The sequence below is a fragment of the Rathayibacter sp. VKM Ac-2929 genome, assembly GCF_022815495.1.
GTDB lineage: Bacteria > Actinomycetota > Actinomycetes > Actinomycetales > Microbacteriaceae > Rathayibacter > Rathayibacter festucae.
Genome location: NZ_JALGRV010000003.1, coordinates 1 through 55388, shown reverse-complemented (window position 1 = coordinate 55388; position 55388 = coordinate 1). Strand labels below are relative to the sequence as shown.

Genomic DNA, 55388 nt, shown 5'->3' with positions numbered 1-55388 from the left:
GCGCCCTGGCCACCCGCCCGCAGCTGATCTTCGCCGACGAGCCGACCGGCAACCTCGACTCGCGCACCGGCCGCGAGGTGCTCAGCCTCCTCCGCGCCTCGACCCGCGAGTACGGCCAGTCGATCGCGATGGTCACCCACGACCCGATCGCCGCGGCCTTCGCCGACCGCATCGTCTTCCTCCGCGACGGGGCCGTCGTCGACGACCGCCGCGGGATGAGCGCCGAGGAGATCTCGCGCGCCATGCTCTCGATGGAGGGAGCGTCGTGAGCGCCCGCACCGGCCTGCGGGCCGCCTCGGGGCAGGGCGGCGGCGCGATCATCACGGTCGCCGCGCTCTCGGCCGCGTTCGGCGGAGTCCTGGTGATGGTCATCGCCGACATGGTGGCGGCGTTCGACGCCGCCGGTCTCGACGGCATCGCGCAGGCCGCGACGACGCTGGGCGTGGTCGGCGGCGTCTTCTTCGGCATCGCCGTCTTCGTCGGCGCGATCGTCACCTCCAACGCGGTGTCGACGGTGATCGCCGGCCGCACCCGCGAGATCGCGCTGCTGCGCCTGCTGGGCGCCTCCGGACGCTCGCTCCGCGCCGAGGTGGTGCGGACCGGCCTCGTCCAGGGGCTGATCGGCGCGGCCCTCGGCCTCGTCGCCGCCGTCGTCCTGGTGGCCGTGGGCGCCGAGATCGCCTTCAGCACCGGGACCTTCACGCGCATCGCCGTGCCGCTCGCCTCGCCGGGACTGCTGCTGCCGGGCCTCGCCGTGATCGTCTCGACCGTCGTCGCCTCCTGGGCCGGATCCCGCCGGGTGCTCTCGGTCGCGCCGTCGCAGGCCGCCGGCTCCGCCGCCGAGCCCCGCTACGACGAGCTCCGCGGCCGCACGGGCCGGAACGTCCTGGCGCTCGTCCTCCTCGTGGTCGGCGTCCTGCTCCTCGTGATCGGCGTCGTGGTCGGGCTGGTCAGCCCGCTCGGCGTCCTGATCGGCCTCGCCGGCGGCATGCTCTCCTTCACCGGGGTGGTCCTCGGAGCGCCGGTCCTGCTCCCGCCGCTGATCTCGCTGGTCGGCCGGGCCTTCGGCGGCGGCCCCGTCGCGCGCCTCGCCTCCGCGAACGCCACCCGCAACCCCGCCAGGAGCGCGCGTGCCGTCATCGGCCTCGTGATCGGAGTGACGCTCGTCACGATGTTCGCGGTGGCCGCTGCGACCTTCTCGTCGATCATTCGCGCCTCGAGCGAGATGAGCCCGGAGATCTTCGCGGCGCTCGACCAGTTCGTCGCGGTCAGCACGGCGATCATGAGCGTGCTGCTCGGCTTCTCTGTGCTGCTCGCGGCCGTCGGCATGGTCAACACGCTCTCGCTGAGCGTGCTGCAGCGCCGCCGCGAGCTGGGACTGCTCCGCGCGCTCGGCTTCACGGGCTCGCAGGTGCGCTGGATGGTCGTCGTCGAGGCGGCGCAGATGGTGATCGCCGCGGCGCTGCTGGGTCTCGTCCTCGGCGCGTTCTACGGCTGGGCCGGCGCGGTCGCGATCTTCGGCTCGCTGCCGGGCATCGGACTGGTGCCGCCGACGATCCCGGTCGGGATCCTGGTCGCCGTCGTCCTGGTCAGCATCGTCCTCACCGCCGTCTCCGCGGTCCTGCCGGCCCGCCGCGCGACCCGGGTGCCGCCGGTGGAGGCGCTCGCCGTCGCCTGAGCGCGCCGGCCGCTCGGCTCGCGAGCGGCTCGAACCACCCGGCCGCTCACGCCACCGGGCCGCTCACACCACCGAGAAGCCGTCCGCGAGGCGCTCCCGCCCGCTCAGCGCGAGCAGGAGCTCCTCGCCCCGTCCCGCCCGAGCGGCGAGCGCCCCCGCCAAGGCGGAGCAGGCCTCGACCGCCTCGGGCGGGATCTCGTGCGCGAGGCCCGTCGCCCGCGACAGGTCGAGGGTGTGCACGACCAGCTCGAGCACGCGGGTCCGCAGGTACTCGTCCAGGGCCAGGGCGTGCTCGCCGATCGCGACGAGGCGCCCGGACGGCTGCTGCGCCAGCAGCGCGAGGGCGCGCTGCAGCGACGACGCGATCACCTCGGCCGGGTGCTCGCCGAGCAGCGCCCCGGTCTCGACGCCCCGCCGCGCCACGGCCGCGGGGTCGGCGCGTCCGCCGGCCAGGGCCGCGTAGTAGCCGAGCGCGTCGGGCACGGTCGCGGCGGCCGGCTCCTCCGCGAGCAGGTACGTCTCGACCGTCGTGATCGCCCGCGAGGCGTGCCCGGTCAGGCCGCGGACGTCCCAGACGCCCAGCCCTGGCAGCGCCCACTGCTCGTCCCCGATCCGCTCGACCAGGCGGAGCAGGGCGCCGGCCGAGGCGGCGAACATCGCGGTGCTCTCCATGGACCTCATGCTGGCACGCGTCCTGGACTCCTCAGCGGGCCGCAGTGGCCCCAGAATGTCCGGATGAGCAGCCCCGCCTCGCCCGATCGTCCCGGCCGTCCTGTCCGCCCGGCGCCCGCGGTGCTGACCGGCCGCCTCGTCGTCCTCGAGCCGCTCACCGAGGAGCACCTGGAGCCGCTCCGGGCCGCGATCGGCCGCCCCGAGGTGTTCGCCGCGGGCTACGGCGGCGGGCCCTCGGGCCTCCCCGACGGCGCCGAGGCGTTCCGCGCCTTCGCCCGGCGCTACTACCCGTGGGAGACCGGCAATCCCTCCGCCGTGCTCGTCGACGGCCGGGTCGTCGGCACCTCCTCGCTGACCGACTTCGACGAGCGGCGGGAGGCGGCGCACCTCGGCTGGACCGCCTACGCCCCCGAGGTCTGGGGCACGGCCGTGAACCCCGAGACCAAGCTCCTCCTGCTCGGCCTGGCCTTCGACAGCGGCTTCTCGCGGGTGAAGCTGCAGGCGGACGCGGCGAACGCGCGCTCCCGCGCGGCGATCCTCCGCCTCGGCGCGGTCTTCGAGGGCGTGCTGCGGCACGACCAGCGGCGGGCGGACGGCTCCTGGCGCGACACGGCGGTGCACTCGATCCTGGTGGAGGAGTGGCCGGCGGTCCGCGAGGGGCTCGAGCGGAGGATCGAGGCGCTATCAAGCCCGGTCCCGCCGCGCAACCCGGATGCTCCGATCGGGCGCTGAGCGGTAGGAAGGACGCATGGAACGCATCCACTACGCCGGCAGCTCGGTGCTCACCGGCAGCCGGATCGCGCACTCGCTCGTCGGCTACGCGGAGGCCCTCGCGCTGCGCAAGGGCGCGATGTCGGTCGACATCCCGATCCGGCGCTCCACCGGCGAGCTCGGCCGGGCGACCCTGCTGATCGGTCCGGCCAGCCAGCTCTTCTCGGAGACCGAGGACGACGGCGGCGAGGAGATCGTGGACGCGGCCCTGGTCGAGAGGCTCGCGAAGGAGACGGCGCGGCTCGGAGTGTCCCAGCCGCTGGCCGAGGAGGGCGACTCGTCCTCGCCGCACCTGTCCGACCTCGAGATCCCGCACTTCGATTCGGATGACGATCGACGCTGAGCGTCGGACCCGGGGCGGTTAGAATCGCCCCGTACCGTCCGGCCGTGCCCCCGCCGGCTGGACTGCACTGCGAACGGAGACCGCCCTCATGGGCCGATTGATCTACGACTCGACTCTCGAAGCCGACTTCGACGACCGACTGCTCGCCCATCTGCAGATCGTCATCGGCTCGAAGCTGTCGCGCAACGAGTCCTTCTACCTCTCGTGGAAGGACTCGCAGTCCGTCGGCGACGGTCGCACGTCGATCTGGCTGCACCCGGCGATCCCGCTGCGCTTCAAGTACCACGGCGGCCGCGCGCCGGCCATCAACCCCGACTGGATCCGCCAGCTCCTGGCCGATTCGCACAGCGCCCACGGCCTGCGCATCAGCGAGGAGCCGCACGGCGGAGCCCGCCAGAGCGAGGAGGGCCTGCTGTGAAGCGCGTCGAGCTGATCTACGGCGGCACCCCCTACAGCCTGCACGACACCACCGCCGCGGAGGTCCGTGCGAGCGTCGAGGAGGCGCTCGACGGCACCGCCTCGCGCTGGCTGACCGTCAACCAGGGCGAGGGCCAGCCCCGCGAGACGTCGATCCTGATCACGCCGGGAGTGGCCTTCTCCGTCGCCGACGTCGCGCACTGACCGCCGCCGGCTGAGCCGCCGATCCTGACCACTGATCCTGACCGGCGCGTCCTGAGGCGCACGTTCCGGGCCGCCGTCCCGGACCGCTCCCGCGTCAGCCTGTGAGCAGCGCCGGGAACTCGCCCGGGATCTCGCGCGCGAGGTAGCCGGCCGGGCCGAGCCTGCGCACGAGGACCGAGTCGGCCTCGGTGTGCAGGAAGGCACCCCACGCCGCGGCGCCCTGCGGGTCGAGGCCCCGTGCGCGGAGCCCGGCCGTCGCGCCGGCGAGGACGTCGCCGCTGCCCGCCGTCGCGAGGCCGGGGTGCTCGCCCTCGATGCGGACGGCGTCGCCGTCGGGCGCCGCGATCACGTTGAAGAGGCTGACGACCGCTCCGTAGCGCTGCGCGACGGCGATCGCGGCGGCCTCCACGTCGTCCACCTCCGCGCCGAGCAGCCGCGCGGCCTCCTCCGTGTTCGGCGTCAGGAGCAGGCGGCCGGCGAGGGCGCGGGCGACGCGCCGCTGGCCCGGCAGCACGCCGAGCGGGAAGGCGTCGAGGTGCACAGCGGGGACGTCGGCGAGCAGCGGAGCGATCGCGCGCAGCGTCGCGGCGGTCGCCTTCGGGTCGTCGAGTCCGGGGCCGATCAGCGCGACGTCGGCGGAGCCCAGCTCGCCTTCCAGCGCGGAGAGCCCACGGCCCGAGATCGAGCCGCCGCGGGTCTCCTCCAGCGGCACGACGCCGCACTCGGGCAGCGCGACGGCGGTGGCGGAGGCGACGGACTCGGCGACGCAGAGGGTGATCCGGCCGGCGCCGACCCGGAGGGCCGCGATCCCGGCGAGGATCGCCGCTCCGGGCGTCTTGCGGGCGCCGCCGACCACGACCACGTCACCGCGGGCGTGCTTCGATCCCGCCGGGTCGGGCAGCGGCCAGCGCCGTTCGAGCAGGGCGCGGTCGACGACGGCGCTCCTGTGCGCGGTCTCGCTCCTGTGCCGGGTCTCGCTCATGAGCCGGTCCTTCCTCGCGGGTCGTCGACGGCGGTGTCGACGGCGGTGTCCTCGCCGGTGTCGTGGCGGGTGACCGGCGCGCTCGACTCCTCGAGGTGCGCGGTCTCGTTGAAGCGCTCGAGCGTCCAGGCGTCGCCGTCGCGGACGAGCCGGGTGACGGAGGCGTTCGCGACCGGGGTCGCCCGGCCGATGTCGAGCAGCTCGCGCTCGGTGAGGCCCTCGCAGACCGAGCGGATGATCAGGACGACGGCGTCGTGGCAGAACAGCGCGACCGGTCCGGCCGGCGCGACGACGTCGAGGTGGTCGAGGAACGAGCGCACCCGCTGGGCGAGGTCGGTCCAGGACTCGCCGCCCGGCGGGCGGTAGTAGAACTTGCCGAGCCAGTCCCGCCGCGCCGCCTCCTCGGGGAATCGCGCGCGGAAGCCCGCGGTGGTCAGGCGGTCGGCGATGCCGAGATCGCGGTCGCGGAGCCGCTCGTCGAGGCGGGGCACGAGGTCGAGGCCCGCCTCCTCGAAGGCCAGCTGCGCTGTCGAGGACGCGCGCAGGTACGGCGAGGACCAGGCGGCGACCGGGGCGTTGCCGTCGGCGAGCCAGCGGCCGAGCGCGCGGGCCTGCTCGCGGCCGGCCGGGGACAGCTCGACGTCGGGGTCGCGCCGGTCGACGGCGATGTCGTGGGCGCCCTCCGCCTCGGCGGCGCTCGCCGCGATGTTGGCGACGCTCTCGCCGTGGCGCACGAGGAGGAGCTCGGTGGGGCCGGAGGTGCGCGGGCCGGGGCTGGTGGAGGAGCTCATCACTCCATGCTCCGCTCCGGCGCCCGCCCGGCCGAGGGGGTTCCGCGCGGTGCGGAGCAGTTGCTACGCGGCTAGGGTCGGTCGGGTGAAGCTGATGCGGACGCGACCGGCCCCGACGACCTCCCCGGCCCGCGCGACCCCGCCGGCCCTGCTGATCGGCGCGGCCCTGGCGGTGCTCGCGCTCGCCGGCTGCACCGCTCCCGCGCCGGACGTGGTCGTGTCGAACGACGTGGCGCCCCGCGAGGAGTCGCGCGACCGCGTGCTCGCGCTCGTCTCCTCCCTCGCCGGGCCGCAGGACGACGCCTTCGGCTACGCCCGGCTCGCGAGCGACCAGGCCGTCGAGGGCGTGGACCTGATCGGGATCGAGTCCTACGACGCTCTCAGCGAGGGCGGCGAGTTCGGGGCGCTGTCGTTCCGCACACCGGTCGACGCCGCGGCCTTCCCGGACGTGGCCGATCTGCCGGAGGCCTACTGCTTCCGCGCGCCGTTCGCCGCGGCGGGTGCCGTGGTCGACGACGCCGACGGCGGAGGCGTGGCGGTCATCGAGTGCCCGGCCGACGCCGAGACGATCACTCCGCCGGCCGAGTAGGCGCGTCCACCGCGGCGACGACCGCCGCGAGCGTCTCCGGGTCGCTGAGGATGCGGAAGTGCCCGCCGGTCTCGATCCGCACGTTGACCGCGCCCTCGAGCATGCTGCCCTCGGGGATGTGCGGGTCGAAGAGGCCGAAGACCGAGGTGATCCGCGCGTTCGCGCCCGCCCGGCTGGAGAGCAGCAGGGTCGTCGCGTCTCGGGGCGAGAACGAGCGGAGGCTCTTCAGCAGCAGGTAGGGCGCGTAGCGCGAGCCGCCGAACGGCGTGGCGACCGCCACCATCCGGTCGACGCGGCCGTCGGGGTCGAGCTCGGTCATCACGTACTTGCCGATCAGGCCGCCCTTGCTGTGCGCGACGATCACCACGTCGCGGAGGTCGTGCTCGGCGAGGTAGGCGGCCACGTCCTCCGCGGTGCGGGCGACCGGGCGGCCGTTCCAGCCGAGGCTGGTGAGCACGTGCATCGGGTGGCCGCGGTGGTGCAGCGGGTCGATGATCGGTCGGAGGAAGGCCCAGGTCTCCCAGATCCCGGGCAGGACCACGATCGGCCGCTCCGTGCCGTCGAGGTAGTCGTCGGGGGCGCGGCGGGAGACGAAGGCGCGGACCTGCCAGGCGACGGCGTAGGCGTAGTCGCGGATCCACCAGACGGCGTCGCGGACGAGGTGCGTCATGCGGGCACCGGGGACGGGTCGGCGTCGGGCGCGGGGGCGGCGTCGGGCGCAGGGGCGGCGTCGGGCGCGCGGGCGATGTCGGCGGCGAAGGACGCCAGGGCGAGCGCGAGCGACTCCGGCTGCGTGCGCGGGACCACGTGGCGGGAGCCGGCGAATTCGAGGAGGCGCCCGTCGGCGGCGTGGGCGAGGAGGCGCTCGCACCAGTCGCGGGTGGCGATCGGATCGTCCCGTCCGCGCGCGATCAGCACGGGCGCGCTGACCGCGGCCAGCCGCCGCTGGATCGGGTAGTGCAGCATCTCGGGCAGCTGGCGCAGGTACCAGCCGAGACCGCCGCGGACGTAGTCGGCGAAGAGCAGGGCGTCGACGCCGAGCGGCTCGCCCAGGCAGTCGCGGGCGAGCGCGAGGCCCTGCCGGACGGCACCGGGGCGCTGCGGATCGACGACCGGGCCGATCAGGACCGCGCCCGCGACGAGGCCGGGCGCGCGGGCGGCGAGCTCGACCGCCACCTGGGCGCCCATCGAGTGGCCGACGACGACCGCCCGGGTGACGCCGCGCTCCGCCAGCGCTCTCTCGACCAGGCGGGCGTGGTCGGCGATGCCGACGCGGCGGCGGGGCGAGCGGTTGGCGCCGAAGCCGGCGAGGTCGACGGCGACGACGCGGCCGTGCGCGCGGAGGGTGACGGCGAGGGTCGAGAAGGTGTGGTGCGACATCCCGATGCCGTGGATCAGGACGAAGGTGCGCTCGGCGTCGGCGCGACCGGTCGCGAGGGTCCGGAGCTCGATCCCGTCGATCCGGTGGCGGACGACGGGCGAGGGGCGGGACATGCCCTCCAGGCTAGGCAGGCGTGCGGTCCGCCGCGCGGGGATGCGCCGCGGTGGTCGGGTGGGCTAGGCGGTCGGGCGGGGCGGTCGGCTGGGCGGGGAGTGTCAAGCGGCTGCTGCGGCGGGGGAGCGGTGCCTAGCCTCGGAGCAGGACGGCGGACGCCGCCCGCGGAGGGACATCATGCGGATCGCGATCGTCGGAGCGACGGGCAACCTGGGCACGGCCCTGCTGAGGCGCCTCCAGCGGGAGGACGCGGTGACGGAGATCGTCGGGATCGCCCGGCGCGAGCCGCGACCCGGAGCGGACGAGTACCGCGACGTGCGCTGGCACGAGGTCGACGTGGCCTCGAGCGACGCCGAGCGGCAGCTGCGGGAGGCGTTCACCGGCGTGGACGCGGTCGTGCACCTGGCCTGGGCGCTGCAGCCGAGCCACGACGAGCCGTTCCAGCGTCTGGTCGACGTCGGCGGGACCGCGGCGGTGCTGGCGGCCGCGGCGGCGAGCGGAGTCGGCCAGGTCGCGGTGGCGTCGTCCGTCGGCGCCTACAGCGCGGCGCCGAAGAGCCTGCGCGTCGACGAGAGCTGGCCGACCGGCGGATTGCACACCTCGACCTACAGCCGGCACAAGGCGGCGAACGAGCGTGCGATGGACGCCTTCGAGACGGAGCACCCGGAGGTGGTGCTCACCCGGCTGCGGCCGGGGCTGGTCTTCCAGCGCGGGGCGGCGACCGAGATCGCCGGGCTCTTCGCCGGCCCGCGGTACCCGACGCGCTGGCTGCGGGCGGTCCGGCCGCCGGTGCTGCCGCTGCCGCGGACGCTGATCTTCCAGGGCGTGCACGCCGACGACGTCGCGGACGCGTTCTGGCGCGCGCTCGACCGCCGGGCGGGCGGGGCCTTCAACATCGCCGCGGAGCCGGTGCTCACGCCGCAGCGGATCGCGGACGTCGTCGGCGCGCGGCTCGTGACGGTGCCGGTGGGGTTGCTCCGCTCGATCGTCACCGCGACCTGGCGGCTGCGGCTGCAGCGCACCGACGCGGGCTGGCTCGACATCGCGACGAACACGCCGGTCATGTCGACGGAGAAGGCGCGCACCGTCCTCGGCTGGGAGCCGACGACCACCGCCGAGGAGGCGCTGCGCGAGCTGCTCGACGGCCTCGCCGACCGCGCGACGGTCGCCGGCTCGCCGCCGCTGCGCGGCTGACCGCGGATCTCGATACGCCCTCTGCGAGGGCTACTCGATCAGCAGGAAGAGGCCCTCCGGCGCGAGCATGCGAAGAAAGGCTCGAACGCGCTGCACGGCGTGGGCGGGCACGCGCGTTCCATGCTGGTCGAGGAGCGCGCAGCGCCCTTCATGCTGGTCGAGTAGCCGCGCAGCGGCGTATCGAGACCCGCCCACCGGATGACGGTGGATCTCGATACGCCCTCTGCGAGGGCTACTCGATCAGCAGGAACCGCGCGAGGGCTGCTCGCTCGGCATCAGCAGGCCTACTCCGCGGCGACGCGGATGAGCACCTTGCCCGTCACTCCGCTCTCGACGGCGTCGTGGGCGGCGGCGGTCTCCTCGAGCGGGAACCAGGTCAGCGGCAGGCCGGCCTCCTCGCCGACGGGGAGGGCGCCGTCGCGCAGGGCCGCGGTGATGTCCTCCGCCGCGGCCTGGAGCGGCGCCTCGCCGACCGTGTAGAGCAGCAGACCCTGCCAGCGGGCGTTCTTGGCGAAGCTCGGCACGATCGGGATGGTGAACTCGTCGCCGTTGTTGTTCGCGTAGTAGCCGATGCTGCCGTGGTTCGCGAGCACCTCGACATCGAGGGCGGCGTTCTGCGTCGGCGCCACCTCGACGATCTGCTGGACGCCGTCGGGAGCGATCTCGAGGATCCTCTCCGCGAGCTGCTCGTCCGGGTACTGCAGGACGTGCTGCGCGCCGGCGGCCGTCGCGAGACGCGCCTTCGCGTCGCTGCTCACGGTGGCGATGACGGTCGCTCCGGCCCAGACCGCGAGCTGGATGGCGGCGTGACCGACCGCTCCCGCGCCGCCCTGCACCAGGACGGTGCGGCCGGCGAGCGCGCCGGGGGAGAGGCGGACGGGCCCCTCCTCGTGCACGGTGAGGGCGCGGTGCGCGGTCATCGCGGGGACGCCGAGGCTCGCTCCGAGCTCGGCGCCGATGCCCTCGGGCAGGCGCACGACGTGCTCGGCGGCGAGGACGGTCGACTCCTGCGCGGAGCCGGTCGGCCGCTGGTGGGCGGCGAGGTAGAACCAGACGCGGTCGCCGACCGCGAACCCGTCGACGCCCTCGCCGACGGCGTCGATCACGCCGGCGCCGTCCTGATTGGGGACGACCTCGTCGAAGGGCGGCTCGCCACCGGCGCGCGCCTTCCAGTCGGTCGGATTGACGCCCGAGACGAGGACGCGCACGCGCACCTCGCCGGCGCCCGGCGTGCCGGCCTCCCGGTCGACGAGCGAGAGGACGGAGGAGGAACCGGAGCGGGAGTAGACGATGGATCGCATACGACCCAGAAGCCCCGCGAGCCGCCCCCTATTCCCGCGCACCCCGTCCCAGACAGCGAGATGCCACTTGTGTACGCGACACGCCGTGAAAGGCGTACACAAGTGGCATCTCGCGGAGAGGGGGAGTTACGAGCGGTCGCTGTCCTGCGTCACGTTCTCCTGCACCGCGTGCTTGGCCTCGCGGGCGGAGTCCTTGACGTCCTCGGCGGCGGATCCACCCGCCTCCTTGACGTTCTGCGCGGCGTCGGTCGCGGTGTCCTTCACCGAGGCGAACGCCTGCTGCGCCGGCTCGCGCAGCTCGTTCGCGACGTCCTTCGCGGCACCGGTCACGGAGTCGACGACGGGCTGCGCCTGCTCCTTGACCTTGCCGGCCGCGTCCTTCTCGGCGTCCGAGGCGGGGATGAGCGAGGCGATCAGGAGCCCGGCGCCGAAGGCCATCAGGCCCACAGCGAAGGGGTTGCCGTTCGCCTTGCTCTTCACCGCTCCGGCCGTGCCGGAGAGCGAGTCGCCGGCGTCGTGCGCCGAGCCCATCACCCGGTCGCGCACGGAGCCGACGGCTGCCTTGACCTTGTCGGTCTGGCGGTCGACGATCGCGCTCGGGCTGACCTTCTCGGCCAGCGCGTCCACGTCTCCGCCGAGCTCGAGCCGCGTGCGCTCGATGTCGGCCCGGATCTCCTCCGGAGTCTTGCTCTGTCCTGCGTCGTACGTCATCGTCCTGCCCCGTTCGGCTTGAGGGTTTCGGGAATCTGCTTGAGGGTGTCGACCGTCTCGGGGACTCCGTCGACCTGCTTGAGGCTCTTGCGGCCGACGGCGAAGAGGATCGCCGCGACGACGCCCCAGATCACGGCGACGATCACACCCGACCAGCCGTTGCCGACCAGTGTCCCGAGCGCCCACCAGAGGGCGATCGAGAGGAAGAGCACGGCCATCAGCGCCGCGTAGCCCGCACCGCCGAGGAGTCCGGCGCCCTTCCCGGCCTTGCCGGCCGACTCCTTGATCTCGGCCTTCGCCAGCGCCATCTCCTGGCGGATCAGCGTCGAGAGGTCGCGGGAGACCTCGCCGAGCAGATCGCCCAGGGAGGTCGAGCCCGCGCGCTCTCCGGGCGTCGGCTCGGCGGAGGCGCGATGCGCGCCCAGCGGATCGCTCACGGCCGGGTTCCGTTCGGGAAGGCGTCGTAGCCGGGCGTGATCGGCGTGCTCAGCGGGTCGGCGACCGGCTCGGTCGGCGCGAAATCGCCGCGCTCGTCGAACGCGGTCGTCGTGGTCGCGCCACCGGAGTAGTCCGCGGCGGCGGGAGCGGCGAACTCGGGTCCGGAGGTGTCCGCGGTCGCGGCCTTCTCGTCCTTCGCCTCGGCGGTCAGCGCGCGGACGAGGCGTCCGGCGACCAGGCCGGTCGCGGCGGCGATCAGGATGAACGCACCCGGACGGCGGCGCGCGAACGACCGGACGTCGTCCAGCAGCTCGGAGGGGTCGCGGTTCTCGAGCCACGAGGCGACGCCCTGGACGCGCTCGGCGGCCTGCGAGACGAGCTTCGACGCCGCGTTGTCGTCGCCGCCCTCGCCGTTCGCGAGTGCGGTGAGGTCGTCGCTGAAGGCGCGGGCGCCCTTGGCGGCGTTCTCCTTCTGGGCGTGCGCCTGCTCGGTGAGCTGGGTGCGGCTCTGGTCGAGGAGGTCCTTGACCTGCACCTTCGCCTCCTGGGCGACGTTGGCGGCCTCCTCCTTGCCGGTGGCGAGCACGTCGCCCGCGGCCTGCTTGGCGTCGCCGGCGACGGCGCCGGCCTGCTCCTTCGCAGCGCCCGCGGTCTCGGCGGCCTTCTCCTTGGCGGAGCCGGCGGCGTCCGAGACGCTGCCCGAGGTGCCCCCGCCGACGCTGTGCGCGCTGGAGGTCGTGTCCGTGGTCGTCGTGTCCGACGAGTACGGCTCGGAGGTGAGCGGTGCTCCGTAGGTGCTGTCGGTGCTGTCGTACGAGGGGTCGGCGGCGCGGGCGTTCGCCGCGCCGTCTCCGAACGGAGGTGAAGCGGGATCGATGTTCGACATCGTCTGTCCCTTCCAGGATCGAGAAATGGTGGTCTGCGTGCCGGCGTCGCCAGTCTGGGCAGTGCGCCGCGCACCGAGATAGGGCGTAGCGGACAGAAGGCGTGAGGGCGTACGATCCCGCGCATCCGTGCTCTGACGCCCGGGCGGCGCTTCCTGGACGTCGGCTCCGGATCCGGTGGACCGGCGCGTCAAGCCCTTCTCGTCGGCGAAGAGCGCTGCCTAGCGTCGACGGGGACGGGGGCACGACCGCCCCGTCTCCGCTTCCGGAAAGGCACCCCATGCTCAGCACTCGACCGTCCCGCACCGTGCGCGTCCTCGGCGCGCTCGGCGCCTCCGCCCTGACCATCGGCCTGCTCGCGGGCTGCACCGGCGACGCGCAGACCCCGAACCAGTCCGGGAGCGCCGTGCCCACCAGCGCCGATGACGGCTCGACCCGCACGCCCACGATGGAGCCGACGCAGACCGCGCCGTCGGACACCGCGACGCCCGTCATGTGACCCCGCCGGGAGCGGGCAACCGACGATCGTGGCACCTCGGCGATCGTCCGGGCAAGCCCCTTCCGGCTCCCAGCCGACGAGCAGAAACGGCTCCTACCTTCGGGTGACAGTTCAGCGCACGACGATCACGAAGGAGGCACCACTATGGGGCTCGATGACAAGATCAAGAACGCCGCTCAGGACATCGCCGGCAAGGCGAAGGAAGCCCTGGGCGACCACAAGAACGACGACAGCCTGAAGGCCGAGGGCCAGAAGGACCAGGCCTCGGCCTCCGCGAAGCAGACCGGCGAGGACATCAAGGACGTCTTCAAGTAGGTCTACCCCGCACCACGACTCAGGCGGCGCCCCCTCGGGGACGCCGCCTTCGTCGTGTCCCGGCGGAGGGATCTCGATACGCCGCGTCCCGCGGCTACTCGATCAGCATGAGCGGCCCATGCTGGTCGAGTATCGCCGGAGGCGCATATCGAGACCCCACGCCGCCCGCTACGGCTGCAGGACGACCTTGATGCAGCCGTCCTCCTTCTTCTGGAAGGTCTCGTAGAGGCCGGGGGCGTCCTCGAGGGGGGCGCGGTGGGTGACGAGGTCGTTGACGCCCAGCGGGTCGCTCGAGTCCTCGACCAGCGGCAGCAGGTCGTCGATCCAGCGCTTCACGTTGCACTGGCCCATCGTCAGGGTGATCTGCTTGTCGAACATCGACTTCAGCGGCAGCGGGTCCGCCTCGCCGCCGTAGACACCGCTCAGCGAGACCGTGCCGCCGCGGCGCACCAGGTCGAGCGAGGAGACGACCGCGGCGAGCCGGTCGACGCCGACCGTGTCCATCGCCTTCCGCGCGATCGGGTCGGGGAGCAGCCCGGCGACGGTCTGCGCGAACGAGCCCATCGGCGAGCCGTGCGCCTCCATGCCGACCGCGTCGACGACGGAGTCGGGGCCGCGGCCCTCGGTGAGGTCGCGCAACTGGTCGTTGATGTCGTCCGTGAAGTCGAAGACCTCGATGCCGTGACGGGCGGCCATCGCGCGGCGCTCGGCGACCGGGTCGACCGCGAGCACGCGGTAGCCCTTGTGCGCGCCGATGCGGGCGGCGAACTGGCCGACCGGGCCGAGGCCGAAGACGACGAGCGAGCCGCCGTCGGGCACGTTCGCGTACTCGACGCCCTGCCAGGCCGTCGGCACGATGTCGCTGAGGAAGAGGTAGTTCTCGTCCGGCAGGACGGTGTCGACGACGACGGTGTTGTAGTCGGCGAGCGGCACGCGGAGGAACTCCGCCTGGCCGCCGGGGACCTGGCCGTACATCTTCGTGTAGCCGAAGAGCGAGGCTCCGGAGCCGTACTCGGTCACCTGGGTGGTCTCGCACTGCGACTGCAGGCCGCGACGGCACATGAAGCACTCGCCGCAGGAGATGTTGAACGGGACGACGACGCGGTCGCCGACCTTGAGCTTGGTGATGCCCGCGCCGACCTCCTCGACGACGCCCATCGGCTCGTGGCCGAGGATGTCGCCCTTGTCGAGGTACGGGCCGAGCAGGCGGTAAAGGTGCAGGTCGGAGCCGCAGATGGCGGTCGAGGTGATCCGGACGATGGCGTCCGTCGGCTGCTGGATGCGGGGATCGGGAACCGTCTCGACCGAGACCTTCTCGACGCCCTGCCACGTGAGTGCGCGCATGCTTCCTCCTTCTCCCGGCGCTGACGCCGGTGGTTCTCCGGCGCTCGCCGGGTACCTCTCCAGGCCACACCCGGCGGCGCGGAGTCGCGAGGGGGTTGACGGCCGGACGGCGCGGTTCGGAGGCTCTTCCCGGGTGAGGGCCGTGCCGAGCGCCGGCGATGTCGAGAGGACGTGCACCCGACGCTCACCCCGCTCCCGGCCGCGCAGTGGTGTGATGGAGGGATGGATGCTCTCTACACCGCCATCGCCCACGCCTCCGGTGGAGGACGCGACGGCCACGTCCGCACCGAGGACGACCGGCTCGACCTCGACACCCGCCCGCCCCAGGAGCTCGGCGGCTCCGGCGAGGGCACGAACCCCGAGCAGCTCTTCGCCGCCGGCTTCGCGGCCTGCTTCCTCAGCGCGCTGCACGGCTCCGGCAAGGCGCTCTCGATCGACACCACCGACGCGCAGGTGTCGGCGAGCGTCTCGATCGGCAAGAACGACGACGGCGGCTTCGGCCTCGCGGTCGAGCTCGACATCTATGTCCCCAAGGCGAGCTCGGAGGACGCGCACGCCGTCGCCGAGAAGGCGCACACCATGTGCCCGTACTCGAACGCGACCCGCGGCAACGTGGACGTCGTCCTCAACATCGTCGACTGACGCCGCCTCTCCTCGAAGGCCCCTGCCCGGTGACGGGCGGGGGCCTTCGACGTGCCGCCGCCTTCGGCTCGTGATTCCGGCTCCGGCTCGCGGGAATCGCGGGATTCGACGTGCCGGAAGCGTTTGTGCGTGCCGGGGGTCGGTGGGGTCGAGCTTCGGCTCGTGATTCTGGCTGGGGCTCGTGGAAATCGCGAGATTTCGCGTGCCCGGGGTGTTTCTGCGTGCCGGAGCTTGGCGGGGGTCGAGCTCGGGCTCGTGATTACGGGTCGGGCTCGCGGGAACTGCGGCTTTCGGCGTGCCGGAGGTGCCTCCGCGAGCCGGAGGTCTGCCACGGCAGGAGTGCGTCGTGCCCGTCCGTTAGGGTCGGAGGCATGATCGAGGAACCGTCGCGCGAGGGGTCGGACGCCGAGGCGCTGGCCGAGCTCGAGCAGATCCGTCAGAGCATCGACAACATCGACGCGGCGCTGATCCACCTGCTCGCCGAGCGCTTCAAGTTCACCCAGAAGGTCGGGCGGCTGAAGGCGGCGCACGGCCTGCCGCCCGCCGACCTCGACCGCGAGTCGCGCCAGATCGCGCGGCTGCGGGCGCTGGCGGAGGACGCGCACCTCGACCCGGCCTTCGCGGAGAAGTTCCTCGGCTTCATCGTCGCCGAGGTCATCCACCACCACGAGCAGATCGCGAGCGGCGCGGCGGACTGAGGGCGGCCCGGCGGGCTTGCCTGCGGGTCTCGATACGCCGCCTCCGGCGGCTACTCGACCAGCATGGGTGCGGGCCTGCGGCGGTTACCCGACCAGCATGGATGGGCGCCCGCCCGACATGCTGGGCGGCCGCTCACCGAGCGGCCCCCGCTTCATGCTGATCGAGTAGCCCGCGCAGCGGGCGTATCGAGATCCACCAGCGTCAGAAGTGGAGTCTGCGGACCCGGCCTGCTGACGACGGCGGGTCTCGATACGCCGCCTCCGGCGGCTGCTCGACCAGCATGGGAGGCGCCTGCGGCGGCCGCTCCGTGATGCTGGACGTCCTGACCCCTTCCGCGAGATGCCACTTGTGCACGCTCGACACGGCGTGTCGCGTGCACAAGTGGCATCTCGCGGAGGGGAGGGGTCAGGCCTCGACGGGGCGGGTCAGGGCGCGGACCGAGGTGACGCGGCGGCGGGCGATGGCGGCGACCGTCAGCAGGAGGCCGAAGAGCAGCCAGATCAGCAGGCCGACCACCGCGGCGCCGGCGCCGCCGGTGCCCTCGACCACGCCGGCCAGCGCGTTCTGCGCGGCCGAGAGCGGCAGGAAGGCGAGGGCGTCGTCGAAGACGCCCGGGACGGTCGAGATGATGCCGGCGCCGAGGCCGATCACCGCGGCGACCATCGAGAGGAACCGGCCGAGCCCGCCGAGCAGCGCGACCAGTCCCTGGTTCACGGCGGCGAACGAGGCCCCCGCGAGCATCGCCAGCGCGGCGAAGCCGAACCAGGTCACGAGGTCCAGGCTCGCGACCGCGCTCATCACGATCGCGACGGCGAGGCCCTGCACGAGTCCGATCACGAGGGCCGGCACGTAGGAGGACAGCGCCAGCGCCGCGGAGGAGCGGGTCGAGGAGAGCGCGCGGTGCGAGAACGCGGCGAGGACGAGGAAGGTCGCCAGGGCACCGAGCCAGAGCGCGATCGTCGCGAAGAACGGCACGCTCGACGCTCCGAAGAGGTCCGTGGTGTTGCCGCTCGAGTTCTCGACCGGGTCGGAGACGACGTCGGCGAGGTTCTGCGACTCCGACTCCGTGTACGTCGGCAGCTGGGCCACCGCGGCGTCGAGGCCGGTCGCGAGCGAGCGGGTGCCGTCGGCGAGCTGGAGGGCGCCGTCCGAGACTCCGCCCGCGCCGTCGGCGAGCTGTCGTGCTCCGTCGGCCGCCGAGGAGGCGCCGGTCGAGAGCTGCGCGGCTCCGTCCGCGGCCGAGGTCGCGCCGGTCGCCAGCTGGCGGGCGCCGTCGGCGGCGGAGGCGGCGCCGGTGGCGAGCTGCGACGCTCCGCCGGCGGCCGTCGCGGCGCCGGTCGAGAGCTGGCCCAGGCCGCCCGCGAGGGCGGTCGCTCCGTCGGCGACGCCGCGCGCTCCGGCGGCCGACTGCGCGGTCCCGGCGACGAGCGACGGCTGACCGTTCACTCCGTCGGTGATGCCGGCCGAGATGCCCGCGGCGTACTGAGCGGTCGCGCCCGCCTGGTAGAGCGCGCCGGCCTGGTTCGTGGTGTCGAGCTGGCTGCCGGCTTCCGCGAGGATGGCGGCGCAGACGGGGTCGGTCGCGGCGCAGGACTGCGCGAGCGCGGCGATGGTGCCGAGCGAGGTGCCGGTGGTGGTCGCGGACTGGGCGGCGAGCCCGGAGGCGGTCGCGGCGGTGTCGCCCAGCGCCGAGACTCCCGCGGCGAGCCCGTCGAGGCCGTCCGCGAGCGAGCCCGCGCCGGTCGCGAGCTGCGTCGCGCCGTCGGCCGACTGCTGCGCGCCGGTCGCGAGCTGCGAGACCCCGCCCGAGAGGTCGGAGGCGCCGGTGCCGACCTGCGCGACGCCGTCCGCCAGGGAGGACGCGCCGGTGCCGAGCTGCGCCACTCCGTCCGAGAGGCCGGAGGCGCCGGTGGCGAGGTCGTCGATGCCGTCCGCGAGCGTGCTGGTGCCGTCGGCGAGCGTCGAGGCGCCGGTGCCGAGCTGGTCGGCGCCGTCCGCGAGCGTGCCCGCGCCGTCGGCGGCCTGGCCGATCTGCTCGTTCAGGGTGTTGAAGCCGACGTAGATGTTCTCGAGGTAGGCGGTGGTCAGCTGCGTGTTCAGCAGCGCCGTCGCCGTGCTGGTGACCGTCGCCGAGATGGCGTCGTCGACGAGCTTCGCCTTCTCGCTGGTGGTGATGTCGATCGTGGCCTTCGTCGCGGCGGCGGCGTCTCCGGCGTAGGAGGTCGCGGCAGCGGAGAACGAGGACGGGATGGTGACGACGGTCGCGTAGCTGCCGTCGGCGAGGCCCTTCGCCGCGTCGTCCTTGTCGGTGAGGACCCAGGTGAAGTTGCCGGTCGAGTCGGAGCCCGAGACGTTCGCCGCGGGGCTCGAGGAGGGGGAGGGAGTGCCGGACGCGGAGGGCGCGGGCGTCGCCGCGTCCGTCTCCCCGCCGGTGACGAGCCCGGCCGCGAGCTGGCGGCCGAGCGGCACGGTCTGCCCGTTGAGCTCGACGGGGGTGTCCTCGTTCACGACCGCGGCCGTGATGGTGTCGAGGCGCTCGGTCGGGTTCCACAGCGCCCAGACGAGCAGGCCGCCGATGACCAGCGGGACGAGGACGATGCCGAGAAGGGTCACCCAGGACACCTTCTTGACGCCGCGGGGGCGTTCGAGGGAGAAGAGAGCCATCTGTCAGCGGACCTTCGCGATAGCGCGGCGCTCGGCCGCGGGGGAGACCGCGAGCTCGCCGCGGTCGGTGGGGAGGAGGTCGTCGAGCGCGTCCGCGTCGACGGAGGAGGCGATCACCGTGAAGGAGTGCTCCTTCTGCGCGGCCTTCGCGCGGGCCCGGTCGAGCTCGGCGCGGATGCCGTCGCGCAGCTGCGGGTCGGTGACGGTGTCGAGGTCGTCGAGCACGAGCAGCGGCGGAGCCGTCTCGAGCGCCGCGCGCACCTCGGCCACCGGATCGACCGCGCCGGCGAGCCGGACGAGTCCGACGCGCCCGCGGACCGCGGAGGAGCGGATCGGCACGACGAGGCCGTCGACCTTGAGCCGGCCGGCGTCGGGGGCGAGGCGCCCCGCGATCGTCAGCAGCAGCGCGGTGCGGCCCGAGCGGTGCGGGCCGTGCACGACGAGTGCGCCGCCCGCGGGCACCCGCACGTCGACGTCGCGATACACCGGGCCGTCGGGACCGTCGAGGCACAGCCCCTCGGCCGCGACCGCGTCGCTGGCGCCGGGCTCGGGCCAGTCGGCGAGAGCGAGCTCCTTGGTCAGGCCCTCGCCCTCCACGTCGAAGGAGGGGAGCACTCGGTCGAGCCAGCGCGGCATGTGCCAGGCGCGGTCGCCGAGGAGATGCAGCACCGCCGGCACGAGCGTCATCCGGACGATGAAGGCGTCGACGAAGACGCCCACCGCCAGGCCGAGCGCGATCGGCTTGATGTTGGTGTCGCCCTCGGGAACGAACGCGGCGAAGACGGAGAACATGATGATCGCGGCCGCGGTGACGACCTTCGCCGAGCCGACGAAGCCCGACTCGACCGCCGCGCGGGCCGGACGGCCGTGCACGTAGTCCTCGCGCATCCGCGAGACGAGGAACACCTCGTAGTCCATCGCCAGTCCGAAGAGCACGCCCATCAGGATGATCGGCATGAAGCTGATGATCGGGCCGGTCTTGTCCACGTGCAGGGCGTCGGCGAACCAGCCCCACTCGAAGACCGCCGCGACGGCGCCGAAGGACGCGCCGACCGAGAGCAGGTAGCCGAGCGTCGCCTTGAGCGGCACCCAGAGCGAGCGGAAGACCATCGTCAGCAGCACCAGCGAGAGCCCGACGACCAGCAGGCCGAACGGCAGCAGCGCGTTCGCCAGGGTGTCGGAGATGTCGATGCCGACCGCGGTCTGCCCGGTGACCGCGAGGTCGACCCCGTAGGTCTCCTCGAAGTAGTCGTGCTTGTCGCGGATCTCGGCGACGAGCGCCTTGGTGGCCTCGGAGTCCGGGCCGCCCTCGGGGATCACCTGGATGATCCCGGTGTCCGCGGTCTCGTTCGGGGTGGCGAGCGGCACCGAGGCGACGCCGTCCAGGCCCTCGATCTCGGTCTTGAGGTCGGCCATCAGGCCGAGCGGGTCGGTCGATCCGATGATCGTGCCGGTGACGATGAGCGGGCCGTTGTAGCCGGGGCCGAAGTTCTCGGCGAGCAGGTCGTAGGTGTCGCGCGCGGGGGTGCCCTCGGCCTGATAGCCGGCGTCGGGCAGCGCGAGGCGGAGGCTCAGCGCCGGGATCGACGCCATGCCGAGCACGCCGAGGACGGCGATGATCGTGAGGATCGGGAAGCGGGTGACGACGCGCACCCAGCCGCGGAAGAAGCCGCGCGGGACCTCGGCGTGCACGTGCGAGCCGGGGGAGGGGGCGGTCGCGTCCTCGGCGGCGTCGGGGTCGGTGTGGGCGCCGGTGGTGACGGCGGCCTTCTCGGCGCCGGAGGTCGCGGCAGCCTGCTTCGCGGCGGCCTTCTTCGCCTTCCGCTCCTTCGGCCGGAGGCGCTCGCCGGCGAAGCCGAGCAGCGCGGGGGTGAGCGTGAGGGCGATGACCACCGCGATGGCGACTCCGCCCGCCGCCGCGATGCCCATCGTGGTGAGGAACGGGATGCCCGCGACCGAGAGGCCGGCGAGCGCGATGATGACGGTCAGGCCGGCGAAGACGACCGCGGAGCCGGCGGTCGCGGTCGCGCGGGCGGTCGACTCCTCCGGCGCCATGCCCTGCTTCAGCTGGTCCTGGTGCCGGCTGATGATGAAGAGCGCGTAGTCGATGCCGACCGCGAGGCCGAGCATCAGCGCCAGCAGTGGCGTGGTGGAGGAGATCGAGGCGAAGCGGGTCGCGATGAAGATCGCGGACATCGAGAGCGCGACGCCGAGCAGCGCGGTCACCAGCGGCATGCCGGCGGCGAGGAACGAGCCGAAGGTGAGCACCAGGACGACCAGCGCCACGAGGAGGCCGATCCCCTCGGTGACGGTGACGCCGGGCAGGCTCTGGGAGAAGAGGTCGCCGCCGAGCGAGACCACGGCGCCCGCGGGGAGCGCGTCCTGGAGGGTGGTGGCCTCGGCCTGGAGCGCGTCCCGCGACGCCTCGGAGGTCGTGGTGGCGGAGCCGTCCATCTGCGTGGTGATGACGAGCGCGTTGCCGGCCTCGGAGATCGTGCCCTCGACGGTGTCGGAGTAGGGGTCGGTGACCGCCGCGACGCCGTCGATCGCCTCCAGCGCGGTGACCGCCTCGCCGACCGGGCCGCTGATGTCCGCGTCCTCGACGCTGCCGCCGTCGGGCGCGACGACGACGTAGCGCGCCGAGGTGCCGCTGACCTGCGGGAAGGTGCGCTCGAGCTGGTCCAGCGCGGTCTGCGACTGCGTGCCGGGGATCGAGAAGGTGTTGTCCGTGCCCTGGTTGAGCAGCAGCGCGCCGCCGCCCGCGAGGACGACGACGGCGAGCCAGAGGACGGCGACCAGCCGGTGGGCGCGGAACACCCAGCGGCCGAGTCGGTAGAGCATCGACGACACGCGTGTCTCCTGACGACGGGGGAGCGGAAAGGGACACGACTCTGTGCTCGGAGAGCGCGGTCGTGCCGTCAGCACGAACGCGCGGGAGGCGACGTGTTCGATGCACGACCGTGCTCGATACACGAACGTATCCGATACGCGAATGTATCCGATACAGTGATGTATCTCAATACCGCCGACGCCCGCCCGGGAAGGACTCAGGATGACCGACTCCGTCGAGACCTCCCGCCGGGGTCGGACGCGCGAGCGGCTCCTCGACGCCGCGTACGACGTCTTCGCCGAGACCGGCGTGCACACCGCCTCGGTCGAGCAGATCTGCGAGCGCGCGGGGTTCAGCCGCGGCGCCTTCTACTCCAACTTCTCCACGAAGGAGGAGCTGTTCTTCGCGCTGATGCAGCGGGAGAACGGCGCCCGCCTGGACGGGCTGGTCGAGCAGATGGGGCGCACGATCCCCAAGGTCGCCGAATCGGACGAGCCGCTCACCCCCGAGACGCTCGCGGTCGTCATCCTCGACTTCCTGCAGGGGCCGTTCACCGACAGCCGGCGCTGGTGCGTCGTGCAGTCCGAGTTCGAGCTGCTCGCGCTGCGCGACGCGGCGATCGCTCCGCAGTACAGCGCCTTCCGGGCGGGCTTCGACGCGACCCTCGTCGACATCGTGCGGGGGGCGCTGCAGCAGGTGCACCGCGACTTCTCGCTGGCGCCGACCACGGCCGTCCGCCTGCTGATCGCGAGCTACGACGACGCGGTGAAGACCTCGATCCTCGAGGGCGACTCGGAGGAGGCCGCGCTCGAGCGGCTCCGGGCGACGCTCACCGACGTGGTGCTGGCGATCTCGGCGGAGCGCTAGGCCGGGTGGGCCGGTCCGCCGAGCGCGGAGCCGTCGGGTGCTGGGTCGTCGGGCGCGGAGCCGTCGGGTGCTGGGTCGTCGGGCGCGGAGCCACCGGGCGCTGGGTCGTGGGGCGCTGAGCCGCCGGCGCAACCGGTCCCGGTGGTGCCCGCGCGCGAGGAGGATGGACCCATGGAACTGCGCCAGCTCGAACACTTCCTCGCCGTCGCGAAGGAGCAGCACTTCACCCGCGCGGCGAGCGCCCTGCAGATCTCGCAGTCGGGCCTGTCGGCGTCGATCCGGGCGCTCGAGAGCGAGCTGGGCAGCCCGCTGTTCACCCGGAGCACCCGCCGGGTCGAGCTGACGCCGGCCGGCCGCGCGATGCTGGCGGAGTCGGAGCAGTCGGTCGCCAGCGCGCTCGCCGCCCGCGACGCCGTGCTGGCAGTGCAGGGCGTGCTGCGGGGAAGTCTCGCGGTCGGCACCGAGGAGTGCCTGGGCGGCGTGCACCTGCCGCGCGAGCTCGCGACCTTCCGGGAGCAGCACCCGGGCGTCGGGCTGCGGTTGACCCATGACGGGTCCGGCACGCTGCTGGACGCGGTGGGCAGCGGGCGGCTGGATCTCGCGCTGGTCGCCGACATCGGCGCGGTGCCGGCGGGAGTGGTCACGCGGCCGCTCGCCAGTGAGGGCTTCGCGGTGCTCGCGCATCCGGAGCATCCGCTGGCCGACCGGCCGGTCTGCCGGATCCCGGACCTCGAGGGGCAGACGATCGTCGGCCTGCAGGAGCACTGGGGCGCGAGCCACCTCGCGGCCCAGGCGTTCGCCGCGCACGGCCTGGCGTTCGAGGTGGAGCTCGAGGTGAACGACGTGCACACCCTGCTCGACCTCGTCGAGTACGGCATGGGCGTGGCCGTCGTGCCGGCGCACTTCGCCGAGAAGCGTCCGGCCGGCCTGCGCGCGGTGCCGCTGGAGGACCCGCTGCTCGTCTGGCGCACGATGGTGGCCCTCCCCGAGCGGCCGACGGCCGCGGCCCGCGCCTTCGTCGCGGCCCTGCCGGCCGCCGCCGCGCGCTGATCGACAGCCCGCGCGGGGCCCCTGCAATGCTGATCGAGCAGCCCTCGGAGCCGCCCCTTCATGCTGATCGAGTAGCCCGCGGAGCGGGCGTATCGAGATCCACCGTCGTCCGGAGCGTGGGTCTCGATACGCGCTGCGCGCTACTCGACCAGCATGAAGTGATCGCTCAGTCGAGCGAGGCGAGCTCCTCCGCCGTCAGCTCGAGGTCGGCCGCTGTGGCCGAGTCGCGGATGCTCTCGGGGCGCGAGGATCCGGGGATCGGGAGGACGGTCGGCGACTTCGCCAGCTCCCAAGCCAGGCAGACGACCTGCGGCGACACGTCGTGCGCCTCGGCGACGGTGGCGAACGCCGCGAACGACGTGCCCAGCTCGGCGGCCGAGGTGATGCCGCCCAGCGGGCTCCACGGCAGGAAGGCGAGGCCCAGCTCGGCGCAGAGCTCGAGCTCCGGCTCGCTGGAGCGGAACTTCGGCGAGAACTGGTTCTGCACGGAGACCAGGCGTTCGCCGAGGATCCCGTGTGCCTCGCGGATCTGGTCCGGGTCGGCGTTCGAGATGCCGGCGCGGAGGATCACTCCCTCGTCGAGCAGCTCGGCGAGCGCGCCGATCGAGTCGGCGTAGGGCACCTCCGGGTCGGGGCGGTGGTACTGGTAGAGGCCGATCGCGTCGACGCCGAGGCGCTGCGCGGAGGCGCGGGCCGCCTCCTTGAGGTACTCGGGGCGGCCGTCCTGCGTCCAGACTCCCGGCTCGGGGCGGAGGTGCCCGCCCTTGGTGGCGACGAGCACCCCGGAGGTGTCGCCGCCGTAGCCGCGGAGCGCCTCCGCGATGAGCAGCTCGTTGTGGCCGAGGTCGGCGTCGCCGCCCTGGTGGTAGGCGTCCGCCGTGTCGATGAGGGTGACGCCGGCGTCGAGGGCGGCGTGGATCGTGGCGATCGACCGCTCGCGGTCGGGGCGGCCCTCGATCGACATCGGCATGCCGCCGAGTCCGATGCTGCCGACGCTGATGTCGCCGATGCTGCGCTGCTTCATGGGGTCTCTTTCCGGGTAGGGGTGTCATGGGACGGGAGATCGTCATGCTGGTCGAGTAGCCCCGGAGGGGCGTATCGAGACCACCGTTGTCGGAGGGGCGGGTCTGCAGACTCGAGTTCCGGCGGTGGTGGATCTCGATACGCCCACTGCGTGCGCTGCTCGATCAGCATGAAATGCGCACGGTGCGCAGGCTGCTCGATCAGCATGGAAGGGGAGCGCCCCGCTCGATCAGCGGGGCGGGAGGCTCACCAGGCGTAGTCCTCCGGCGCCGTGCGGTGCCCGGGGAAGATCTCGTCGAGGCGGGCGAGATCCGCGGGCTCGAGCGCGATGTCGACGGCCGCGACGGCGCTCTCGAGCTGCTCCATCGTGCGCGGCCCGGTGATCGGACCGGTGACGCCCGGCTGGTGCAGCAGCCAGGCGAGCGCGAGCTCCCCCGGCGCGATGCCGCGCTCGCGGGCGAAGGCCTCGTACTGCTCCAGCGCGGGGCGGTTCTTCTCGATCGCCTCGAGCGAGCGGGCGGAGGCGCGACGGCTGCCGGACTCCGTCTTCTCGATCACGCCGCCGAGCAGCCCGCCCTGCAGCGGCGACCAGGGGATGACGCCGAGCCCGTAGTGCTGGGCGGCGGGCAGGACCTCGCGCTCGATGTCGCGGACGAGCAGGTTGTAGATGGACTGCTCGGAGGAGAGGCCGGTGAAGCGGCGGTCGCGCGCCGCCTCCTGCGCCTGCGCGATGTGCCAGCCGGCGAAGTTGCTCGAGCCGACGTAGAGGACCTTGCCCTGCTGCACGGCGACCTCCATCGCCTGCCAGATCTCGTCCCACGGCGTCGTGCGGTCGACGTGGTGGAACTGGTACAGGTCGATGTGGTCGGTCTGCAGGCGGCGCAGGCTGTCGTCGAGCGCGCGGCGGATGTTGAGCGCGGAGAGGCGCCCGCCGTTGGGCCAGGAGTCGCGACCGCGCTCGGCGCCGGGAGCGGCGTGCTGCTCCATGTCGCCGTAGAGCTTGGTCGCGAGGACGGTGCGCTCGCGGCGCTCGCCGCCCTGCGCGAACCAGCGGCCGACGATCTCCTCCGTCGCGCCGCGTCCGCCCTCGCCGCCGTAGACGTTCGCGGTGTCGAAGAAGTTGACGCCGAGCTCGTGCGCGCGGTCCATGATCGCGAACGAGTCGGGCTCGCTCGTCTCCGGGCCGAAGTTCATGGTGCCCAGGACGGCGCGGGAGACGGACAGACCGGTGCGGCCGAGATTCGTGTACTGCATGCCTCCAGTTGACGCCGTCGCGGGCCCGGTGTCCAACAGGCGTCGGCGATGGGATTCAGCGGGGGAGGAGGTCAATCGCGCTGCGGGTTAGAGTCTGGGAGTGGCATCGAAGACGACTCAGCGCATCGTGATCGTGCTCGCGAGCACCCTCCTGCTCGCCGGCTGCACGTCGGCGGCCGACATCCCGGACGCGGCGCCGACCGCCGAGGCCGGTGCGGCGAGCTCCGCGACCGCCACGACCGCGCCGAGCGTCGACGCCGGTCCGCGTCCCGTGCCGAGCGTCTCGCTCGCGCCGGTGCCCGTCGCCGCGACCGGCGGGTGCGTGATCTCCGACCTCGCCGGCGGCGGCTCGATCGGCGACGTCGACCTCGAGGTCGTGCGCGACCGGGGGACCCGCGAGGGCGCGGCCGGGACGGTGCGCACGGCGACCGACGGCATGCCCGCCGCGTACGTCGTCGCGGCCGGGGACAATCCCGCCCGCATCGCCGACCGCTTCTGCGTCAGCGCCGACTACCTCGACGCCCTGAACTCCGTCCGCCGCGACGGCGTCACCCTGAGCAGCCTCTTCGGCGGCGACACCCTCAACCTCAGCCCGTCGACGGTCCTGACCGTCGGCGACCAGAACGGCCGCGTCCTCGACAACGCCGAGCCCGAGCCGCTGCCGACCCAGGCCGGCTGAGCCGGTCGTCCTGCCGGCCGTTGGTCTCGATACGCCCCTGCGGGGCTACTCGACCAGCATGGGGCGCAGGCGCCCGCATGATCCTGCTGATCGAGGCGGCTGCCGACTCATGCTGATCGAGGCGGCTGCCGACTCATGCTGATCGAGTAGCCCGCGGAGCGGGCGTATCGAGATCCCGCGTCACCGGGAGTCGGGTCTGCAGTCCCGCCCTGCTGGCGGTGGTGGGTCTCGATACGCCCCTGCGGGGCTGCTCGACCACCATGGGCGGCGCGTCGGTCAGAGCCCGATCGCGCCGACGAGCACGGCCGAGAGGGCGACCGTGCCGGCGAAGCCGGTGGTCCGGGCGCGGCGCTTCGACGGGTCCTCGAGCCAGGGGAGGGCCTTCCAGCGCACGACGGCGCCCGCTGCCCCGGCCGCCGCCAGCGCCACGAGCGCGAACCACGGCACGAGGGTCACCAGCGTCCAGTCGGCGAGCACCCGCACCAGCAGCAGCACGAGCGCCGACTCGACGCCGCGGGTGAGCACGCGCAGGCGGTCGCGGTCGAGATGCGCAGCGGTGCGGCGCGAGGGGATGCTCCCGAGCGCGAAGCGGCCGACGGTGAAGACCGCGACGGCGAGGGCGATCAGCGTGGCGAGGATCATGCCTCCTCCTCCAGGACGTGGGCGAGCAGGTCGAGGCCGAGCGCGTCGACCGAGGTCGCGGTGCTCGAGTTGACGAAGACGGCGACGCCGCGCTCCCGATCCAGCGCGAGCATGGTCGCGTAGCCGGCGGTGCCGCCGTTGTGCCAGGTCGTCGAGCCGCCGTCGTCCACCGGGGAGGTGAACCAGGTGAGGCCGATGCGGTCGCCGTCGCCGGCGTCGAAGCGCGGCTCGAGAGCGGTCGCGGCCGGAACGCCGAGTGCGGGGTCGTCGGTGAGCAGGGCGCTCGCATACCGCGCCATGTCCGCGGCGGTCGAGCGGACGCCTCCCGCCGGCGCGTAGCCCTCGAGCGTCCACGGGCCGACCGCGCGGCCGCTCTCGGAGTAGCCCGTGGGCGCGTCCGGCGCGAGGGCGTCCGCCGAGACGGGGACCGAGCTGCCGGTCATCCCGAGCGGCGTGAAGATCCGCTCCCGGACCAGATCCGCGTAGTCGGCTCCCTCCGCCCGGGCGAGGGTCTGCCCCAGGACGGCGACACCCAGGTTGGAGTACGCGACCTCGTCCGTTCCGCCGCCGGCGCTCGCCGCCTGGCGCAGGACGTCGTCCGGCGAGAAGGTCGTGTACGGATCGACGCCGCGCAGCTGCGCGACGAGCGTCGCCACCAGGTCCAGCGGGGCCGAGGACAGGCGCGGGAGCCCGGAGCGATGGCTCGCCAGCTCCTCCAGCGTGCCGTCGAAGCCGCCCAGCTCCGCGTGGTCGCCGGCGCGATCGGTGAGGGCGACCGTCCCGGTGTCGGCGCTCTGCGCGAGGAGCAGCGCCGTCATCGTCTTGGTCACCGAGCCGATCTCGACCTCCATGCTCTCGTCGGCGCCGAGGCCGGCGAAGCGGACGCCGTCGGGAGTGACGACCGCGGCGACGAGCCGGTCGCGCGTGCCGTCGGCCTGGTCGGACAGCCACTGCGCGATCGCGGCGTCGCCGGTGCGCTCGTCCGAGAGCCGGGGTGCCGGCGGGCGCAGCAGCACCCCGCCGCCGAGCACGGCGACGGCCGCGGCGGCGGCGATCACGCGGGTTCGGGTTCTCATCGGGGACCTCCTGCGGCGAGAAGGATCGTCAGCAGGGGCACCAGCCGCTCGGGCGGGATGCCGTAGCGCCCGCGCCCTCGCGCCTCGAGCCAGCCCGCCGCGACCAGCTGGTTGACGTGGTGGTAGATCTGGCCGGTCGTGCCGGCACCCTCGCTCTCGGCGAGCTGCGCGACCGTCTCGACTCCGCCCGCGACGGCCTGCAGGAAGCGCAGGCGCACCGGGCTGCCCAGCGCGGCCAGCGCCGCCGGGCCCGGGCTCGACCCCCAGTCGCGCTCGAAGAACGCGTCGGTGCTGAGGCCGTACTGCCACTCGACCGGCCCGGCCGGAGTGGCGACGGCACCCGCGAAGACGACCCCGCCCGGCGAGGGCAGCCGCTCCTTGAGCGCGGTGAGCGCCCAGACCGGGTCGTCCTGCGCCGGGGCGGCCGCGGTGCTGCCGGGCGTCGCGCCGAGCGCGGCCCCCTCGAGCCGCGCCACCCGCTCCCGCAGCTCGTCGAGCTCGCCGGCGAGATCACGTTCGGAGGTCATGCCTCCACTATTGCAAACAGTCCGTAATCCCGGAATCCCGGCGCTACTCCCGCGTGCCCACTCCTCAAGAGTTGTCGTACGCGCTTCCCGAGCACGACAACTTCTGCGCACCCGCGACGCACCCGCGGAGACTCGCCCGCCCCACTCCTCAAAAGTTGCGGTAGCGGCGCGCGACTACCGCAACTTCTGGAGAGTCGCCCGAGCGAGCCGGGTGGTGGCGCGGGCGACTCCTCGAAAGTTGCGGTAGCGGCGCGCGACTACCGCAACTTCTGGAGGCTCGGCCGGAGGCCCCGGCGGGTGGTGCGGGCGAGTCCTCCGAAGTTGCGGTAGCGGCGCGCGACTACCGCAACTTTTGGAGGGTGGGGTGGGCTCCGGAGCGGAGCCGCCCGGCGTCAGGCGAAGCGGGACGGCAGCACGGCGCCGTTCACGGTGCGCAGCTCCTCGAGCGGCACCGTGAAGAGGCCCTGGACCTCGACGACGGGGGACTCGGCGTCGGTGACGCCGATCCGGAGCACGGGGTAGCCGCGGCCCTCGCAGAGCCCGCGGAACTTCACGTCGTCCTCGCGCGGCACGGACACCAGCACGCGGCCGGTCGACTCCGAGAAGAGGGCGGCGGTGGCGTCGACGCCGTCGCGCTCCATCAGCTCGTCGAGCCAGATCCGCACCCCGACGCCGAAGCGCATCGCGGACTCGGCCAGCGCGACGACGAGTCCGCCGTCGGCGAGGTCGTGCGCGGAGGCGATCAGCGACTCGGTCGAGCCGGCCGCGATCAGCTCGGCCAGCGACTTCTCGGCGGCGAGGTCGAGCTGCGGGGGACGCCCGCCGAGGTGGTCGTGCACGGTGCCCGCCCAGGCGGACCCGTCGAGCTCGTCGCGGGTGACGCCGAGGAGGTAGACGTTGTCGCCCTCGTCCTGCCAGCCGGAGGGGATGCGGCGGCCGACGTCGTCGATCACGCCGAGCACGCCGACGACGGGGGTCGGGAAGATCGGCACGTCGCCGGTCTGGTTGTAGAAGGAGACGTTGCCGCCGGTGACGGGGATCTCGAGCTCGAGGCAGGCGTCGGCGAGCGCGCCGACGGCCTCGCGGAACTGCCACATGACCTCGGGGTTCTCGGGGCTGCCGAAGTTGAGGCAGTCGGAGACGGCGACGGGCGTCGCTCCGGTGACGGCGACGTTGCGGAACGCCTCGGCGAGCGCGAGGCGCGCGCCCTGCGCGGGGTCGAGCTGGCACCAGCGGCCGTTGGCGTCGGTTGCGACGGCGAAGCCCAGGCCGGACTCCTCGTCGACGCGGACCATGCCGCCGTCGTCGGGGTAGCTCAGCGCGGTGTTGCCGAGCACGTAGCGGTCGTACTGCGAGGTGATCCAGCTCTTGTCGGCGAGGTTCGCGGAGCCGAGCAGCGCGAGGGTCTCGGCGCGGAGGGCATCGCCGTCACTCGAGCGCGGCAGTCGCGAGGAGGAGTCGGCCTGCAGGGCGTCGAGCCAGGCGGGGTAGGCGATCGGGCGCTCGTAGACCGGGCCGTCGACGGCGACGGTGCGCGGGTCGACGTTGACGATCTCCTCGCCGTGCCAGTTGATGATGAGCCGGCCGGAGTCGGTGACCTCGCCGAGCACGCTGGTCTCGACGTCCCACTTGCGGACGACCTCGAGGAACGCGTCGAGCTTCTCGGGGCGGACGACCGCCATCATCCGCTCCTGCGACTCCGACATCAGGATCTCCTCGGCCGTCAGCGAGGGGTCGCGCAGCAGCACCGAGTCGAGCTCGATGAACATGCCGCCGTCGCCGTTGGAGGCGAGCTCGGAGGTGGCGCAGGAGATGCCGGCCGCGCCGAGGTCCTGGATGCCCTCGACGAGGTCCTTGCGGAACAGCTCGAGGCAGCACTCGATGAGCACCTTCTCGGCGAACGGGTCGCCGACCTGCACGGCGGGCCGCTTGGTCGGGCCGCCGTCGGCGAAGCTGTCGGAGGCGAGGATCGACGCGCCGCCGATGCCGTCGCCGCCGGTGCGCGCCCCGAAGAGCACGACCTTGTTGCCGACGCCGCGGGCGTTGGCGAGGTGCAGGTCCTCGTGGCGGAGGACGCCCACCGCGAGCGCGTTGACGAGCGGGTTGCCCTGGTAGACGGAGTCGAAGTACGTCTCGCCGCCGATGTTCGGCAGGCCGAGGCAGTTCGCGTAGAAGGAGATCCCGGCGACCACGCCGTGCACGACGCGCGCGGTGTCCGGATCGTCGATGTCGCCGAAGCGCAGGGCGTCCATCACGGCGACGGGGCGGGCGCCCATCGAGATGATGTCGCGGACGATGCCGCCGACGCCGGTGGCCGCGCCCTGGAACGGCTCGATGTAGCTGGGGTGGTTGTGGCTCTCGATCTTGAAGGTGACGGCCCAGCCCTCGCCCACGTCGACCACTCCGGCGTTCTCGCCCATGCCGACCATGAGGTTCTTCTTCATGGCGGGCGAGACCTTCTGCCCGAACTGGCGGAGGTACATCTTGGACGACTTGTAGGAGCAGTGCTCGCTCCACATCACCGAGTACATCGCCAGCTCGCCGCTCGTGGGGCGCCGGCCGAGGATCTCGCGGATGCTCGCGTACTCGTCGGGCTTCAGCCCCAGCGCCGCGTAGGGCTGCTCCTTCTCGGGAGTGACGGCCGCGTTCGCGGTGGTGTCGGGAACGGCGATGCGGGCGTCTGCGGTGCGGCTGTCTGCCATGTGCTGGAGGCTCCAGGAGAGAGGGTGGGGATGCGCGACGATCCTACCGGGGCGGGCGCTCGGCGCTCGGGGGCGGCCTCCGGGCGTCCTGCCCATCGATCGGGCACCGCCTAGGATCGGCCGGGTGGAGCGGGGGATCGGCACGGCGCGCGGAAGCGAGACGGCGCGGGCCGTCGGCACGACACGCGGAACCGGCACGGCGAGGGCCGCGGCCGTCCTCGTGACCCTCCTCTGGGCGCTCTGGCAGTGCTTCGGCAACCTCGGCGCCGCGAACACCTCCTCGGACGAGCCCGTCTACCTCTCCGCCGGCTGGAGCTATCTGCGCGGCGACATGGCGCCCAATCTCGAGCACCCGCCGACCGCGAAGTACCTGATCGGACTCGCGCAGGTCCTGCTCGGCGAGGGCCTGCTCGCGGGGCGGATCGCGGCCGGCGCGGCGACCCTCCTCACCGGCGTCATCCTCTGGTTCTGGCTGAAGCGCGAGCTCGGCACCGTCCTCGCGCTGATCCCGGCCGGCCTGTTCCTCCTCTTCCCGCGGACCACCGCGACCGGCGGCACCCGGATCGACCGGCTCGCGCTCCTGGAGCCGTTCATGGTGCTCTTCGCGGTCGCCGCGATGGCCGCCGCCTGGGCCTGGGCGCGACGCGGGGCGGCGGGGGAGCGCACTGGCGGGCTGATCGGACTCGCCGGCGTCCTCTTCGCGCTGTCGGTCACCTCGAAGCTGACGACCCTGGCGCTCGCGCCGGTGTTCCTCGTGCCGCTGCTGCTGATCGGCGACCGCCGCCGGGCGCTCCGGGGCTTCGCGGCCTTCGCGCTCGCCTTCCTCGTGACCGCGGTGCTCGCCTACCTGCCGGTGCACCCGGTCGAGGCGATCCGCTACCTGCTCGACTTCCAGAGCGAGCACAACGCGAGCGGGCACATGATCGACGTCGCGGGGGCGCCGTACCGCTTTCCGCCGTGGTGGGCGAACCTCTGGTTCATGCTGTCGGGCGTCGGACCGGCGGCGCTCGCCGTGCTCGTGCTCGGCGGACTGCTGGCGCTGCTCGCGCCGCGGCGGCGGGCGCTGGTGCTGTACCTGGCGGGCTCGACACTGCTCCTGCTGGTCTTCCACCTGCTGATCAGCGCGGTCGCGCTGCCGCACTACTACGTGGCGTGGGCGTGGCTGCTCTGTGTACTCGCGGGGGTGGGGATCGCCGAGGCGCTGCGCGACGGGCTCGCGCTGCCGTGGCGGATCGCGCGGCCGGTCGGCGTCCTGCTGCTGGTGGCCTCGCTGGTGATCGCGGCGGCGACCTCCGTCGGCATCGCGCAGGAGCGGCCGACCGGGATCGCGCGGGTGGCGGGCGCGCTGCACGAGCGCGGGCTCGACGGCGGGCTGGTGCTGGTGCAGGGGATGTCGTCGGGGGTCTACGTGCCCTACATCGGCGATCGGTACACGACGGATCCGGCGTCGGAGGGGATCGTCGCGATCGCGATCGAGGAGTCGGCGCGCTTCCCGCTGGATCCGCGGGTCGAGGAGTACCTGGCGACCGATCCGACCGTGGTGCAGCTCGACGAGCTGCGGCTGGTGCTGACGGACGGGCCGCTGCCGGCGGAGTGACCGTGGTGTGCGCGGATGCGCTGCACAACATCAGCCGAGAAGGGGGTGCCTCCGCTGTGGGGCGAGGGACCCCCTTCTCAGCTGATGTTGTGCGCGGGAGTGCGCGCTCAGGCGGAGCGGCAGGGCCCGGAGTCGACGGTCGCGGTCAGCGACGGCGCCTCGGCGGCCACCGGTCCGAGCACCGAGAGCGGGATCGCGTAGCCGACGTTGTCGACCGAGGCGGCCTTGCCGAACACCACGCCCGAGACGGTGCCGTCGAGCGAGAGCAGCGGTCCGCCGGAGTTGCCCTGGTTGACGAGGGCCGCGAGCGTCAGCACCTCGCGCGAGGTCGGCGCGCCGTCGACCATCAGCGAGACGGTGGCGTCGGAGGAGATCTGCGCGGCGCCGAGGGTCAGCGGTCCGCCGAACGGGTAGCCCGCCACCACGCCGTCGTCGCCGGCCAGGACCGCGTCGTCGAGGGCGAGCGGCGCGGCGGAGAGCCCGTCGACGGCGATGACCGCGAGGTCGGCGGCGGTGTCGAGGTAGACGACGCGGCCGGTGCGCGGCGGCTCGTTCGGCGCCTCGACCACGGGCTGCGAGACTCCGGCCACCACGTGCGCGTTGGTGACCACCCGGTCGTCCGAGACGACGAAGCCGCTGCCCGTGACGCCGACGTCGCAGGCCCAGGCGGTGCCGGAGACGCGCACGACCGAATCGGTGGCGGTCGCGACCTCGGGGTCGTCCGTCGCGACGTTGGGGATGACGGGCGCCTCGGTCGGGGCGTCGAGGGCCTCGACGATCCAGGAGGTGCCCTCGTCGACGACGGTCGACTGGAGCTGGGCGAGGAAGCCGCGGACCGGGTCGGGCGTGAGGTCGTCGATGGTGCGGATGACGGTGGAGCCCGCGACGGAGGTCGTGACCAGCGGCACGCCGAGCAGCGAGACCGCCGAGGTGACGGCGATCCAGACGAGCCCGGTGATGGCGACGCCGGCGACCCCTCCGGCGAGGCGGTCGAGGAGGCCGAGCTTCACCTTGTCGGCGCCGCGGCCGAAGACAGCGCCGATGGTCGCGCCGATCGCGTAGCCGACGCCGAGCAGCAGCACCGCGGTGCCGATCACGGCGAGCAGCCGCCACTCGCTGCCGGCCGCCCAGGCGGAGACCGCGGGAACGGCGAAGGAGGCGGCGATCGCCCCGGCGACCACGCCCGCCAGGCCGCCGAGCGTGCGGAGGAAGCCGCGGCGCAGGCCGTCGACGAGCGCGCCGATGAGGCTCAGCACGACGACGGCGTCGACGATCACGGATGCGCCCATGCGGAACTCCTCGCGGGTCGGGATCCTCCAGCATGACCGACCGCGGTTGCGGGGACACCCGGAGGAGCCTGCGAGTCCCGGACTCTGCATGCTGGTCGAAAGGACGCGGCCGCGCCGCCACATGCTGGTCGAGTAGCCCCGCAGGGGCGTATCGAGACCCGTCGTCCTCAGAAGGGCAGGCCTGCAGACCCCCGTTCCGACGCTGATGGATCTCGATACGCCCGCTTCGCGGGCTACTCGATCAGCATGATGTGCGGATCCATTCGGCAGAGATGCCCGCTTGCATGCTGGTCGAGTAGCCCCGCAGGGGCGTATCGAGACCCGCCGTCCTCAGAAGGGCAGGTCTGCAGACCCCCCTTCCGGCGCTGGTTGATCTCGATGCGCCCGCTTCACGGGCTGCTTGATCAGCAGGGCTTCCCCCTGCGAGCGGCCTAGAAGAAGGAGATGCAGTACGGCGCCGCGATCGGCGAGAAGAAGCGGTCGACGCCCTCGTGGTCCGCTTCCGCCAGCGTCACCGCGCCGGCCCGCGCCAGCGTGGACGGGCGGGCGGAGCCGAGCAGCAGCGTGCCGAGGTCGGCGACGTCCAGCGACAGGGTCGCCGCGTCGTCGCTGCGCTCCACGCGGCCCTCGCCGCCCTCGGCAGTGATGCGGTAGGTGCCGTCGACGAGGCCGAGCTCGTCGCGGACCGCGAGCACCAGCGTGCCGTCGCTCGTCCACGGCCGCGCGCCGAACGCCGCCGCCACGTCGAGCACGCGGGTCCAGATCAGGTCGGCGACCTTCGTCACCTCCACGACGCGCGCGTCGCGCAGGGCCCAGGTCAGCGGGTCGTCGACGGGCGCCATGTCCCAGGTGACGGTCGAGGCGAGGTCGACGGCACCGAGGAAGCCCCAGAGCCCGAGGTAGGCGTCGGCGGTCGCGGCGACGAGGTCGACGACCTCGAGGGTGCGGTCGTCCTCGTCCGGCCCGACGGCCTTGTAGGTGACGTAGCCGTCGAGCTGTCCGTCGGCGTCGAGGTGCACGGCGGAGCGGACGGCGCGGCCCGGCGCGGTCTCGCCGGGCTCGGTGCCGACGGCGTTCGCGGCGTAGCGCGACTGGCGGGTCAGCGAGCCGGGGGTGCGCGCGTGGAAGGCGCGGAAGACCTCCTCCACCCGCGACTGCAGCCAGGTCGTCGCGACGACCTCGACGCGGCCGGCCGGCTCGACCTGGAGGGCGAAGCGCGGGCCGGTGTCGACGCGGATCGAGCGGGTGAAGGCCGAGCGGCCGAAGCCGAACCGGCGGTAGATCGAGGCCTCGCTCGCGGTGAGCACGGCGACCGCGGCGCCCGATTCGCGGGCCAGGCGCAGGTCGTCGGTGATCATGGCGCGGAGGATCCCGCGTCGGCGGTGCGTGGCCCGGACGGTGACCTGCGAGACGAGGTGCGCGGCGAGCTCGCGCCCGCGGCCGACCTGCAGCGAGCCGGGGAACGCGGCGTAGGTGGCGACGGGGACGGACTCGCCGTCGATGCCCTCGGGGGAGGCGGAGTCGTGCACCGCGGTCAGCTCGCGCTGGTCGGCGACCATGTGCTCGGCCCAGTCGCGCCACTGCTCCGGCGTGTACTCCTTCTCGTGGAAGCCCGCGTTGATCGCGGTGCCCCAGGCGGCCGTGGCGGCGTCGGGTCCGCCCTCGGCGGTCAGGGCGGCGGGGAAGCGACGGAATTCGAGACCGGGAAGGGACATCCGTCCAGCTTAGGCACCCGGCCTGCGCAGGTGCTCCGGGGGTCGGAGCGGCGGTCGCTCGATGCGTGCCCGAGGTGGGTCAGAGCGCGCGCCAGCGCTTCTCCAGCGCGTCGTCGACGGCCTCCGCCAGTGCGGCGAGCGCCGCGGGGTCCGGCGCCGCCGCCACGATCCGCGCGCAGGCCGCCGCGATCACCGCGCGTCGCCGCGGCAGCGTCGCCGTGAAGGCGCAGTCGCGCAGCAGCAGGAGCACCCGCTCGGCCGGAGCCTCGACCGCCGGCGCCAGCAGCAGCCGCCGCTCGAACGCCGCCTCCGGCACCATCAGCCGCCAGAACCCGTCGGCGTCCTGGAACGCGGCCGGCGGATCCGGCACCCGGGCCAGCAGCGCGAGCGCCGCGGCCAGCCCGTCGATGTCCGCCCGCGCGACGAGCCCGCGCAGCCGCGACTCCACATCCGTCCCGGGACCCGGCCCGAGCGTCACCGCGGCGAGCGCGCGCGCGTCGAGCCGTCGCTCCGTCTCCTCGTCCGGCACCGTCTCGTCCGCCGACCACCACGAGAGCAGCGGAGTCGCCGCCACGGCGAAGTCGCCGGGCCGCCGCTCCAGCGCGATCAGCAGGTCCTCCGAGGCGGCCAGCGCCACCAGCGCGTCGACGTCCACGGCGAGCACGGTCCCCGAGGTCGACGGCAGCACGAGGTGCCGCCCCGACGGCGGGACGATCTCCGCCCGGGTCCGCGCGCCGGGCCCACGGGCGCTCGCGCGCAGGATCGCCGCCTCGAGCGTGTCCGAGCCCGTGTCCGATCCCGCCCGCCCCGCACCGCCCCCGAAGATCCGTCCACCGCGCGCCATCCCGCCACGCTACCGTCGGCGGCATGACCCGCCTCGTCGCCCTCCTCCGCGGAGTGAACGTCAACGGCCGCACCGTCCGCAGCGCGGACCTCGCCGCCACCGTCGAGAGCGTCGGCGGCGCGGCCGTCCGCACCGTGCTCGCCAGCGGCAACGCCGCCTTCGACTCCGACCGCGACCCCGCCGAGCTGAAGCCCGCGCTGGAGGCGGCCCTCGGCGAGCGCTTCGGCTACGACGCCTGGATCGTCCTCGTCACGCAGGAGGCGCTCGCCGCGGCCGCCGCCGCGTACCCGTTCGAGCGGATCGACGAGACCGCGCACCCCTACGTCGTCTTCGGCTCCGACTCCGCCGCCCTGGACGCGGCCGAGTCCGCGGTCGGCGCGACCGACCCGGCCGTCGAGCTGCTCGCCCGCGGCGACGGCGTCCTCTACTGGCGCTGCCCGAAGGGCTCCTCCACCGACACTCCGGCCGCCAAGATCCTGGCTCGCGCCGTCTTCCGCTCGACCACGACGACACGGAACCTCCGCACCGTGGAGAAGCTCGTCACGGCCTGAGGTAAGGACGCCCCAGCCCTTTCCGGCTGAGAACCTGCACATTCTTTGGTTAGGCTGTCCTTAGTGCATGGCGTCCGTCGCTCGTTGCGCGCCACGACCACAGCCTTCCGAAAGGGAACAATGCCCCGCGCCACCAAGTCGCTCGCGCTCGTCGCGACCGCCCTGCTCACCGTCGGCCTCGCCGGCTGCTCGTCCGCCGCGGCCGGCTCCGACACCGCCGACTCCGGCTTCGAGCCGATCACCATCGAGCACGCCCTCGGCACCACGACCATCGAGTCGCAGCCGGAGCGCGTCGCGACCGTCAACTGGGCCAACCACGAGGTCCCGCTCGCGCTCGGCGTGGTCCCGGTCGGCATGGCCGCCGCGAACTTCGGCGACGACGACGGCGACGGACTGCTCCCCTGGGTGTCCGAGAAGCTCGAGGAGCTCGGCGGCGAGACCCCCGTCCTCTTCGACGAGACCGACGGCATCGACTTCGAGGCCGTCGCCGACACGCAGCCCGACGTGATCCTCGCCGCCTACTCCGGCCTCACGCAGGAGGACTACGACACGCTGACCGAGATCGCGCCCGTCGTCGCCTACCCCGAGACCGCCTGGGGCACCTCCTGGCGCGACACCATCACCTTCAACAGCGAGGCGATGGGCATGGCCGACGAGGGCGCCGCGCTGATCGGCGAGCTCGAGACCGAGATCGAGGAGAAGGTCGCCGCGCACCCGCAGCTCGCCGGCGCCTCGGCGATGTTCCTCACCCACGTCGACCCGACCGACCTCAGCCAGGTCAGCTTCTACACGACGCACGACACCCGCCCGGCCTTCTTCGAGGACCTCGGCCTGACCACGCCCGAGAGCATCGCGACCGCCTCGGCCACTACCGACGCGTTCTCGCTCACTCAGAGCGCCGAGCAGGCCGACGCGTTCAACGACGTCGACGTCATCGTCACCTACGGCGACGACGAGCTCGTGAACACCCTCAAGGCCGACCCGCTGCTCTCGCAGATCCCGGCCGTCGCGAACGACGCCATCGTGCGCCTGCCCTCCACGCCGCTCGGCACCGCCGCGAACCCGACCCCGCTGTCGATCTCGTACGTGCTCGACGACTACCTCGCCATGCTGGCCGAGGCCGCGGACAAGGCGGCGTGACCCACTCCCGGCCGACTGCGTGAGCTCCGACCGCGTGACCCGCACCGCACCTCCCGTCTCGGGTGCCGCCGCCGTGCGGCGCCCGAGGCGTCTGCGCGCCCTCTGGCTGCTCGTCTCGCTGCTGGTGCTGGCCGGTGTCGCAGTGGTGTCGGTGATGATCGGCTCGCGCGACGTGGCCTGGAGCGACGTGGTCGCCGCGTTCGGCGGCTCCACCGACGGCTTCGGGCAGGCCGCGGTCGCGAAGCGCCTCCCGCGCACGGTCCTCGCCGCGGTCGCGGGTGCCGCGCTCGGGGTCGCCGGCGTGCTGATGCAGGGCGTCACCCGCAATCCGCTCGCCGACCCGGGGATCCTCGGCGTCAACACCGGCGCCTCGCTCGCGGTCGTCACCGGCATCGTCTTCTTCGGCCTCTCCACCGCGACCGGCTTCATCTGGGTCGCGATCGGCGGCGCGGCCGTCGCCGCCGTCTTCGTCTACGTGGTCGGCTCGCTCGGCCGCGGGGGAGCGACGCCGCTCAAGCTCGCGTTGGCCGGCGCCGCCACCTCCGCCGCGCTCGTCTCGGTGATCAGCGCCATCGTCCTGCCGCGCGCCGACCTCTCGGGCGGCATCCGCTCCTGGCAGATCGGCGGCGTCGGCGGCGGCACCTTCGCGAGCATCGGCCAGGTCCTGCCCTTCCTCGCCGTCGGACTCGCGCTCTGCGTGCTCTCGGCGAAGAGCCTCAACACGCTGGCCCTCGGCGACGAGCTGGCGGCCGGCCTCGGCGAGCGCGTGGCGCTGGCCCGCGGCGCGGCGGCCCTCGGCGCCGTCGTCCTCTGCGGAGCGACCACCGCGGTCACCGGGCCGATCGGCTTCGTCGGGCTGGTCGTCCCGCACGCCTGCCGGCTGATCGTCGGCGTCGACCACCGCTGGCTGCTCCCGTTCTCCGCAGTCGCCGGCGCGGTCCTCCTCATCGGCGCGGACGTCGTCGGCCGGATCGTCGCGCGCCCGAGCGAGATCGACGTCGGCATCATCACCGCGCTGATCGGCGCCCCCGTCTTCATCGCGATCGTCCGCCGGCAGAAGGTGCGCGAGCTGTGACCGCCGTGCAGTCCCGGCCCGCGGCCCGCTCCGCCGCGCTCTCCGCCACGGCGCTGGCCGTCGCGGCCGGCCGCCGTCGCCGCGGGGCCCGCCGGCGCGCCGTCATCGCCGTGCTCGTCGCGCTGCTCGTCGTCGTCTTCGCCGTCTCCCTGATCGTCGGGCAGACGATCTACTCGCCGGCCGAGGTCGTCCGGGTGATCCTCGGCGAGCAGGTCCCCGGCGCCTCCTTCACGGTCGGGCGCCTGCGCCTGCCGCGCGCGATCCTCGGCGTGCTCGTCGGCCTCTGCTTCGGCCTCGGCGGCGTCGCCTTCCAGACCATGCTGCGCAATCCGCTGGCCAGCCCCGACATCATCGGCATCAGCGCCGGAGCGAGCGCCGCCGCGGCCTTCGCCATCGTCACGCTCTCGCTCGGAGCGACGCAGGTCTCGGTCCTCGCCATCGCGGCCGGCCTCCTGGTCGCGCTCGTCGTCTACGCCCTCTCCTACCGGAGCGGCGTGGCCGGCACCCGGCTGATCCTGATCGGGATCGGCGTCGCCGCGATGCTCGACAGCGTCACCGCCTACGTGCTCTCCCGTGCCGCCGCCTTCGACTTCCAGGAGGCCAGCCGCTGGCTCACCGGCAGCCTCAACGGCGCCCGCTGGAGCGAGGTCGTGCCGGTGCTGATCGCCGTGGTCGTCCTCACCCCGGTGCTGCTCGCCCGCTCGCGCGACCTCTCCGGCACGCAGCTCGGCGACGACACCGCCTCCGCGCTGGGCATCCGGGTGAACCGCACCCGTCTCGTCGTGATCGTCGCCGCCGTCGGCCTGATCGCCTTCGCGACCGCCGCGGCCGGCCCGATCGCGTTCGTCGCCTTCCTCTCCGGCCCGATCGCTGCGCGGCTGGTCGGCCCCGGCCGCTCGCTGCTGATCCCGTCCGCACTGGTCGGCGCGCTGCTCGTGCTCGTCGCCGACTTCGTCGGGCAGTACGCGCTGGGCCTGCGCTACCCGGTCGGCGTCGTCACCGGCGTGCTCGGCGCGCCCTACCTGATCTACCTCATCGTCCGCAGCAACCGATCGGGAGGGTCCCTGTGACCGCCGAGCACACCCTCACCGTCGACGCGCTCACCCTGGGCTACGGCGACCGCACCGTCGTCGAGGGCCTCGACCTCGTCGTCCCGCCCGGCCGGATCACCGCCATCGTCGGCGCGAACGCCTGCGGCAAGTCGACCCTCCTGCGCTCGATGTCGCGGCTGCTGGCGCCGCGCGCAGGCACCGTGCTGCTCGACGGCAAGGCCGTGCACAGGACGCCCGCGAAGCAGCTCGCCCGCACCCTGGGCCTCCTGCCGCAGTCGCCGATCGCTCCGGAGGGGATCACCGTCGCCGATCTCGTCGGCCGCGGCCGCCATCCGCACCAGGGCATCCTCAGCCGCTGGAACGCGCACGACGACGAGGCCGTCGCGACGGCGCTCGACGCGACCGACACCGCGGCCCTCGCCGACCGCGCCGTCGACGAGCTGAGCGGCGGCCAGCGCCAGCGGGTCTGGATCGCGATGGCCCTCGCTCAGGAGACCGACCTGCTGCTGCTGGACGAGCCGACCACCTTCCTCGACGTCAGCCACCAGGTCGAGGTGCTCGACCTCCTCGTCGACCTCAACCGCAACCGCGGAACGACCGTCGTGATGGTCCTGCACGACCTCAACCTCGCGGCCCGCTACGCCGACCACCTCGTCGCCCTCGCCGGCGGCACCGTGCACGCCGCCGGCACCCCCGCCGAGGTCCTGACCGAGGACACGGTCCGCGCCGTCTTCGGCCTGGACAGCCGGATCATCACCGATCCCACCTCCGGCACCCCGCTGATGCTCCCGCTCGGCCGGCACCGCCTCACCGCCGGCCCGGGCGAGGCCGACCTGCAGCCCCTCGGCTGACCGCCCGCCGCGGATCTCCTCCCCAGGCGCGAGATCCCTCCGTTCTCCACGAAGTTCAAGCCCACCCTGACTCTTGAGCAGCAGGGTGGGCTGGAATACCCTGATGACCAGGCCGCAGAAGTACCGCGACGTCACGAGGTTCCTCCGCTCGAAAGGGTGGAACCGCACCCGGCAGAGAGGGAGCCACGAGACGTGGAGCCCCGCCGAGGGCGGGGCGACCGTCACCCTCGTGCAGCACCGGGGCGAGGTCTCGCCCGGCGTCGTCCGCCAGCTGCAGGCGGTCTTCGCGGACACCCCGAGCGATTGGAACCGACCATGACGAGCGGACCCCGGGTCCTCGCGGCCCGCGCCTACCGGGACGGCACTCCCTGGTGGACCATCGAGATCCCCGAGCTGACCTCGACCGCGCCGAACGGCGTCGAGATCGTCGCGACCGGAGGCGCGGTCTCGACCCGCGGCATCCCGGCCGCCGCCCGCGAGCTCGCCGCGGTGCACCTCGACGTCGGCATCGCCGAGGTGGACGTGCGGGTGAGCGTCGAGGCTCCGCCCGAGGTCCTCGCGATCTGGGACGAGGGCGCCCGCGCCGAGGAGGCGGCCCGCGCCGCCCTGCGGCACGCCGGCGCGCTCCGCCGCGAGGCCGTCCGCACCCTCCGCGCCGACGGCTACACCGTCGAGGCCGTCGCGGCCGCCCTGCGGATCAGCCCCGCCCGCGTCTCGCAGCTCGCGGCCACCCCCGATGCGGGGGGCGCCCTCGCAGACACTGCCTGACGAGCCGCGCAACGAAGGCCGAGCGCCCGGGATCGCCCGCGAACGCGCGGATCCGGTCGTCCGGCCTTCGTTCCGCGGACGACTCCGCGCGCACCGGCGCGCACACGCCGCGCAGACCGTCCGGGGCCCGCAGATGTCGGACGTGTAAACGGTTCCAGACGGCGACCGGGGGGCGTATACGATACCCGGTGTCCGCGCGGACGGCCTGTCGACGGCGGAGCCCACCGCACCCGTGCCCCGACCAGAGGTCCTCCCCGCTGTGACTGCTTCACCGACGCGCCCCGACGCCTCCGCCCTCGGCCGGGCGAAGGCGCTGCTCTTCGACCTCGACGGGGTGCTCACCCCCACCGCCGACGTGCACATGCAGGCCTGGGCCCGTCTCTTCGCGCCGTACCTCGAGTCGCGCGGCATCGCCGAGGGCTACACCGACGCCGACTACTTCCGGTACATCGACGGCCGCCCCCGCTACGACGGCGTCCGCGCGCTGCTCGCCTCGCGCGGCATCACCCTCCCCGAGGGCTCGCCGAGCGACGACCCCGCCCTCGAGACCGTCTGCGGACTCGGCAACCGCAAGAACGACGCCTTCAACCAGACCCTCGCCGAGAACGGCGTCGCCCCGTACCCCGGCTCGCTCGCCCTCGTCGACGCCGCGATCGCCGCGGGCGTCGAGGTGGCCGTCGTCACCTCCTCCCGCAACGGCGTGCCGGTGCTCGAGGCCGCGGGGATCCGCGACCGCTTCGAGGTCGTCGTCGACGGCCTCCTCGCCGCCCGCGACGCGATCGCCGGCAAGCCCGCGCCGGACACCTATCTGCACGCCGCGCAGCTGCTCGGGTTCACCGCCGCCGAGTGCGTGGTCGTCGAGGACGCGCACTCCGGAGTCGCCGCCGGCCGCGCGGGCGCCTTCGGCCTCGTCGTCGGCGTCGACCGCGGCGTCGGCCGCGACACCCTCCTCGAGCACGGCGCCGACATCGTCGTCGACGACCTGGCCGAGCTGCTCCCCTTCCTCCCCTCCGCCCCCGCCCCCGAGGACGCCGCATGAACCCCATCACCTCCGACCCGCTCGACCGCAACCGGTTCCCGGTCGACGAGTGGTCGCTGATCGAGACCGAGTTCGCCACCGAGCTGCAGGGGCGCACCGAGACGCTCTTCGCGACCGGCAACGGCTACCTGGGCCTGCGCGGCAACGTGGAGGAGGGCCGCGACGGCTACGCCTACGGCACCTTCATCAACGGCTTCCACGAGACCTGGCCCATCCGGCACGCGGAGGAGGCGTTCGGCTTCGCCCGCGTCGGCCAGACCATCGTCAACGTGCCGGACGCGAAGATCATCCGCCTCTACGTCGACGACGAGCCGTTCGTGCTGAGCGAGGCCGACGTCCTCGCCTACACGCGCCGCCTCGACTTCGCGAACGGCGTGCTCACCCGCGAGCTGGAGTGGCGCACCCCCTCGGGCAAGCGCGTGCTGATCCGCTCGCGCCGCCTGGTCTCCTTCACCGACCGGCACCTCGCGATCCTCGACTACGAGGTCGAGATGCTCGACCACGACGCCTCGGTGCTGATCTCGAGTCAGATCCTCAACCGCCAGGACGGCGTCGACGAGTACCACGCGCCCTCGGGCAGCGAGGCCGCCGGCTTCGACCCGCGCAAGGCCGAGTCGTTCGAGGACCGGGTGCTGCAGCCGCAGCTCAAGCGGGTCAGCGGCACGCGCTATCTGCTCGGCTACCGCACCACCAACTCCCGGATGACCGTCGCCTGCGGTGCCGAGCACGTGCTCGAGACCGAGAACGAGTGGGACCAGACCTCCCAGATCGACGACGACCTCGCCAAGCACGTCTACCGGGTGAAGGCGAAGGCCGGCGTCCCGGTGCGCCTGGTGAAGACGTTGACCTACCACACGTCGCGCGGCGTCCCCGTGCGCGAGCTCGCCGACCGCTGCGACCGCACGCTCGACCGCGCCCGCGAGACCCCGGTGGAGGAGCAGTTCGTCAAGCAGCGCGAGTGGCTCGACGACTTCTGGGTCCGCTCCGACGTGCAGATCGACGGCCAGCCGGCGATCCAGCAGGCCACCCGGTGGAACCTCTTCCAGCTCGCGCAGTCCACCGCCCGCACGGACGGCGGCGGCGTCGCGGCCAAGGGCGTCTCGGGCTCCGGCTACGGCGGCCACTACTTCTGGGACACCGAGGTCTACGTCCTCCCGTTCCTCAGCTACACGGCGCCGCTCGTGGCGCGGAACGCCCTGCGCTTCCGCCAGAACATGCTCGAGGCGGCCCGCTCGCGCGCGGCCGAACTCAACCAGCGCGGCGCGCTCTTCCCCTGGCGCACCATCAACGGCCAGGAGTCGTCGGCCTACTACGCCGCCGGTACCGCGCAGTACCACATCGACGCCGACATCTCCTATGCGCTGATGCAGTACGTGGGCGCGACCGGCGACGACGACTTCCTCGCCCGTGGCGCGATCGACATCCTGGTCGAGACCGCGCGGATGTGGGCCGACCTGGGCTTCTGGCGCAGCAACGGCGACGACCACTTCCACATCCACGGCGTCACCGGGCCGGACGAGTACACGACCGTCGTCAACGACAACCTGTACACGAACGTGATGGCCCGCTCGAACCTGCGCGCGGCCGCCCGCGCCGTCGAGCTGCTCAAGGCCGTCGAGCCGTCGGCCTACGAGCGGATGGTCGCCCGCCTGCTGCTGGACGAGGACGAGGTCATCGAGTGGGCCCGCGCGGCCGACAAGATGCACATCCCCTTCGACGCGCGCGCCGGCATCCACCCGCAGGACGCGGCGTTCCTCGAGAAGGAGCTGTGGGACCTCGAGAACACCCCGGCGTCCAAGCGGCCGCTGCTGCTGCACTTCCACCCGCTGGTGATCTACCGCTTCCAGGTGCTCAAGCAGGCCGACGTCGTGCTCGCGCTCCTGCTGCAGGGCAACGAGTTCACGGCGGAGCAGAAGCGCGCCGACTTCGAGTACTACGACGCGCTGACCACCGGCGACTCGACGCTCTCGGCGGTCGTGCAGTCGATCATCGCGGCCGAGGTCGGCTACAGCGAGCTGTCCCGGCACTACTTCCTCTCGGCGCTGTTCGTCGACCTCGCCGACCTGCACCGCAACACCGCCGACGGCATCCACGTCGCCTCGACCGGCGGCGTCTGGTCCGCCCTGGTCTACGGCTTCGGCGGGATGCGCGACCACGGCGGGCGGATCACGCTCGACCCGCGCCTCCCCGACGACTGGGACCGCCTGACCTTCCGCATCGCGCTGCACGGCACGCGGGTGCGGGTCGAGGTGACCCAGGAGGCGGTGCTGCTGACCGTCGAGGACGGCGACGCCGCGGCGATCACCGTCCGCGGCGAGCGCGTGCACGTCGAGTCCGGCAACCCGGTCCGCGTCGGCCTCGGCCACCAGGGCCCCCGCCTCACCGGAGCGCCGACCACCTCCGACATCGAGGGCACTCGCCGCTCGGACGGCACCGTGATCACCGCCTCCATCCCCACCATCTCGATGACCCCGGAGCCCGAGGTGCTGACGGGTCCGTAGCCCCTCCTCGCGATGAAGCGGCTGCGCCGCACTCCGTTCTTCACTGATCGAGCGGCTGCGCCGCGCGCCCTCTTCGAGACACCGGTCCACGGAGCGGGCGCCGTCCATGCTGATCGAGTAGCCCGCGCAGCGGGCGTATCGAGATCCACCACCGCCTGCACGCGGGGTCTCGATACGCCCCTTCGGGGCTACTCGACCAGCATGCTGCGCAGCACGCAGCACGCAGCACGCAGCACGCAGCACGCAGCACGCAGCGCGCAGCGCGCATCGCGCCTCCCGTGTCGCCCGCCCGCACCCAGCGCCGCCCGACGCGCCTCCGCGGAGCCGCCCCGCCGGCCGCTGATAGCGTCGCCCGATGGTCATGAGCAGTACTCGGTTTCCCTCGGCGGCGCAGTCGACCGTCGCGGTCGTCAGTGACTACGCGCTCGACTACACCGGCGGCGCGCAGACGGCGATGGTCGCGGAGTGCCGGAGCCTCGTGGAGGCGGTCGTCCGCGTCCTGCTGGTCGTCCCCCGCTCCGCCACGACGCTGCCGCTCGACGGCATCGACGTGCGCCCGATCCCGGCACCCCGGATCCCGGTCGCGCAGCTGCCGGTCGTCCGGAACTCCCGTCGCACCCGGGCCCTGCTCGAGCGGCTGCTCCGCGAGGAGGGGATCGGCGCGGTCCACGTCCACTCCGAGTTCGGCCTCGCGGTCGCCGCGCTGGAGGTCGCCGCGGCGCTGTCGCTCCCCTCGGTCGCCACCGTGCACACCTTCTTCTGGCGCGGGGTGCCCGGTCGCGCCGGCCGCCTGCTGGCGCCGGTCGCCGCGGCCTACGTCGCCGCCGTGACCGGCCGCCGCCCGCGCCCGCGACGCGGCGGTGGCGACCTCCTCGGCGAGCTCCTCCGCGACGTCACCCGGAGCGCCGCCGCCCGGCCCGATCTCGTGATCTCCCCCTCGGCCCACCAGGCCGAGGCGCTCCGTCGCGCCGGCCTGCCGCGGGTGGCGGTGCTGCCCAACACCGTGATCCCCCGGGAACGCGGCGCCGGCGATGTCGCGCCGGACGGCTCCGGTCCGCTCCGCCTGCTCTGGGTCGGCCGGTGCGCACCGGAGAAGCGGCTCGTCCCCTTCGTCGAGGCCTGCCTCGCGGTCCTCGCCCGCGACCCGGACGCCCTCCGCGTCGAGATCATCGGCACCGGTCCCTCGCTCGCCCCCGCGGTCCGGCTCGCGGGGGGGGGGGGGGTCTCCGGCCGTCGTGTTCCGCGGCTTCGTCGAGAACCGCCTCATCGGCGACGCCGTCCGCCGCTCCGACCTCGTCGCCCTGACCTCGTCCGGCTTCGACAACCAGCCGATGGTGGTGGTCGAGGCGCTGCGGGGCGGCCGCGGAGTCCTCTACGTCGACCCGGCCCTCACGGAGGGCCTCGACGGCCCGGGACTTCTCGCGCCCGTCGAGCCGACCGCCTTCGCCGAGTACCTGGAGCGGCTCTGCCGCGACCGCGCCCCGGTCCACGCGGCGGCCGCGGCGGCACGGGACGCCTTCACCGATTTCGCGCCCGAGGCGCACGCCGCGGCCGTCCTCGCGCTCTACGGCGCAGCGCGCGAGATCGCGGGTCTGCGCGCCGCGCAGGAGTAGCGCGGCCGGGCGTCAGGCCGTGGCGACCAGCGCGCGCACCGCGGAGGTGAAGAACGCGAGCCCGTCCACGCCCGAGCGCATCGCGGCCGGGGTGTCCGGGCCGAAGCCCGGCTCGACCGCGTGCTCGGGGTGCGGCATCAGGCCGACGACGTTGCCGCGCGCGTTCGCGACTCCGGCGATGTCGTTCATCGAGCCGTTCGGGTTGGCGCCGAGGTAGCGGAAGACCACGCGGCCCTCGCCCTCGAGCTCCGCGAGCGTCTCGGCCGAGGCGATGTAGCCGCCCTCGCCGTTCTTCAGCGGGATGGTGATCTCCTGGCCGGCCTCGAAGTCGCTGGTCCAGACGGTGGCGGCGTTCTCGACGACGAGCCGCTGGTCTCGGCAGACGAAGGAGCCGACGTCGTTGCGGATCAGGCCGCCGGGCAGCAGGTGCGCCTCGGTCAGCATCTGGAAGCCGTTGCAGATGCCGAGGACGGGGGTTCCGGCGTTCGCCGCGTCGATCACCTCGCGCATGATCGGCGAGTGCGAGGCGATGGCGCCGCAGCGCAGGTAGTCGCCGTAGGAGAAGCCGCCGGGCAGCACGATCGCGTCGACGCCGTCGAGGTCGTGATCGCCGTGCCAGAGGGCGACGGGCTCCGCGCCGGCGAAGCGGACCGCGCGCTGGGCGTCGCGGTCGTCGAGCGAACCGGGGAAGGTGATGACGCCGATCCGCATGATCACGCCTCCGGGTAGTGGATGCCGACGACGTCCTCGATCACCGAGTTCGACAGCATGTCGTCCGCCAGGGCGGCGATCGAGGCGCGGACCTCGTCGGTCACCTCGTCGACGGTGATCTCGAAGCGCTTGCCCACCCGCACGCCCGTGACGGCGGAGTGGCCGAGGCGCGAGAGCGCGCCGGCGACGGCCTTCCCCTGCGGATCGAGCAGCTCGGCCTTGGGCATGACTTCAACGACGATCGTGGGCACCGTGTTCTCCGGAGTCTCGAGGGGCTGTGCGGATCTCCGCGCGCCCATCGTACCCGCCCGGCTTTCCGGCGATCCGTCCCGCGATCGCCGGTCTCGACGGGCCCTCCGCTCAGGCCGCCGCGGTCACCCGCAGGGTGTTCGCCCACGGGTCCTCGAAGGACAGCGTCCGCCCGTCGTCCGCGGTCGCGACCTTCGCGCTGCGCAGGCGCTCGCCGAGCGCGCCCAGATCGTCCGCCGCCGGCACGACGATCTCGACCTGCCCCAGCCCGAGCGCGAGCTGCCGCCGCCCGGCGCCGAGCGAGTTCCAGGTGTTCATCGCCATGTGGTGGTGGTAGCCGCCGGCCGAGACGAACAGCGCCTGCCCGCCGTAGGCGATCGTCGTCTCGAAGCCGAGCCGGTCGACGTAGAACTCCTTCGCCGTCGCGACGTCGCCGACGCTCAGGTGCACGTGGCCGACCGAGGCGCCGCCGAGCCGCGGCTGCGCGATCGCCTCCTCGGTCAGGTGCTCCCGGAGGAACGCGTTGGGGTCGAGGAAGAGCGTCGACATCTCGATCCGCCCGTGCGTCCAGGACCACTGGCTGCGGTCGCGATCCCAGTAGAGCTCGACGCCGTTGTGCTCCGGGTCGTCGAAGTAGAACGCCTTGCTCACCAGGTGGTCGGAGCTGCCGGTGAAGGAGCCGGGGTGCCGGGTCGCGACGCTGTGCACGGCGGCGGCGAGCGCCGCCTCCGACTCGAAGAGGATCGCGGTGTGGAACAGGCCGGCGCTGCGCGGGGCCGCGTGCCGCAGCTCCGGCGCGTGCTGGAGGATCACCGCCGGGACGCCGCCGCGGCCGAGCACCGCGACCGAGCCGTCCTGCGAGAGCAGATCGAGCAGGACGGCGTCGCGGTAGTAGGTGACCATCGCGTCGATATCGGCGACGCGCAGGGTGACCGCCCCCATCACGGTGTCGGGGGCGAGCAGGTCGGGGGAGGAGGTGGTCATGCCGGTCATGCTAGGTCCAACTCAGTTGTAGCCACAACTATTTCCTGGCGAGAGGAAGTCGAAGGAGGGGGCGCCGCCGGGTTCATAGGATCGCCATAGGCAGCGTCCAGCCCGCGCGATGCGGCGGGTCGTCGAATGGACTCCGGTCGCCGTCAGGGGCGGCCCCGGCCACGAGGACGCATCATGAACGAGTCACCCGAATCCCACGGCGCCGAGCGCGAGCCCGCTGCCACCGCGACGGACCCCACCGGCGCCGAGGAGCGCCAGGCGCTCCGGACCGACGACCGCCGCCGTCGCCGTCGCGCCCTGATCGCCGGCGGTGCCGGGCTCGCCCTGCTGATCGGCGTCACCGCGGGCGGCGTCTCGCTCGCCGGCCGCTCCGAGTCCGCCTCGGCCGCCTCGTCGAGCGCCGCCAGCACCATCGTCTACCCCGGCGGCTCCCGCGGCTCCTTCGGCGGCGGCATCATCGTGCTGCCGTACTCGGGCGGGTCCTCCTCGGGATACGGCTCCGGCAGCGGGTCGGTGTACGGGTACGGCTCGGGCGGTACCGGCGCGGGGACCTCCGGCTCCACGTCGACGTCCACGGCGACCGACGCCGTCCCCGCGAGCACCGCGCAGACCGCCGGCGTCGTCACGATCACCTCCGACCTCACCTACGAGGGCGCGACCTCCGCCGGCACCGGCGTCATCCTCACCTCCGACGGCATGATCCTCACCAACAACCACGTCGTCGAGGGCTCCACCAGCATCACCGTCACGGTCGAGAGCACCGGGCAGGCCTACACCGCCCGCGTCGTCGGCACCGACAAGACCAACGACGTCGCCGTGCTCCAGCTCGAGAACGCGTCGGGCCTCACCCCGGCGACCCTCGACACCGACGGAGTCGCGGTCGGCGACGCCGTGACCGCCGTCGGCAACGCGAAGGGCACCGGCAATCTGGTCGCCGCGGCCGGCACGGTCGAAGCCCTCGGGCAGAGCATCACCACCCAGGCCGAGACCGGCATCACCGGCGAGAAGCTCACCGGCCTGATCCAGGTCGACGCGGACATCGTCGCGGGCGACTCGGGCGGCCCGCTGGTCGACGCGGCCGGGAAGGTCGTCGGCATCGACACCGCCGCCTCCAGTGGAACCGCGGACATCACCGGCTTCGCCATCCCGATCTCGAAGGCCCTCGACATCGTCGCGACGATCGAGGCGGGCGCCGACACGTCGACCGTCGCGATCGGCTACCCGGCCTTCCTCGGCGTCTCGCTGCCGTCCGGCACGACGGCGGGCACCGCCTCCGGAGCCGTCTCGGGCGCGAGCACCGCGGCGGGCGCCGTCATCGCCGGCGTGATCGAGGGCACCCCCGCTGCCGCCGCCGGTCTCGTCGCGGGCGACGTCGTCACCGCGGTCGACGGCACGGCCGTCACCTCGGGCGACGCCCTCTCCGCGGACCTGGCCCAGCGCGAGCCCGGCGAATCGGTCACCCTCACCTGGACCACCGCCGCCGGCACCTCGCAGTCCGCGACCGTCACCCTCGTCGAGGGCCCGGTCGCCTAGGAGCGGTCCGCTTCGCGGGCTCGTCCATCAGCGAGAAGCATGCTGATCGAGTAGCCGCGGAGCGGCGTATCGAGACCCACCGCGCCCAGCAGGTCGGTCTGCAGACGCGCGTGCTGACGCAGGTGGATCTCGATACGCCCGCTGCGCGGGCTGCTCGATCAGCATGAAGGCGAGGGACGCGAGCGCACCGCGCATGCTGGTCGAGTAGCCGCGGAGCGGCGTATCGAGACCCGCCCCGCCAGCACGCGCACGCGGCGCCGGCACACCCACCGCGACGCGCCGTTGTTTTGAACTATTCAACACAACTCGGTAGCCTTGTCCTCATGACGATGACGGACGACCGGCTGAGAGCCTCCGGGCTCAAGGCCACCGCGACCCGGCGGGCCGTCCTGCAGGCGCTCGAGGGCCACCCGCACTCCGACGTCGATCAGATCCTCGCGCGGGTGCGCGTCGACCTGCCCGACGCCTCGGCCCAGGCCGTGTACGGCGTCCTCGCCGCCTTCACCGAGGCCGGCCTCACCCGCCGCATCGAGCCGGAGGGCCACGCCCGCCGCTTCGAGCTCCGGGTCGGCGACAACCACCACCACGTCGTCTGCCGCAGCTGCGGCGCCGTCGCCGACGTGGACTGCGTCGTCGGCCAGGCGCCCTGCCTGCATCCGTCGTCGTCGAGCGGCTTCGCCATCGACACGGCCGACATCACGTTCTGGGGCACCTGCCCCGACTGCCTGGCGCAGGCCGAGACCCGGCCGGCGCCCGCCATCACCGCTGCGGAGGGCGAGACAGCGCTCCGCCGACAGGAGGACTCATGACCGAGGAACGATTCACGACGACCGATGCCGGAGCCCCCGTCGCCAGCGACGAGCACTCGCTCAGCGTCGGAGCCGACGGCCCCATCGCGCTCCACGACCACTACCTCCTCGAGAAGCTCGCGCAGTTCAACCGCGAGCGCATCCCGGAGCGCGTCGTCCACGCCAAGGGCGGCGGCGCCTTCGGCCGCTTCGTCACCACCGGCGACGTCAGCGCGTACACCCGCGCCGCGCTCTTCCAGCCCGGCGTCGAGACCGAGATGCTCGCCCGCTTCTCCACCGTCGCCGGCGAGCAGGGTTCGCCCGACACCTGGCGCGACCCGCGCGGCTTCGCGCTGAAGTTCTACACGAGCGAGGGCAACTACGACCTCGTCGGCAACAACACCCCGGTGTTCTTCCTCCGCGACGGCATCAAGTTCCCCGACTTCATCCGCTCGCAGAAGCGCCTGCCCGGCACCCACCTCCGCGACCACGACATGCAGTGGGACTTCTGGACCCTCTCGCCCGAGTCGGCGCACCAGGTCACCTGGCTGATGGGCGACCGCGGTCTGCCGAGCTCGTGGCGGCACATGGACGGCTTCGGCTCGCACACCTACCAGTGGGTCAACGCCGCCGGCGAGCGCTTCTGGGTGAAGTACCACTTCAAGACGAACCAGGGCATCGAGATCCTCAGCCAGGAGCAGGCCGACCAGATCGCCGGCGAGGACGCGGACTTCCACATCCGCGACCTGTCCGCTGCGATCGACCGCGGCGACCACCCCTCGTGGACCCTCTCCGTCCAGGTCATGCCGTACGCCGACGCCGAGTCCTACCGGTTCAACCCGTTCGACCTCACCAAGGTCTGGCCGCACGCGGACTACCCCCTGATCGAGGTCGGCACGATGACCCTCGACCGCAACCCGGAGAACTACTTCGCGCAGATCGAGCAGGCGACCTTCGCCCCCTCGAACTTCGTGCCCGGGATCGAGGCCAGCCCCGACAAGATGCTGCTCGCGCGCATCTTCAGCTACGCCGATGCGCACCGCTACCGCGTGGGCACCAACCACGCGCAGCTGCCGGTCAACGCCGCGAAATCGCCGGTGCACTCGTACTCGAAGGACGGCGCGATGCGCTTCGACTTCCAGCGCTCCGAGGTGCCCGTCTACGCGCCGAACACGATGGGCGGCGCGCACGCCGACCCCGCCCGCGCGGCGGAGGGCCCCGGCTGGGAGACCGACGGCGCGCTCACGCGGGCCGCGGCGACCCTGCACCCCGAGGACGACGACTTCGGCCAGGCCGGCACGCTCTACCGCGACGTCCTCGACGACGACGCCAAGGCGCGACTGGTCGCGAACATCGCCGGCCACGTCTCCAAGGTGACCCGCCCGGAGCTGCGCCAGCGCGTGCTCCAGTACTGGGCGAACGTGGACAGCTCGCTATCGCAGCGCGTCGCCGAGGCCCTCGAGCCCTCCGCCCCCGGCGCGGACGTCTCGCCGGAAGAGGTCGGCATCCACGCCTGACCCCCTGGTGCGCGGTACCGGCTGATCCCGGTGCCGCGCACCTCCGCCCGGTCCCCCGGACCGAGCGCCCCCGAGCAGCGGGCGGCGCGGGCTGTCGCATGCGGCCCCGCGCCGTCCGCTTCCCCGTCCGACGGGCGTCACCCCTCGGTGCGACGGCGTCATCCCGGGAAACCGAGGCGTCGCTGCCAGTCGGCGAGCACCTCCCCGGTGACGTCGAAGAGCTCGCTGCCCCGGTGCGGAGCATCGATCTCGGTGCTCGTCACGCGCACCCCGTTCGGCAGGATCTCCACGATCGCGGAGCCCGATGCGGCGATCGACCGCTCGTGCTGCGGCCCGGCGAGGACGTCGGTCCGATTCGCGGCACCGGGAGCGACCACCACTGGAGCCGGGTGGGTCGTGTCGACGAAGGCGTGGTGCCAGTGCCCGGCGAGCACCGCCAGGAGCGTCGATCCCTCGACCGCCTCCCAGAAGTCGTGCGGATTCGCGAGTCCCATCCCCCGGTGCAGCGGGGTGACCGCCTCGATCGGCGGGTGGTGCAGCACCACGACCGTCGGCGTCACCGGGTCCTCGGCCACTCGATTCCGCAGCCACGCCAGCGTCGGCTCGGCGAGGAGTCCCCAGGACGCTCCGCCCGGAACGGAGGAGTCGAGCACGAGGATCCGCACCCCGCGCACGACGACCTCGGTGTTCCAGGCCCCGTCGGAGCCGAAGCCCTCGCGGTCGTCGTGATTGCCGAGGGCGAGCACGAGCGCGGCATCCCGCTCGGCGCACCACTCCTCGAGCCTCGCGCGCAGAACCCGGTAGGACCCGGCATCGCCGTCATCGGTCAGGTCGCCGGACACCACGACGGCGTCGAGGTCGGCGACGGCGGAGTGGGCGGCGAGCACCGCGTCGAGTGCGGCGCGCGGATCGACGACGCGGTTGTAGCGGGCGGCGGGGTCGGCGAGCAGGTGCGTGTCCGAGAGGTGCAGGATCCGCACGGCACGGGGAGCGGCCTCCTCGAGGATCGCGTCGGCCCGCGCTCCCGCCGCCTCGATCCGCTCCGCGTTCCGCTCGTCGGGCCCGTCGGTCCAGGCGATCGCCTCCTCGAGGGTCTTGCCGAAGCGGAGGTGCCGCGCGACCAGTCGCCGCCGGCGCAGGGTCGGCTCGACCCGCAGGTGCAGCGTCAGATCGAGGAGGCCGGCGACCTCACCCCAGCCGTCGTCCTCGAGCAGCAGGTAGTTGCCCTCGACCAGGACGACGGTCCGCTCACCCACGGGGAGGGCGAGCGAGTCCGGCACCGGCTCCTCGATCGCGCGATCGAAGGAGGCGACCCGCACGGTGTCGCCCGGCTGCGCGGTCCGCAGACTCTGCAAGGCCCCGAGGAATCCGACGACATCGAAGGTGTCCGGCGCTCCCATCCGCTCACGTCGGCCGAGTTCGCGCAGCCGCTGCTGGGGCAGGTGGTACCCGTCGAGCGGGAGGACGAGCGCGCCGGGAAGGCGAGCACGCAGCCGCTCGGCGATCGTGGACTTGCCGGCGCCCGGTGATCCGTTGACTCCCACCAGCAGGAGACGCCGGTCCGACGCCGCCGCGCGGATCACGGCGACAGCCTCCTCGAGGGAGGCGAGCACGGGTCGGGGCTGGTCGGGGAGAGGCATGGGCCCATTGTGGCCAGCAGTGCCGGGGCGGCGGAGGGCCGACCACGCGGTCGGTGGAGAGTCCGGACATCCGCGCCCTGGGGAGGACCCCCAGCGCGACACGCCCGGGATGAGCGATTTCGGGGGCCCGGTTTGACAGTGCCGGGATCGGGCCGTAACTTATTCCAAGTCGCCACACAGGCCGCAGGGAAACGGAAGAACAGGGCTCCTCCGGGAGCACGGTTCGACGTCCCGGCCTCATTCGGCACCATCCACTCGGCAAGACAGTCCTTCGGGTCACGTCTGCCGCACGGATGTAAAGCCTTCGCAGGATCCCTCGGATCCAGCAACTTCGCCGCCCGGCGACGGACTCAGGTCCGGAACCGAGCAACGTCGGAGCGCCTACGAGCGCAACGGCATCGCGAAGAAGCCGGATTTGACACGGTCTGCGGATGTGCTAAGTTAGTCAAGTTGCCACGGCGGCTGAGAGAACAACTTCTCCAGCTTAGCGAAGTCTTCCGACTACGGCAACATCTTCGATCACTTCCGTTGTGAAGCACCTCTTCAGGTGTGGAGGCGGGATGTGTCCGATTCTTGAGAACTCAACAGCGTGCACTATGTTCAATGCCAAATTTATAACCCCGTCCGGGTCTTGTGATC

The 55388-nt window shown here is 73.2% G+C and carries 54 protein-coding genes and 1 pseudogene (1 of these 55 running past the window's edge); 30 read left to right on the top strand and 25 right to left on the bottom strand.

The window, feature by feature from the left end; translation table 11 throughout:
- Nucleotides 1–269: the 3' end of an ABC transporter ATP-binding protein gene (locus MT355_RS09400; RefSeq protein ID WP_123447122.1), read on the top strand. The gene continues 484 nt to the left of window position 1, outside the view; only the last 269 of its 753 coding nucleotides appear in the window; its start codon lies beyond the left edge, outside the window; it ends in the stop codon at nt 267–269.
- Complete coding sequence (locus MT355_RS09395) at nt 266–1678, top strand: FtsX-like permease family protein (protein ID WP_243599337.1); 1413 nt, start codon at nt 266–268, stop codon at nt 1676–1678. The genes MT355_RS09400 and MT355_RS09395 overlap by 4 nt, the downstream gene beginning before the upstream one ends.
- Nucleotides 1679–1741: 63 nt before the next feature.
- Here MT355_RS09395 and MT355_RS09390 read toward each other — a convergent pair whose 3' ends face one another.
- Nucleotides 1742–2350 (bottom strand): maleylpyruvate isomerase N-terminal domain-containing protein, encoded by a 609-nt coding sequence (locus MT355_RS09390; RefSeq protein WP_243599336.1) that lies wholly within the window; start codon nt 2348–2350, stop codon nt 1742–1744.
- A gap of 63 nt (nt 2351–2413) precedes the next feature.
- On the opposite strand from MT355_RS09390, the gene MT355_RS09385 reads away from it, so the two are divergent.
- The 4 genes from MT355_RS09385 (at nt 2414) to MT355_RS09370 (ending at nt 4085) form a co-directional block, all read left to right on the top strand.
- Nucleotides 2414–3082, top strand: coding sequence for a GNAT family N-acetyltransferase (locus MT355_RS09385; RefSeq protein WP_243599335.1), 669 nt, complete (start codon nt 2414–2416; stop codon nt 3080–3082).
- A 16-nt stretch (nt 3083–3098) separates the two neighbouring features.
- Nucleotides 3099–3464, top strand: coding sequence for a hypothetical protein (locus MT355_RS09380; protein ID WP_123706004.1), 366 nt, complete (start codon nt 3099–3101; stop codon nt 3462–3464).
- A gap of 88 nt (nt 3465–3552) precedes the next feature.
- Nucleotides 3553–3882: an ATP-dependent DNA ligase gene (locus tag MT355_RS09375; RefSeq protein ID WP_123447118.1), complete on the top strand. Its 330-nt coding sequence runs from the start codon at nt 3553–3555 to the stop codon at nt 3880–3882.
- Complete coding sequence (locus MT355_RS09370; RefSeq protein WP_243599334.1) at nt 3879–4085, top strand: hypothetical protein; 207 nt, start codon at nt 3879–3881, stop codon at nt 4083–4085. Before MT355_RS09375 ends, MT355_RS09370 begins: the two co-directional genes overlap by 4 nt.
- A 94-nt stretch (nt 4086–4179) precedes the next feature.
- Here MT355_RS09370 and MT355_RS09365 read toward each other — a convergent pair whose 3' ends face one another.
- Together MT355_RS09365 and MT355_RS09360 are read right to left on the bottom strand one after the other, a co-directional pair.
- Nucleotides 4180–5067 (bottom strand): ADP/ATP-dependent (S)-NAD(P)H-hydrate dehydratase, encoded by an 888-nt coding sequence (locus tag MT355_RS09365; RefSeq protein WP_123736259.1) that lies wholly within the window; start codon nt 5065–5067, stop codon nt 4180–4182.
- Nucleotides 5064–5858, bottom strand: coding sequence for a histidine phosphatase family protein (locus tag MT355_RS09360; protein WP_243599333.1), 795 nt, complete (start codon nt 5856–5858; stop codon nt 5064–5066). The genes MT355_RS09365 and MT355_RS09360 overlap by 4 nt, the downstream gene beginning before the upstream one ends.
- 85 nt (nt 5859–5943) lie before the next feature.
- On the opposite strand from MT355_RS09360, the gene MT355_RS09355 reads away from it, so the two are divergent.
- Entirely contained in the window at nt 5944–6447 is a 504-nt protein-coding gene (locus MT355_RS09355; protein ID WP_243599332.1) for a hypothetical protein, read from the top strand.
- On the opposite strand, the gene MT355_RS09350 is transcribed toward MT355_RS09355, so the two are convergent.
- Both MT355_RS09350 and MT355_RS09345 read right to left on the bottom strand, forming a co-directional pair.
- On the bottom strand, nt 6428–7117 hold the full coding sequence (locus MT355_RS09350; RefSeq protein ID WP_243599331.1) for a triacylglycerol lipase: 690 nt from the start codon (nt 7115–7117) through the stop codon (nt 6428–6430). The genes MT355_RS09355 and MT355_RS09350 overlap by 20 nt on opposite strands.
- Nucleotides 7114–7941, bottom strand: coding sequence for an alpha/beta fold hydrolase (locus MT355_RS09345; protein ID WP_243599330.1), 828 nt, complete (start codon nt 7939–7941; stop codon nt 7114–7116). Before MT355_RS09345 ends, MT355_RS09350 begins: the two co-directional genes overlap by 4 nt.
- Nucleotides 7942–8119: 178 nt before the next feature.
- On the opposite strand from MT355_RS09345, the gene MT355_RS09340 reads away from it, so the two are divergent.
- Complete coding sequence (locus MT355_RS09340; protein ID WP_243599329.1) at nt 8120–9136, top strand: NAD-dependent epimerase/dehydratase family protein; 1017 nt, start codon at nt 8120–8122, stop codon at nt 9134–9136.
- A gap of 284 nt (nt 9137–9420) precedes the next feature.
- Here MT355_RS09340 and MT355_RS09335 read toward each other — a convergent pair whose 3' ends face one another.
- From MT355_RS09335 to MT355_RS09320, 4 genes are all read right to left on the bottom strand, one after another.
- Complete coding sequence (locus MT355_RS09335) at nt 9421–10437, bottom strand: NADPH:quinone reductase (protein ID WP_243599328.1); 1017 nt, start codon at nt 10435–10437, stop codon at nt 9421–9423.
- Nucleotides 10438–10563: 126 nt separating this feature from the next.
- Entirely contained in the window at nt 10564–11148 is a 585-nt protein-coding gene (locus MT355_RS09330; protein WP_243599327.1) for a DUF3618 domain-containing protein, read from the bottom strand.
- Nucleotides 11145–11585 carry a phage holin family protein gene (locus MT355_RS09325; RefSeq protein WP_372487831.1) on the bottom strand — a complete coding sequence of 147 codons (441 nt, stop codon included), beginning with the start codon at nt 11583–11585 and terminating at the stop codon, nt 11145–11147. Before MT355_RS09325 ends, MT355_RS09330 begins: the two co-directional genes overlap by 4 nt.
- The gene (locus MT355_RS09320; protein WP_243599326.1) at nt 11582–12472 is read right to left on the bottom strand and encodes a hypothetical protein; all 891 of its coding nucleotides are present in this window, start codon (nt 12470–12472) and stop codon (nt 11582–11584) included. Before MT355_RS09320 ends, MT355_RS09325 begins: the two co-directional genes overlap by 4 nt.
- Before the next feature lie 278 nt (nt 12473–12750).
- Between MT355_RS09320 and MT355_RS09315 the strand changes: the two genes are divergently transcribed.
- The gene (locus MT355_RS09315) at nt 12751–12969 is read left to right on the top strand and encodes a hypothetical protein (RefSeq protein WP_123447108.1); all 219 of its coding nucleotides are present in this window, start codon (nt 12751–12753) and stop codon (nt 12967–12969) included.
- Between the two features lie 144 nt (nt 12970–13113).
- Complete coding sequence (locus MT355_RS09310) at nt 13114–13284, top strand: CsbD family protein (protein WP_123447107.1); 171 nt, start codon at nt 13114–13116, stop codon at nt 13282–13284.
- Nucleotides 13285–13452: 168 nt separating this feature from the next.
- On the opposite strand, the gene MT355_RS09305 is transcribed toward MT355_RS09310, so the two are convergent.
- Entirely contained in the window at nt 13453–14628 is a 1176-nt protein-coding gene (locus MT355_RS09305) for a zinc-dependent alcohol dehydrogenase (RefSeq protein WP_123736269.1), read from the bottom strand.
- A 222-nt stretch (nt 14629–14850) separates the two neighbouring features.
- Between MT355_RS09305 and MT355_RS09300 the strand changes: the two genes are divergently transcribed.
- Complete coding sequence (locus tag MT355_RS09300) at nt 14851–15270, top strand: organic hydroperoxide resistance protein (protein ID WP_123736270.1); 420 nt, start codon at nt 14851–14853, stop codon at nt 15268–15270.
- A gap of 371 nt (nt 15271–15641) precedes the next feature.
- Nucleotides 15642–15968 (top strand): chorismate mutase, encoded by a 327-nt coding sequence (locus tag MT355_RS09295; RefSeq protein ID WP_132437413.1) that lies wholly within the window; start codon nt 15642–15644, stop codon nt 15966–15968.
- A 406-nt stretch (nt 15969–16374) separates the two neighbouring features.
- On the opposite strand, the gene MT355_RS09290 is transcribed toward MT355_RS09295, so the two are convergent.
- Nucleotides 16375–18633, bottom strand: coding sequence for a YhgE/Pip domain-containing protein (locus tag MT355_RS09290; protein WP_243599325.1), 2259 nt, complete (start codon nt 18631–18633; stop codon nt 16375–16377).
- Between the two features lie 3 nt (nt 18634–18636).
- Nucleotides 18637–21474 carry an MMPL family transporter gene (locus tag MT355_RS09285; RefSeq protein ID WP_279392307.1) on the bottom strand — a complete coding sequence of 946 codons (2838 nt, stop codon included), beginning with the start codon at nt 21472–21474 and terminating at the stop codon, nt 18637–18639.
- 211 nt (nt 21475–21685) lie between these two features.
- On the opposite strand from MT355_RS09285, the gene MT355_RS09280 reads away from it, so the two are divergent.
- Complete coding sequence (locus tag MT355_RS09280; RefSeq protein ID WP_123447102.1) at nt 21686–22330, top strand: TetR/AcrR family transcriptional regulator; 645 nt, start codon at nt 21686–21688, stop codon at nt 22328–22330.
- Nucleotides 22331–22501: 171 nt separating this feature from the next.
- Nucleotides 22502–23380, top strand: a complete 879-nt coding sequence (locus tag MT355_RS09275; protein ID WP_243599323.1) for a LysR family transcriptional regulator — start codon at nt 22502–22504, stop codon at nt 23378–23380.
- 166 nt (nt 23381–23546) lie between these two features.
- Here MT355_RS09275 and MT355_RS09270 read toward each other — a convergent pair whose 3' ends face one another.
- Both MT355_RS09270 and MT355_RS09265 read right to left on the bottom strand, forming a co-directional pair.
- Entirely contained in the window at nt 23547–24404 is an 858-nt protein-coding gene (locus tag MT355_RS09270; protein ID WP_243599322.1) for an aldo/keto reductase, read from the bottom strand.
- Nucleotides 24405–24649: 245 nt separating this feature from the next.
- Nucleotides 24650–25657, bottom strand: coding sequence for an aldo/keto reductase (locus tag MT355_RS09265; RefSeq protein ID WP_123705988.1), 1008 nt, complete (start codon nt 25655–25657; stop codon nt 24650–24652).
- Between the two features lie 100 nt (nt 25658–25757).
- On the opposite strand from MT355_RS09265, the gene MT355_RS09260 reads away from it, so the two are divergent.
- Nucleotides 25758–26336 carry a hypothetical protein gene (locus MT355_RS09260; protein WP_243599321.1) on the top strand — a complete coding sequence of 193 codons (579 nt, stop codon included), beginning with the start codon at nt 25758–25760 and terminating at the stop codon, nt 26334–26336.
- A gap of 276 nt (nt 26337–26612) precedes the next feature.
- On the opposite strand, the gene MT355_RS09255 is transcribed toward MT355_RS09260, so the two are convergent.
- From MT355_RS09255 to purL, 4 genes are all read right to left on the bottom strand, one after another.
- Nucleotides 26613–26978 carry a hypothetical protein gene (locus MT355_RS09255; RefSeq protein ID WP_243599320.1) on the bottom strand — a complete coding sequence of 122 codons (366 nt, stop codon included), beginning with the start codon at nt 26976–26978 and terminating at the stop codon, nt 26613–26615.
- On the bottom strand, nt 26975–28054 hold the full coding sequence (locus tag MT355_RS09250) for a serine hydrolase (RefSeq protein ID WP_243599319.1): 1080 nt from the start codon (nt 28052–28054) through the stop codon (nt 26975–26977). Before MT355_RS09250 ends, MT355_RS09255 begins: the two co-directional genes overlap by 4 nt.
- Nucleotides 28051–28581 (bottom strand): helix-turn-helix transcriptional regulator, encoded by a 531-nt coding sequence (locus MT355_RS09245; RefSeq protein WP_243599318.1) that lies wholly within the window; start codon nt 28579–28581, stop codon nt 28051–28053. Before MT355_RS09245 ends, MT355_RS09250 begins: the two co-directional genes overlap by 4 nt.
- Before the next feature lie 392 nt (nt 28582–28973).
- The gene (purL, locus tag MT355_RS09240; RefSeq protein WP_243599317.1) at nt 28974–31283 is read right to left on the bottom strand and encodes a phosphoribosylformylglycinamidine synthase subunit PurL; all 2310 of its coding nucleotides are present in this window, start codon (nt 31281–31283) and stop codon (nt 28974–28976) included.
- Between the two features lie 124 nt (nt 31284–31407).
- On the opposite strand from purL, the gene MT355_RS09235 reads away from it, so the two are divergent.
- A complete protein-coding gene (locus MT355_RS09235; RefSeq protein WP_243599316.1) occupies nt 31408–32880 on the top strand; it encodes a glycosyltransferase family 39 protein in 1473 nt (490 codons plus the stop codon).
- Nucleotides 32881–32987: 107 nt separating this feature from the next.
- On the opposite strand, the gene MT355_RS09230 is transcribed toward MT355_RS09235, so the two are convergent.
- From MT355_RS09230 to MT355_RS09220, 3 genes are all read right to left on the bottom strand, one after another.
- Nucleotides 32988–34169 (bottom strand): MarP family serine protease, encoded by a 1182-nt coding sequence (locus MT355_RS09230; protein WP_243599315.1) that lies wholly within the window; start codon nt 34167–34169, stop codon nt 32988–32990.
- A 431-nt stretch (nt 34170–34600) separates the two neighbouring features.
- Nucleotides 34601–35884, bottom strand: a complete 1284-nt coding sequence (locus MT355_RS09225; protein WP_243599314.1) for a GNAT family N-acetyltransferase — start codon at nt 35882–35884, stop codon at nt 34601–34603.
- Nucleotides 35885–35963: 79 nt separating this feature from the next.
- Entirely contained in the window at nt 35964–36728 is a 765-nt protein-coding gene (locus tag MT355_RS09220) for a DUF2254 family protein (protein ID WP_243599313.1), read from the bottom strand.
- Between the two features lie 23 nt (nt 36729–36751).
- Between MT355_RS09220 and MT355_RS09215 the strand changes: the two genes are divergently transcribed.
- From MT355_RS09215 to MT355_RS21585, 11 genes and pseudogenes are all read left to right on the top strand, one after another.
- A complete protein-coding gene (locus tag MT355_RS09215) occupies nt 36752–37279 on the top strand; it encodes a DUF1697 domain-containing protein (RefSeq protein WP_243599312.1) in 528 nt (175 codons plus the stop codon).
- A 120-nt stretch (nt 37280–37399) separates the two neighbouring features.
- Nucleotides 37400–38419, top strand: coding sequence for an iron-siderophore ABC transporter substrate-binding protein (locus MT355_RS09210; RefSeq protein ID WP_243599311.1), 1020 nt, complete (start codon nt 37400–37402; stop codon nt 38417–38419).
- A gap of 34 nt (nt 38420–38453) precedes the next feature.
- Nucleotides 38454–39494, top strand: coding sequence for an iron ABC transporter permease (locus tag MT355_RS09205; protein ID WP_243599310.1), 1041 nt, complete (start codon nt 38454–38456; stop codon nt 39492–39494).
- Nucleotides 39491–40564 (top strand): FecCD family ABC transporter permease, encoded by a 1074-nt coding sequence (locus MT355_RS09200; protein WP_374204651.1) that lies wholly within the window; start codon nt 39491–39493, stop codon nt 40562–40564. Before MT355_RS09205 ends, MT355_RS09200 begins: the two co-directional genes overlap by 4 nt.
- Nucleotides 40561–41397, top strand: a complete 837-nt coding sequence (locus tag MT355_RS09195; protein ID WP_123447087.1) for an ABC transporter ATP-binding protein — start codon at nt 40561–40563, stop codon at nt 41395–41397. The genes MT355_RS09200 and MT355_RS09195 overlap by 4 nt, the downstream gene beginning before the upstream one ends.
- A 103-nt stretch (nt 41398–41500) precedes the next feature.
- A complete protein-coding gene (locus MT355_RS09190) occupies nt 41501–41716 on the top strand; it encodes a type II toxin-antitoxin system HicA family toxin (protein ID WP_243599309.1) in 216 nt (71 codons plus the stop codon).
- Nucleotides 41713–42165, top strand: coding sequence for a hypothetical protein (locus tag MT355_RS09185; RefSeq protein ID WP_243599308.1), 453 nt, complete (start codon nt 41713–41715; stop codon nt 42163–42165). Before MT355_RS09190 ends, MT355_RS09185 begins: the two co-directional genes overlap by 4 nt.
- Nucleotides 42166–42424: 259 nt before the next feature.
- Entirely contained in the window at nt 42425–43204 is a 780-nt protein-coding gene (locus MT355_RS09180) for a beta-phosphoglucomutase family hydrolase (protein WP_308197327.1), read from the top strand.
- Entirely contained in the window at nt 43201–45705 is a 2505-nt protein-coding gene (locus tag MT355_RS09175) for a glycoside hydrolase family 65 protein (RefSeq protein ID WP_243599307.1), read from the top strand. The genes MT355_RS09180 and MT355_RS09175 overlap by 4 nt, the downstream gene beginning before the upstream one ends.
- 355 nt (nt 45706–46060) lie before the next feature.
- A pseudogene (locus tag MT355_RS21745) lies at nt 46061–46699 on the top strand (glycosyltransferase); the annotation flags it as partial.
- A gap of 241 nt (nt 46700–46940) precedes the next feature.
- The gene (locus MT355_RS21585; protein ID WP_243599306.1) at nt 46941–47318 is read left to right on the top strand and encodes a hypothetical protein; all 378 of its coding nucleotides are present in this window, start codon (nt 46941–46943) and stop codon (nt 47316–47318) included.
- Between the two features lie 12 nt (nt 47319–47330).
- Here the strand turns inward: MT355_RS21585 and purQ are convergent, their stop codons facing one another.
- The 3 genes from purQ to MT355_RS09155 all read right to left on the bottom strand — a co-directional run bounded on the left by purQ (nt 47331) and on the right by MT355_RS09155 (nt 49262).
- Nucleotides 47331–48029, bottom strand: a complete 699-nt coding sequence (gene purQ / locus MT355_RS09165; protein ID WP_123447083.1) for a phosphoribosylformylglycinamidine synthase subunit PurQ — start codon at nt 48027–48029, stop codon at nt 47331–47333.
- A gap of 2 nt (nt 48030–48031) precedes the next feature.
- Nucleotides 48032–48280, bottom strand: coding sequence for a phosphoribosylformylglycinamidine synthase subunit PurS (purS, locus tag MT355_RS09160; RefSeq protein WP_123447082.1), 249 nt, complete (start codon nt 48278–48280; stop codon nt 48032–48034).
- Nucleotides 48281–48389: 109 nt separating this feature from the next.
- Entirely contained in the window at nt 48390–49262 is an 873-nt protein-coding gene (locus tag MT355_RS09155) for a VOC family protein (protein WP_374204650.1), read from the bottom strand.
- Between the two features lie 183 nt (nt 49263–49445).
- Between MT355_RS09155 and MT355_RS09150 the strand changes: the two genes are divergently transcribed.
- The 3 genes from MT355_RS09150 to MT355_RS09140 all read left to right on the top strand — a co-directional run bounded on the left by MT355_RS09150 (nt 49446) and on the right by MT355_RS09140 (nt 53109).
- Nucleotides 49446–50804, top strand: a complete 1359-nt coding sequence (locus MT355_RS09150) for a S1C family serine protease (RefSeq protein ID WP_243599304.1) — start codon at nt 49446–49448, stop codon at nt 50802–50804.
- A gap of 323 nt (nt 50805–51127) precedes the next feature.
- Nucleotides 51128–51613 carry a Fur family transcriptional regulator gene (locus MT355_RS09145; protein ID WP_185019989.1) on the top strand — a complete coding sequence of 162 codons (486 nt, stop codon included), beginning with the start codon at nt 51128–51130 and terminating at the stop codon, nt 51611–51613.
- Nucleotides 51610–53109 carry a catalase gene (locus tag MT355_RS09140; protein ID WP_123447080.1) on the top strand — a complete coding sequence of 500 codons (1500 nt, stop codon included), beginning with the start codon at nt 51610–51612 and terminating at the stop codon, nt 53107–53109. Before MT355_RS09145 ends, MT355_RS09140 begins: the two co-directional genes overlap by 4 nt.
- Before the next feature lie 158 nt (nt 53110–53267).
- Here MT355_RS09140 and MT355_RS09135 read toward each other — a convergent pair whose 3' ends face one another.
- Nucleotides 53268–54749 carry a metallophosphoesterase gene (locus tag MT355_RS09135; RefSeq protein WP_243599303.1) on the bottom strand — a complete coding sequence of 494 codons (1482 nt, stop codon included), beginning with the start codon at nt 54747–54749 and terminating at the stop codon, nt 53268–53270.
- Nucleotides 54750–55388 lie beyond the last annotated feature (639 nt).

Bases quoted from the DNA above. Each gene is read 5' to 3' on its own strand.
- MT355_RS09390 (WP_243599336.1), bottom strand. From the start codon at position 2,350: ATGGAGAGCACCGCGATGTTCGCCGCCTCGGCCGGCGCCCTGCTCCGC.
- MT355_RS09385 (WP_243599335.1), top strand. From the start codon at position 2,414: ATGAGCAGCCCCGCCTCGCCCGATCGTCCCGGCCGTCCTGTCCGCCCG.
- MT355_RS09380 (WP_123706004.1), top strand. From the start codon at position 3,099: ATGGAACGCATCCACTACGCCGGCAGCTCGGTGCTCACCGGCAGCCGG.
- MT355_RS09375 (WP_123447118.1), top strand. From the start codon at position 3,553: ATGGGCCGATTGATCTACGACTCGACTCTCGAAGCCGACTTCGACGAC.
- MT355_RS09365 (WP_123736259.1), bottom strand. From the start codon at position 5,067: ATGAGCGAGACCCGGCACAGGAGCGAGACCGCGCACAGGAGCGCCGTC.
- MT355_RS09360 (WP_243599333.1), bottom strand. From the start codon at position 5,858: ATGAGCTCCTCCACCAGCCCCGGCCCGCGCACCTCCGGCCCCACCGAG.
- MT355_RS09350 (WP_243599331.1), bottom strand. From the start codon at position 7,117: ATGACGCACCTCGTCCGCGACGCCGTCTGGTGGATCCGCGACTACGCC.
- MT355_RS09345 (WP_243599330.1), bottom strand. From the start codon at position 7,941: ATGTCCCGCCCCTCGCCCGTCGTCCGCCACCGGATCGACGGGATCGAG.
- MT355_RS09340 (WP_243599329.1), top strand. From the start codon at position 8,120: ATGCGGATCGCGATCGTCGGAGCGACGGGCAACCTGGGCACGGCCCTG.
- MT355_RS09335 (WP_243599328.1), bottom strand. From the start codon at position 10,437: ATGCGATCCATCGTCTACTCCCGCTCCGGTTCCTCCTCCGTCCTCTCG.
- MT355_RS09330 (WP_243599327.1), bottom strand. From the start codon at position 11,148: ATGACGTACGACGCAGGACAGAGCAAGACTCCGGAGGAGATCCGGGCC.
- MT355_RS09320 (WP_243599326.1), bottom strand. From the start codon at position 12,472: ATGTCGAACATCGATCCCGCTTCACCTCCGTTCGGAGACGGCGCGGCG.
- MT355_RS09315 (WP_123447108.1), top strand. From the start codon at position 12,751: ATGCTCAGCACTCGACCGTCCCGCACCGTGCGCGTCCTCGGCGCGCTC.
- MT355_RS09310 (WP_123447107.1), top strand. From the start codon at position 13,114: ATGGGGCTCGATGACAAGATCAAGAACGCCGCTCAGGACATCGCCGGC.
- MT355_RS09305 (WP_123736269.1), bottom strand. From the start codon at position 14,628: ATGCGCGCACTCACGTGGCAGGGCGTCGAGAAGGTCTCGGTCGAGACG.
- MT355_RS09300 (WP_123736270.1), top strand. From the start codon at position 14,851: ATGGATGCTCTCTACACCGCCATCGCCCACGCCTCCGGTGGAGGACGC.
- MT355_RS09295 (WP_132437413.1), top strand. From the start codon at position 15,642: ATGATCGAGGAACCGTCGCGCGAGGGGTCGGACGCCGAGGCGCTGGCC.
- MT355_RS09290 (WP_243599325.1), bottom strand. From the start codon at position 18,633: ATGGCTCTCTTCTCCCTCGAACGCCCCCGCGGCGTCAAGAAGGTGTCC.
- MT355_RS09285 (WP_279392307.1), bottom strand. From the start codon at position 21,474: ATGCTCTACCGACTCGGCCGCTGGGTGTTCCGCGCCCACCGGCTGGTC.
- MT355_RS09280 (WP_123447102.1), top strand. From the start codon at position 21,686: ATGACCGACTCCGTCGAGACCTCCCGCCGGGGTCGGACGCGCGAGCGG.
- MT355_RS09275 (WP_243599323.1), top strand. From the start codon at position 22,502: ATGGAACTGCGCCAGCTCGAACACTTCCTCGCCGTCGCGAAGGAGCAG.
- MT355_RS09270 (WP_243599322.1), bottom strand. From the start codon at position 24,404: ATGAAGCAGCGCAGCATCGGCGACATCAGCGTCGGCAGCATCGGACTC.
- MT355_RS09265 (WP_123705988.1), bottom strand. From the start codon at position 25,657: ATGCAGTACACGAATCTCGGCCGCACCGGTCTGTCCGTCTCCCGCGCC.
- MT355_RS09255 (WP_243599320.1), bottom strand. From the start codon at position 26,978: ATGATCCTCGCCACGCTGATCGCCCTCGCCGTCGCGGTCTTCACCGTC.
- MT355_RS09250 (WP_243599319.1), bottom strand. From the start codon at position 28,054: ATGAGAACCCGAACCCGCGTGATCGCCGCCGCCGCGGCCGTCGCCGTG.
- MT355_RS09245 (WP_243599318.1), bottom strand. From the start codon at position 28,581: ATGACCTCCGAACGTGATCTCGCCGGCGAGCTCGACGAGCTGCGGGAG.
- purL (WP_243599317.1), bottom strand. From the start codon at position 31,283: ATGGCAGACAGCCGCACCGCAGACGCCCGCATCGCCGTTCCCGACACC.
- MT355_RS09230 (WP_243599315.1), bottom strand. From the start codon at position 34,169: ATGGGCGCATCCGTGATCGTCGACGCCGTCGTCGTGCTGAGCCTCATC.
- MT355_RS09225 (WP_243599314.1), bottom strand. From the start codon at position 35,884: ATGTCCCTTCCCGGTCTCGAATTCCGTCGCTTCCCCGCCGCCCTGACC.
- MT355_RS09220 (WP_243599313.1), bottom strand. From the start codon at position 36,728: ATGGCGCGCGGTGGACGGATCTTCGGGGGCGGTGCGGGGCGGGCGGGA.
- MT355_RS09215 (WP_243599312.1), top strand. From the start codon at position 36,752: ATGACCCGCCTCGTCGCCCTCCTCCGCGGAGTGAACGTCAACGGCCGC.
- MT355_RS09210 (WP_243599311.1), top strand. From the start codon at position 37,400: ATGCCCCGCGCCACCAAGTCGCTCGCGCTCGTCGCGACCGCCCTGCTC.
- MT355_RS09190 (WP_243599309.1), top strand. From the start codon at position 41,501: ATGACCAGGCCGCAGAAGTACCGCGACGTCACGAGGTTCCTCCGCTCG.
- MT355_RS09185 (WP_243599308.1), top strand. From the start codon at position 41,713: ATGACGAGCGGACCCCGGGTCCTCGCGGCCCGCGCCTACCGGGACGGC.
- MT355_RS09175 (WP_243599307.1), top strand. From the start codon at position 43,201: ATGAACCCCATCACCTCCGACCCGCTCGACCGCAACCGGTTCCCGGTC.
- purQ (WP_123447083.1), bottom strand. From the start codon at position 48,029: ATGCGGATCGGCGTCATCACCTTCCCCGGTTCGCTCGACGACCGCGAC.
- MT355_RS09155 (WP_374204650.1), bottom strand. From the start codon at position 49,262: ATGACCACCTCCTCCCCCGACCTGCTCGCCCCCGACACCGTGATGGGG.
- MT355_RS09150 (WP_243599304.1), top strand. From the start codon at position 49,446: ATGAACGAGTCACCCGAATCCCACGGCGCCGAGCGCGAGCCCGCTGCC.
- MT355_RS09145 (WP_185019989.1), top strand. From the start codon at position 51,128: ATGACGATGACGGACGACCGGCTGAGAGCCTCCGGGCTCAAGGCCACC.
- MT355_RS09140 (WP_123447080.1), top strand. From the start codon at position 51,610: ATGACCGAGGAACGATTCACGACGACCGATGCCGGAGCCCCCGTCGCC.
- MT355_RS09135 (WP_243599303.1), bottom strand. From the start codon at position 54,749: ATGCCTCTCCCCGACCAGCCCCGACCCGTGCTCGCCTCCCTCGAGGAG.